Genomic DNA, 52,848 nt, shown 5'->3' with positions numbered 1-52,848 from the left:
GCTGACCTCCGCAGTCGATCACGCGGCGTCTTGTCCCAGCCGGGTCACTTGGCTGTGGTCCGGTTTCGAGATCTTTCGAGATCAAAGAAGTCGAATCTTCGCTACTGGCTACTGGGTACATCGAAATTCACCCTTTGGGCTGGGAACCGCAGAGGCTTCATGCGGTTCACAAAGGCTGTAGGCCCTGTGAACCGTGTGGAACCTTTGTGGTCCACCGAAGTAGTGCGGATGGGCAGTGGGGGTGCGGGTTTCGGCGTTAGGCTGCGGTGCCCTTGGCGCGCACTATGGTTGGTGGGATGTCGCGGAGTAGTGGCAGGTTGTTGAAGAGCGGGAGGGTTGCTGCGAGCACGCCGCGGGAGGGGCCGTAGGACGCGACGGAAATCTCGGTGACTCGAGAACTCCAGCTGCGCAGCAGGTTTGCGACGTCGCTGCGTTTGACGCCCCATGGCATCGGGGGCGCCTTGTAGTCCGGCGTCTTCTGGAAACCCTTCATCGTCTTTTGTGAGAACCACGGCGGGATCGTGTCGAACATCAGCTCGACGCCGGGGAACCGCTCGAAGATCGCTGTGCACAGTTCCCGTACTTCCGCTTCTTGGAAGTACATGAAAAGCCCTTGGGCGGTGATGAATACGCCGTTGGCGGGGTCGACCTCGTCGAGCCAGGCCAGGTCGAGCGCACTCACCGGAAGGTGGCGGCAGCGCTCGGTCGGCGGGAGGAACCTGGCCCGCAGTTCGATGCCTTCCGGCACGTCGACGCACACCCAGCGCACGTGTCCGTCGTCGCACCGCTGGAACTGGGTTTCCAGCCCGGACGCGAGTTCGACGACGGTGCCGCCGGGATGTTCGGCCAGCCACGGTGTCAATGCCTTGTCGAAGGCGACGGAGCGGACGGCGTGGGTGCCGTCGGGCGCGCCGAATGTGCGCTGATAGTCGAAGTCGATGGCGTCGTAGATGCGGAGGCATTCCGGGTCGCGCAGGATCCCGTCGGCCCGCTTGGCTTCGGACGCTCGGTTGTAGAGCGTCCACAGCATGGTTTCGGGTACGCCCTTCAGATTCTCGACTTCAGTGCCCATTACGTGGTCCTCCCGGCCGCCGTTCGATGAAAATTAGCCTAGCCTAACTTCGACGATTTGGGCTGGCGTTGTTTCAGCAACCTGCAGGAACACGAAAGGCCGCCTACATCTTTCGATACAAGCGGCCTTCGCGGACTACATCTCTCGACGCCTACATCTCTCGACGCAGGCGACCTTTACCAGCGTCTTAGACCCGCCGACGCGTCTTCAGCAGGTCGAGGCGCTCCTTGAGCAGCTCCTCGAGCTCGTCCTTGCTGCGACGCTCCAGCAGCATGTCCCAGTGCGTGCGCGGCGGCTTGACCTTCTTGGTCTCCTGGGCGGTGCCCTCCATGAGGGTGCCCTCCTGACCGTTGCGGCACAACCACGTCGGGGGGATCTCGGCGTCGTCGGCGAACGGGACATCGAATTCTTCACCGTTGTCGGTGCGGTACCGGGCGATCCGACGCGGAGCCAGGTCGTGGTCGCGATCGGTCTCGTAGCTCACCGCTCCGAGCCGACTGCCCCGGAGTACGCGATCTGCCATGGTGTGCCTCTCCCTGTGTGCTCGAGTCTGTTGCTGCGACCGTGTCCGGACGAGCATTCTCGTGCTGGACCTTATGTGCAACGTACGGGCCTGCGCCGATAGTTCCCGACGCGGCCGCGGAACCGTTCCATTGTAGTCGTAACCGCGCGTCGACCTCGCCGCGCCCAGTGTCCAGCGGTTAGCGAGGGTCGCTAAGCGGAGTACGGCCGCCGAACCGTTAAGGTTCTGCGTCATGTCGCGCCGCTTGCTGTCCTGCCTGTCGTGAAAATGGGGGTGAGTCGTATCTCTGAGCGCCGTCAGTCTCGCCAGTTGTCCTGCCTGTGGTGTGGGCGGGAGATCGTGGAGTCGGAGGCCGGGCGTCGCCGCCGGTACTGCCGGCAGTCCTGTCGCCAACGGGCCTACGAGCATCGCAACAGTTTGAAGGGCACCGGGATCCCCGACGACTCCGTCGTGCTGAGCGCCCAAGAGGCGGCTGACCTGGCCGATCGCTGGTTCGCCGCGCGGTGTGCCGCCGAGGATGTCGCGATCGCCATCGAGGAGCGGGAGAGCCACGAGGAGTTGGCGACGCTGGCGAAGACGCTGATCGAGCTAGCCAGGGAGGCCGAACGGCTGCGGTGATCTGACGCGGCGAACCCGCACGGCCGACGCGTGCGGATTCGCTGGTTCGGTCACCGAGTTCGGCAGATCTGCGCTCATCGCGTTTCGGTCACCGGGTCCGGTGGACCTGTGCTTATCGAGTTTCGATGCGCCGCAGCCTCGTTACCGGTGCCGCCGCAACGGCCTTGGGCTTGCGGCTGCGCAGGTAGACGGCGCTGAGCAACACTGCGACACCCGCGGCGAGCGCCCCGAACTGGATCAGCGTGCTGCTACTCGGGTGCGCGAGCGACTCGGCCCGCAGCGCCTGGAACAGCACGATGGCCAGCAGGCCCGCGTAGCCGAGCGCGAGGACGCCGATCAGTGCGGCGCGAGTGCGTTCCGAGCGCAGCCAGCGATAGCGCGGGGCCAGCCAGGCCAGGACAAGCACGGCGAGCAGCAGCACCTGGATGCCGTGCATGCCGACGAAGTGCGGGATCCGCAGGTCGCCGCCGATCGTGCTCCAGTGCGTGATCGGCATGCCAGGCGCCGCGTCCCGCGGGGAAAGATCACGGCTCGCCGGGTCGATCACCGTGTGACCGGCGGCCAGTTCCACGATCTTGCCGTCGGTGTCGCGGGCCAGCTGAGTTCCGGTGAAGCCCATCAGGTACCCGAGCATCATCGAGGCGACGGCGAGCAACAAGCCTGCGTGGATGGCGCGCGTGGTCGGCCGATCGGCCATCCGCTGCCAGCACACCATCAGCGCGATGATCAGATTCGCGACGAACAGTCCAGGCACGCCGGAGGCGAACACCACCTGACCGATGTCGTTGACCTTGTCGGTGTGGTCGGTGTTGAAATGACTGAAGGTGCCACGGGCCGCCTGCAAGGCGATGAAGCCGACATCGATGATCCCGGTCACCGCGAAGATCGTGCCGAGCCACCAGGTGACGCGACTTCCCTTGTGCGGCAAGGAGAGCAGCCACGCCAGGGTGATGCCGTAGAGGCCGAAGGCGAGACCGAACTTCGCGGGCTTGAGCCAGACGGACTCGCCGAGCAGGATGCGATCGTCGACGACCATGCCGACCAGGCACCAGACGACGAGCGCCGCCATCACGAGCGTCATCCAGGTCAGCGGTCGGTGCAGGCGTGCGACGGCGTCGGCGATCGGGCCGGTGCGACGATGCCGCGCCGCCGAGGGGCGATCCGTGGGCGCGGCGGCGAGATCTGTGATTGCCATGCACCGAAAGTAGGAATCGGCACGCCCGGAAGGCGTCCCGCCGCAGCGCTATTCGGTTCTAGTACCCGGGTACTGAGCGGGCGGCGAAGTCGACCGCGAGCGTGGCATCGTCGGCACGTTCGCGGTCGGATAGGCCCTTCGCGAGCCCCTCATCGACCCGCGAAGGAAAGGCGTCAGCGGTTGTTGGCCTGGATGTCGATGCCGCGGGCCGCGAGCCACGGCAGCGGGTCGATCGGCTCGCCGCCGGGCAGGTGGATTTCGTAGTGCAGGTGCGGGCCGGTGGAGAAGCCGCGGTTGCCGACGGTGGCGATGATGTCGCCCGCGCGGACCTGCTGGCCGACGGTGGTCAGGATGTCGTTGACGTGGCCGTAGATGCCGATGGTGCCGTCGTCCTGCTGGACACGCACCCACATGCCGAAGCCGCTGGCGGGTCCGGCCTCGATGACGACGCCATCGGTGACCGCGGCTATCGGCGTGCCGATGGGGTCGGCCAGGTCGAGGCCTGCGTGCAGTGCGCCCCAGCGGGTGCCGAAGGTGGAGGTCAGGATGCCGACGATGGGGCGGACGGTCTTGGGGCGGGCGGCTTCCGCGGCGAGGCGGTGCTGCTCCCACAGGACGTTGTCCGGGACGGTCTGCGGCATCTGCGCTTCGCGAGGGGTGAAGGCGGTGAACTGTGCCTGCGCGACCACGTCGGCGGCGACTTGTTTGCCGGGGGTCAGCTGGCCTGTCGGGGTCTGGTCGGCGGCGGCGAGAACACCGAGTGAGGCGCTGACGACGGCGGACACGGCCACCGCGCGGGTGGCGGCACGATGGCGTCGGGTCCGGGTCGCGCCCCGACGTGAAGATAACGGAACGGTCACGGGCATGGAACGAACGTACGGGAGTCTACGGTGAGGTCCGCAATCGTGTGGCTACCGTCACGCGGGCAGAAAAGCCCAGTTGGCGTATCACATCTAGGTAACTACACGGCGTGTCTCGCGTGTTTACCGGGGGTAACTCCGTATTAAGCCGAGTTGACCGTGAGGCCGCTTGTTGATCACACTATTTCAGTGGCGACTAACGGAGTCCGCGCGCTGATGGCGTTATCCGATCCGACCCGCCGCGCGATTTTCGAGGCGCTCCCGCAAGCCCCGCGCGCGGTCGGCGAGCTCGCCGCGCTCACCGGTGTCAGCAGCTCGGCGGTCTCCCAGCATCTGCGCGTGCTCCGCGAGGCCCGCCTGGTGATGATGCGTCCGGACGGCAACCGCCGCATGTACTCCCTCGACCCCCGCGGCCTCAGCGATGCCCGCGACTACCTCGACCAGTTCTGGCCGAGCGCACTTGCCGCCTATGCCGCCGCACTCCACACCGCCCGCACCGAAGACCGCCCCGGCGACCCTTCGTGAGCTAGTGCTCGAGGCTTCACAAACCCTGGAATGTTCGAAACTCGCTGGGCGGTAAGGGGTCAGCCGACGCGGCGGTAGGTGGTGCGGCGGGGTTGGGTGCCGGTGCCTGGCCAGTTGCGCTTGTTGAGTTGTTTGTCGACGGCGTTGATCACCTCGGTGACGCCGATGCGCAGCAGGCCGGGGTCGGGGGTGTCGGCGTCGGGGTCACCGAGTTGGCCCGCCCAGAGGACAGCATGCCGGTTCAGCAGGTGCGGGGGTGGTCCGCCCCAGCGGGGTGGCGTCGGGCCGAAGAGTTGGACGGTGCGGGTGCCGAACGCGGTGGCCAGGTGCGCGGCGCCGGTGTCGCCGCACACCATCAGGGCCGCCTCCGCGATGGTGGCGGCCAGCTCGATCAGGTTTTGTTCCCCGGCGAGGACCCGGCCGATCGGCAGACCTGCGCGTGCGGCGATGTTCAGCGCGATATCGCGCTCGGTTTCGTCGCCGGTGAGCACCACTTCACGGCCGAGAACAAGCAGATGCCGGACGACGGCCGCGAATCGATCGGGCGGCCAGCGCCGGGCCGGTGCGCCAGCGCCGACGTGCACCACGACGCAGTCGCGGTGGCTGGTGATCGACACCGGCGGCACCAGGCCGAGGTTGCGCCGGTCCGCGACAATATCGTCGGATTCGAGCAGATGGCACCAGCGGTCGACATCGTGCATGTCCGGCTGCCATTGCGGTCCGGTCAGCTCGGGAAACGCGGGATTCTGATAGCTGAGGATGCGTCCGGGATCCGTCTTGGCCAGCGCGACAATGCTCTCGGTGCTCGGGCCGGACAGGTTCACCGCCAATTGCGGGCCTGGCCCGTCCCACCGCAGCCCGGCAACATCGGGCGTGGGCAGCAACGAATCCACCGAAGCGATCAGATCGACGATCGGCTTCAGCCGCTGCGGCGCGGCGAGCACGATCCGATCATGTGGCTTGGCTCGGCGCAGCGCGCGGAGGGCCGGGACCGCAGTGAGTAAATCACCGAGCCCACGTGCCTGCAGCACGAGTACAACCGCCACCCTCTTCTCCTAGCCACCCGAGACTCACGAAACCGACCCCACCCGTTTCGGCCCATGGGCGCCCACCGACAAGAGTCACTGCCCGATGACTACCCGACCCAGTTGAGCCATAAACCCCGACGCGTCAGTGCTATCGATCGCACTGGATGCTTCGGCGCACTAACCTCGTGTCATGACCTCCCGGCTCAACCCGTACCTCAGTTTCGGCGACACGGCCCGCGCAGCCCTGGAGTTCTACCGCGACGTATTCGGCGGCACCCTATCCATCAGCACGTTCAGCGATTTCAGTGATAAGGACGCACCCGGCGCGGACCTGGTCATGCACGGCGTCCTGGAAACACCGAGCGGGTTCACCCTGATGGCCGCCGACACCCCGCCGGGCATGGAATACAAACCGGGAAGCAGCATTTCGATCAGCCTCAGCGGTCCGGACGCGGCGGAGCTGCGCGGTTACTGGGAGCGGTTGTCGGCGGCAGGCACCGTCTCGGTGCCGTTGGAGAAGCAGATGTGGGGCGACGAGTTCGGCATGTGCGCCGACCGGTTCGGCATCGGCTGGATGGTCAACATCGTCAGCCCGGAGACGGCCGAACCGAGTGTGTCGGCCGCCGAGTGATCCGGCCGTTTCCGCTGAACGGCTGAACCGAGCGCGTCGACGGCCGCCTGATCCGGCCGTTTCGCTGTGAAGCCCGCTGGACTTGCCGATCGCGCGTCCAAATGCGCAAAATGCCAGGTGAGAGCGCCTAGCATCGATATATGACGACAAACAGCGTGCTAGAGGGTCCTTTGCAGTCCCTTGCCCGCAGTGCGTGGCAAACGGTGCTGGTAACTGGCGTCCTCTCAGTGGTTCTCGGTGTGATCATGTTGGTGTGGCCCGGGCCGACCCTGTTGGCCGCGGGCATCCTTTTCGGCATCTATTTGGTTGTCACTGGATTTCTGCAGCTGATGGCCGCGTTCGGTGTCCCGAGCAGCACCGGTGTCCGGGTGCTCGCGTTCATCAGCGGGGTGCTGTCCATCGCCATCGGCGTCTTTTGCTTCCGGGACGAGTTGACTTCGATTCTGTTGCTCGGCATCTGGATCGGCATCGGCTGGCTGTTCCGCGGCGTGGCGACGGTGATGATGGCGCTGTCGGAGCCTGCGATGCCCGGTCGCGGGTGGAGTGTGTTCTTCGGTCTGATCACCGTGATCGCTGGCATCGTGCTGATCGTGTGGCCGTTGTCGTCGGTGGCGACATTGGCCGTTGTGGTCGGCGTGTGGTTGATCGTGCTCGGCGTCATGGAGGTCGTGGTGGCGTTCGGGGTGCGCAAGGACGCCAGGGCGCTGCAGAACACGCTCGCCTGACCAGTTCTTTCCGGCCTGCGGCCGTCGCGCCCAACCGGCGCGGCGGCCGCGGTCTGTCGTCGGCCGATCAGGATTCGAACAGCGACTGGCCGAGATATTCGTCGGGTGACCGCACGCCGGGCGGGAGGACGAAGACTGCCGAGCCGACCGGCGTTGTCCAGACGTTGAGGGCGTCGAATTCCGCGAGCCGCTGCTGGACCGGCAGGAACTGGGTGTCCACGTCGCGCTGGTAGGCGGCGAAGAGCAGGCCCGAATTCGAGAGTGCGCCCGGTGCGGGAGCGTCATCGTAGTTGTAGCCGCGGCGCAGGAAACGTTCGCCGTCGTTGGTGTGATGTGCGCGCGCGATGTGCGAGGACTGCGGGATGATCGGGATGCCGTTCGCGTCGACCGCCGCGAAATCCGGCTCGTCGAACTCGCGGGTGCCGGTCAGCGGTGCACCGGTGGCGATGGTGCGGCCGACCGTGAGTTCCCTACCCTCCTGGTCGATTTCGTCCCAGGTGTCCAGAGTCATCGCGATGCGGCGCAGCACACAGGAGGTGCCGCCCGCCAGCCACGGCTGCATGGCGCCGTCGTCCCACACCAGCCGATCGAAATCCGGGGTGCCCGGCGCGATGTTCACCGTGCCGTCCACCTGGCCCATCAGGTTGCGCGGCGTCTGGCCCGGTGCGGCATTGCGGAATCCGCGCTGCACCCAGCGCACGGTCACCAGCGACGCGACGCTGCGGCACAGCACCCGGACCGCGTGCGACACGGTGGTCGCTTCGTCGGCGCAGACCTGCACCAGCAGATCGCCGTCGCTCCAAGCTGATTCGAGACGATCGATGGGAAACGGTGGCAAGGGCCGCAGCCAGGACGGGCGCTTGTCCTGCAGGCCCGCCATCGTGAAGACCGCAGGGCCGAGGCCGACGGTGACGGTGAGGCGGGCAGGTCGCTGCGCCAGTTCCGGTTCCGTGTCGGCCAGCGCGGGCCGACCCTGGGTGAGCCGCGCGGCGTCACCGGTCCAGATCTGCAAGATGCCGACCAGGTCGGCCTTGCTGACACCCGGTTTCAGATCGAACGCGACGAACGTCGCATGCGTTTGCGGTGTCGTCGCGATGCCTGCTTGGTGCGGTCCGTAGAACGGTTCGATCGGCGACTGAGCGGTGTCTTGTCGGCCGGTCAGCGCGACCGCGCCCCATCCGATCCCTGCTGCGCCCGCCGCGGCGGCTCCACCACCGAGGAGCCGCCGACGGTTGAGCCGACCCGACCGGGAGGTGTTGGGCTCAGCCACCGTGCGCAGGTGCTTGCGCACCATTGGCGGGGGCGGGTGCGCCGTTCGTTTGCGCCGATGTCGGTGCGCCGCTCGGGTGCTCGGGGGCCGGTGCGCTACCTGCGTGCCCGGATGTCGGTGCGCCGCTTGAGTGTTCGGGCGCCGGTGCGCCAGTCGCGTGTTCGGGCGCCGGTGCACCACTCGCATGATCGGGCGAATACTTCTCCTGATTGCCGGAGAAGTCGCGCACCCGCGCAGTGAACGTCGTGGTCGACCCGTCGTCGAAGGTCAACGTCACCGGAGTCTCCGACCCCGTCCGCAACGGACCGGTCAACCCCATGAACATGATGTGATCACCACCCGGCCGCAGTGTCACCTTGCCGTGCGCCGGGATGACGAACCCGCCCGCCTTCGGGCGCATCGTCTTGGCTCCGGTCGCGTCCGCGACCACCTCGTGCAACTCCACCCGCCCGGACGCCGGACTCGACGCCGACACCACGGTCAACGCCTTGTCCGCCGAGTTGCTCAACTCCCCGAAGGCCGCCGACATCTCCGCGTCCGCCGCCTTCACCCATTGCTCCTGCACCGTCACCGAATCCGCCGCCCGCTCAGGCTTTTTCGCCTCGGACGAACATCCCGCCAACACGATCGGCACCGCTAGAATTGCGATACCCCCACGCAACGCAAGCTTCAGCGATCGAACGCCGTTGCCCCGCACCGAATCTGTAGTCATGAAAATCTCCGATCAAGAATGTGGAGTGCCGCTGTCGACAGTCGCGCCAACCCAGCGGCATTCGACGAGCACGGGACTCCGAAAAAGTCCACACAGATCGAGCTGGCAGGCCGACCTTCATGCCGAATCGAGCCAGTCGATGGAGCCAGACCGAAGACAGGGTGTCTTTCGGCTGGAAGATGATGCCCAACAGCCCCTCTCGCGGAGGCGAGCCGGGTGTGGTCAGACCGGCACGGGTGGCCCACGCAGCCCGGAACCGGAGCTGAACAGCAGCCGCCGGTACGCAGGAAGCGGGCCGAAGGGAATGGGGGAGACAGGCGCGAAGCCGGGCGCAGGGCCGCTCTCGAGCACCCGCACCGTCCGGCCCGCCGCGGAAATCGCGCGAGCGACGGCAATTTCGGCTCCCCGAATGAGCACCGCCCCAACCGGAATGGCGGCGAGATGCGCGGCAACCATCACCGACGTCAGATGCGACCCATGATGATGCCCGGGCGACATCGTCAGCGCGACATGGCCAACCGCCTGCCCCAACGCCAGCAGCACCATCACATCGGCAACTCGGTGCCGAGCCCGCCGCACGCCGACCACCACACCGACCACAGCGCAGGCGGCAATCAACAGCGCGATCGAAGACCCACCAGGATCAACAACACCCCCACCAACGGCATGCGCCGCAATGCTCACCGCCCCGGACGCGGCCCCAACGAAAGCGCCACGCACCCGCGCCACCGCCGCCACCGCCATCCGCACCGCCCCATACTACTTCCGGTCGTAGCCCCACCCGCCCCGGTTTCCCGGAAGCGACCACCGGTTGCGCCACGAGTGGCACACCACCGTGCGCGCTACTCGACCTTTGCCGCAGCCATGTGCCACTCGTGGCGAACGTTGGCCGGTGCCAGTCGCGGCGAACGTTGGCCGGTGCCAGTCGTGCTGCAGAGAACGGTTCGTCTGAATGGATTTGATTGAGCGCTGGGCCACCGTCGCCTGGCTGTGGGAAGGATTTCTCGAGCTACGTTTTCCCTGCCGTGGCGGCAAGGAGGTGGCGGGCATCTGCCTGACGTTGCTGGATCTAGAAATCGCAGGCTGCGTGTCGACCTGGCTCGACAACGGCGGCTCCCTCGACTGGAAGCGCCGCGAGATACTGCGTCACCGCATCACGCGCCTGGAGGAAATCTTGCCTTTGCTCGCCGGTGCAGAGCTCCGATACTTCGAGCACCTGTACCAGGTGGCCGTGCTCGCCGCACGGCTCGACGACTCGTCGGATGGCGCAAGGTCTCAGTGAGTGCCGCTAGCTGCTGAGGACCGCATCTCGTCCGTCGTCGATGTCCTCGAAAAGCAGGCGGGCGCAGCCGGTTTGCGGTTCCTCGATTGCCACGGCGAGATCGTCCCGTGGTAGTCGCCGACCGAAGTCAGGTGAGCACTGGAAGTAGCTGGGGGCGTTTGGGTTCGACGCCTGCGCCGGAGGAGATGCCGCGCAGGCGTCGACCGACCCACGGGGCGAGGAACTGCACGGTCCAGCGGACTTCGGTGTTGAGCTTTTCGACAAGGGTCGAGGTGAGTGGGGGTAGGGGATCGCGCCACGTGTCGTCGGCGCCCGGAACCGTGAGCGCGGCGGCGAGGGCGCGGGCGACGATGTTGTGGCCGACCGGGCTGAGATGCAGACGATCGTCGGACCAGGCACGGGGGTGGTGTGCGGCGGCGACCGGCTCGAAGTCGACGAGGGTGACGCCGCGCCGCGCGGCCAGCTCGCGCAGGTCGGCGTTCAGGGTGTGTACCCGGGCGGAGAGCGGCCGTGCGAAGGGCGCGACGGCGCCGATGTCGGGGAAGGTGAAGGTCACCACCTTGGTGCCGAGGCCGGTCAACGCGGTGAACATCGCATCGATGTCGGCGAGCAGCGCGTCCCGGTCGAATCGCGGCCGGAGGATGTCGTTCATCCCGGCGACGACCGTGGCGAGGTCGGGGCGCATGGCGAGCGCGGGTTCGAGCTGCTCGGCCCGGATCTCGCCTGCGCGTCGACCGCGAACCGCGAGGTTGGCGTAGTGCAGACCGGGGTTGGCGGCGCCGAGCATGGCGGCGAAACGATCGGCCCAGCCCCGGAATCCGCCATGACCGTCGGGGTCACCGAGTCCTTCGGTCTGGCTGTCGCCGAGGGCGACGAATCGGGCGAACGACGCTCCTGCGGTCGGCGGCACGACGGACTCCTGTCGTCTTGGCGGGAATCCCGTACGGGCACCTCGCATTTCGACTCATCGTCGCACGCGTTCAGAGCGGCCGGAATCCGGCCCCGACGCCGCCGCTGTTGTCGATATCGTCGAGCACCATCCCGATCTGGGTCGCCACGGCCGGATCGTGCAGTGGCGCCGTCGCGGTGTGGCACATCACATCGAACACGGTCACGCCGACCACCCGCACGCCGAGGTGCCCGACGTTCATGCCCACCAGTCGATCGCCGATGGTGACCGGTCCGCCGGAATCGCCTGGCTGAGAACAGGATTGATGCTGGAACCACCACCGATGCGTGTCCCACACGATGCCGCAGTTGTGGCCGGAGGTGCGCCCGTTCTTGCACACCACGTCACCGGGTTGTGGTGGGGCGCCGATGCCGCCGATCATGGTCGCGGCGACCTGGCGTAGGGGTGCGACCTTGGCGCGATCGAACTCCAGCACCGCGTAATCGTCGGCATTGTCGACGGCCGCCACGGTGCCGATGATCCCGGCGGCAGGCGTCCGTTCCGCCCGCACTGTCATCCCGACTTCGGCGCAGTGACCCGCGGTGAGCCCGACCAGCCGGTTCTCCCTGTCGTACCCGATGGTGGTGAGCGTGCACGTCGACGGCCCGAGCAGGATCCCCGAACCGCCGCCCAGGGATGCGCTCGGCCCGGCCGCCGCATGACCTGGCACCCAGACGAGAGCGAACGCCAACGCGGCGACGCCGACCATCGCTCGAATCCCGAACCGTCGCAGAGCACACATGTCGCACCCTTCATCCAGCGGATGGGTCAGGCTTTTCCTGCACGCACATGCGGGGTGCGGGGCGAACTGCTGCTCGCATGATGCCGCCACCGGGCCCCGCACCTGTGGAGATAGCTCATTGTTTCAGACCGGATGGTCGGTGTGCGGCAGGAAGCCGTTCCGTGACCAGATCTTGGGCCAAGCGCAATCAGCCGATACCGAGGGGTGATCCCGCCTGGTCGATTCGGTACCGCGGGGGTAGCGGTGCGCTACCGCAGAGGGATGCCCGTCGGCCTGCCGCGCGGATAGATTTTCGCGGACCAGACGGAGGCATGATGCGATATCCGATGTTGGCTGTGACACTTGCTCTGGCCTTGGCGGTCAACGGATGTGGCGGCACGCCCGAGCCTGCTGCCTTGGCTCGTGACGCCGACGCGATAGTGGCCGTCGGCACCACCGGAGTGCAGGCGCGGGTGGTGGACGAGGCCGCGGGGACCAACCGGGTCGCGGTGGCGGGCCGCGCGGATAGTGCCGGGGTGGAACCGGTTTCGTCGGACGGGTACTTCCGGATCGGCAGCGTGACCAAGACGCTGGTCGCGACCGTGGTGCTCATGCTGGTCGGCGAGGGACGGCTCACCCTCGACGACACCGTCCAGCAGTGGCTACCGGACATGGTGCGCGGCAACGGAAACGGCGGAGCGTCGATCACCGTACGCAATTTGCTCCAGCACACCAGCGGCCTGCACGACAGCATGCCCGATATGGCCACCGCCGAGGACTACTACCGGCTCCGCTACCAGGCACGCACCCCGGAACAGGCGGTGGCATCGGCCGTCGCGCAAGCCCCCGATTTCGCACCGGGCACCGGCTGGTCGTACTCGAATGTCGGCTACGTCGTGCTCGGCCTGATCATCGAGAAGGTGAGTCGGCGCCCCTGGTACGACGAGGTGAGCACACGGATTCTGGAGCCGCTCGGGCTGCGCGACACCCGGTGGCCTGGCGATGTGCCAACGTTGCCGACGCCACATGCGAAGGGCTACAACCAATTCGCGGCCGACGGGCCGATGGTCGAGGTCACCGAGCTGGTGGACGCCGACGCCTCCGGCGGCTATCTCTCCACCACCGCGGATCTCGGCACCTTCTATCGAAGCCTGCTCGGCGGCAAGCTTTTACGACCCGAACAGCTGGCGCAGATGCGCGGCACGGTGCCGGCTGACGGCGTGATCGCCCAGGTCTGGCCGGGAGGACGCGCCGGGCTCGGCCTGTTCTCGGTACCGCTGTCGTGCGGCGGCGTCTACTGGATGCACAACGGTGGCCAGACCGGATACCTCACCAACGCCGCCGTCACCGAGGACGGTCGCCGCAGTGCCGTCGTCTCGCTGTCCGGCACCCTCGCGGTGGGGGAAGATCCGCTGCACAGCAAGGGATTCACGCAACTGCAGGCTGCCAACGCACTGATCGATCACGCGCTCTGCGGTGAATGAGCAGACTCGTCAGAGGAATTCGGTGAGGTAGGCGAGGAGGACCTCGGGGCGTTCCTCGGGGATGAAGTGCCCGCAGTCGGGGATCGCTGCGCCGCGTACATCCTCCGCGTACTCGCGCCAGATCTCCAGTGCTGGAATCTCTTCGAGGAAGCTCGACGCGCCCCAGAGGGCGAGCACCGGCATGGTGAGGCGGTGGCCTGCGTCGGCGTCGTCGTGTTCGGTGTCGAGGTCGGCGGCGCGATAGTCGTCGAAACCCGCGCGCAGCGCGCCAGGCGTGCTGAAGGCGCGGATGTATTCGTCGATGGCCTCGGCGGGCAGACCGTGGCGGTTGACGGTCCAGGTCTCGAAGAAGTAGCGCAGGTAACCGGGAATGTCGTGGCCGACAAGGCGTTCCGGCAGGTCCGGTTGGAGGTGGAACAGCCAGTGGAAGAAGCGTCGACTCAGTGCGGCGTCCATCCGGCGCCACGTCTCCCTGGTGGGAATGATGTCGAGCACAACGAGCTTGTTGATCTGATCGGGCCGATCAAGGGCCCACCGATGCGCCACCCGTGCGCCGCGGTCGTGCCCCACGACGGCGGCCGAGGTGACGCCGAGCGATTCGATCAGCGTTGCCACGTCGGCGGCCATGCTGCGTTTGTCGTAGCCGGTGGTCGGCTTGTCGGTGTACCCGTAGCCACGCAGGTCCGGGGCGATCACGGTGTGCCGTTCGGCCAAGGCGGGCAAGACCTTCCGCCAGCAGTAGCCGGTCTGCGGCCAGCCGTGCAACAGCACCACCGCCGAACCGGATCCCGCGCGGCGGTAGTGCATGTGAATGCCGTTCACGGTGGCGACGCCGCGGCTGATCTCGACCATAGAAGCATTCTGGGCGGGGACGGCGGATCGGGGCGGGGGAATCGGGTCATCCGGTGTTGATCACCGATAGCTATGACTCACAGAGCGATGGTCGCGCGGACGAGGTTGTGATCGGACAAGCCTGCGGTGTCCTCGACGTGTGCGTCCTGCGCCACGGCTCCGCGCACGACGACGTGGTCGATGAACTGCGATTTCGCGCCCGAGGTGCGCGGGCGGGTCGGCGCGGCGTCGGGGGAGAGGCGCGCGATGGTGAAACCGTCGCCGAGGCTCGCTGCGACGGTGTCGCGGTCGGTGTTGAAGTCGCCGAGCAGCACCGCAGGATATTGCGGTGTGGCGGAGGCCAATTCGGCCAGTCGCGCCAGTTGGTCGGTGCGCCGCCGATCGCCGGTCACATGGGTCGCGATGAGCACCGCGCCGCCCGCGGTGATCGCGAGCGCGCCCTTGCCTGGGTCGTCGGCGAACGATTCGGCGCTGATCTCGCGGCCGGGTCCCTCGACGACGAGCACCAGGTACTCGCCGGGATCGCGCAGCGAGCTCGCCTTTCTGCGCGCCGTCGGCAGTCGTCGATAGCGCATGGAGTGCACCGTCCGGTCGGGCAAAGCGGCACGGAGACTGAACAATTGGTCGCCGCTGACCTCCTGTAACGCGATGACCTGCTCGGTGCGGGCCGCGATGAGCGCGGTGACGGCGTCGATGCGCGCCGCCTCGTCCGGCCAGCGGGTGGACACGTCCTCGTACCAATTCTCGGCGTGGATGCGGTGCAGGACGTTCCACGTGGCAACGGTGATCACATGTCGCGATGGTAGGGGAACAGGTCCGAGCGGGATACGGCGGCGCGGCATCTGTCGGCAGGTACTTCTGGCAACAGGCTATGCATATATAGCGATCTATGCATATAATCGCCACATGAGCAGAAAAGAACAGGCAGAGGAGCACGGACACGGCCCCGCGCTGTTCGGGGAGCGGTCGGAACTGATCTTCGCGATCGCCTCCGGCGTCACCTACGCGGCGGGCATGACGGCAAAGTACCTGGTCTCCGCCCCGGAATGGGTGGCGATCGTGCTGTTCGCCGCGACCTATTTCTTCGGTGGCTACTACACCATCCGTACCGCCATCAACACGGTGCGCCGCGGCAGGTTCGAGGTCGACTTCCTGATGTTGGTCGCGGCGGTGGGCGCCGCGCTGGTCGGCAAGTGGGCCGAGGGGTCGGTGCTGCTGTTCCTGTTCAGCCTCGGGCACGCGCTGGAGGAGTACGCGATGGGCCGCGCCAAGCGCTCGATCGAGGCGCTTGCCGAACTTGCGCCCGCGACCGCGCTGGTGCGTGGCGCCGACGGGACGGTGCGCGAAGTCGAGGTGAACGATCTCGCGATCGGCGATGTGGTTGTCGTGCTGCCGAATTCGCGGCTCGCCGCGGACGGCGTCGTGGTCGACGGCATGAGCAGCGTCGACGAGTCGTCGGTGACCGGCGAGAGCATTCCGGTCGAGAAGGCGCCGATCGCCGATGCCGCCGCCGCGCTGGCGAGTAGTACGCCCGTGCCGGAAACGCGTCGGGTGTTCGCGGGCACAATGAACGGTGCAGGCGCGATGGACGTCCTGGTGACCAGCCGCGCCGAGGACAGCACCCTGGCCAGGGTCATCACCATGGTGCGCGAGGCCGACACGCAGAAATCACCGACGCAGCGGTTCATCGACCGATTCCAGGTGTTCTACGTGCCCGTAGTTCTCGCGGGCGTGCTCGGTGTGCTGGCCTTCGGTGTGTTCGCCGCGTCGGAACCGTTCGCGGACAGCTTCTATCGGGCCATGGTGGTGCTGGTCGCGGCCAGCCCCTGTGCGCTGGCGATCGCCACACCGAGTGCGGTGCTGGCCGGGATCGCGCGTGCGGCGCAGGCCGGTGTCCTTGCCAAGGGCGGCGGGCCGCTGGAGACGCTCGGCCGGGTGCGGTCGATGGCGTTCGACAAGACCGGCACGCTCACCTGGGGTCAGCCGAAGGTCACCGATATCGTCCCGGCCCGCCCGGAACTGCGCGACGAACTGATCGCCACCCTGTTCGCGGTCGAGTCCTACAGTGATCACCCGCTGGCCGGCGCGATCACCCGTGATCTCGCCCCGCTGCTGCCGAAAGACATCGATCGGACCGCCACCGCGGTCAGCTCGGTGACCGGCCGCGGCGTGACCGCCCTCGTCGACGGCCGCGCCACCGAGGTCGGCAACCGAACCATGTTCACCGAACTCGATCCCGAAGGCGTGCCCGCCGACATCGGCCGGATCGTGGACGAACTGCACGAAAGCGGCCGCACCACGATGATCGTCCGGCATGCGGGCAGCTACCTGGGCGTCGTCGGCGTGATGGACACCCCGCGGGCCGAAGCGGCACCCGTCATCGCCCGCCTGCGTGCGCTCGGCATCGACGACATCGTCCTCATCTCCGGCGACCACCAGCGCGTCGCGGACGCCGTCGCCGCCGACATGGGTCTCGACGCCGCACACGGCGGCCTGCTCCCCGAGGACAAGGTCGCGATGATCGGCAAACTCGGCGGCCGCAACGGCACCGCCATGGTCGGCGACGGTGTCAACGACGCCCCCGCCATGGTGAACGCCTCGGTCGGCATCGCCATGGGCGCGGGAGGTTCGGCCGTCGCGCTCGAAACCGCCGACGTCGCACTGATGGTCGACGACATCGGCCGCCTACCGTTCGCGGTGGCACTCAGCCGCCGCACCGCCAGCATCATCCGCCAAAACCTGGCGTTCTCGCTGATCATCGTCGCCGCCCTGGTCCCAGCCACCCTGATCGGCCTCCCCATCGGCCCCGCCGTCTTCATCCACGAAGGATCAACCCTGCTCGTGGTGGCAAACGCGTTGCGCCTCTTGCGCTTCGGGCGTGGTGCAGAGCATGAAGGCATCGACCACGAGCCGAGGCCGACCGTGTAGGCCGAACGGTCGACTGCCCTCGTGCTCAGGAATTGGTGCTGAGCACGAGGGCTTCGGCCGTTGCTGGTCCGGCGGCATAGGTCGGGGGATTGGTGCTTGTGACGGCAAACATTCTGTGCCGCGCACTTTGGGTGTGGTGCGGAGGTATGACGGCATCGACCACGAGCCGAGGCCGACCATGTAGGCAGGACGGTGGACTGCCCTCGTGCTCGGGAGTTGGTGCCGAGCACGAGGGCCTCGGTCGGTGTTCCGCGGCGCAGGTCTGGGGATTGGTACCCACGGCGGCAAATGCGCGGTGCCGCTTGCACTTTGGGTGTGTTGCGGGGCATTGAGGCATCGACCACGAGCCGAGGCCGATCGTGGGCGGAAGGGTCGATTGCCCTCGTGCTCTGGAGTTGGTGCCGAGCATAAGGGCTTTGGCCGCTGGTGGTCCGGCGTCGCAGGTCGGGGATTGTTGCTCGCTGCGGCAAACACTCAGTGCCGCTTACACTTCGGGCGGGTCGGCTTCGGCTTTCGATGCCGGGGCAGGCGCCTCGTGGGGTTCTTCGCCGCCGCATCCCCGGGGCGCGGCACCTGCCGCCGGACCACGCACAGGAGCACAAGAACTACCAGGCCAGGGCGGCGGGAGTTTCTCCGAAGGCGATCAGCGGCTCGCCCGTAGGATGCGGACCGGGAGCAGTGATTGGGGTGGTTCGTCCTCGAATTCCGTTGATTCATTGTGGTATCCGGCGATGACGTCGGTGGCGGAGCGGTCTTCGATGTCGGTGAAGCCGAGCGTGCGCAACTGTGCGGCGATGTCGTCGGGCGTGAAGTAGCTGAACCAAGGTTCGCCGACAGCTTGTGCTCGCTGTGCGCGGGCCTGCAACCGTGCACGATCCTCGTCGGTGTCTGCCGACTGCAGGTAGTCGAAGATCACCTCGACCGGCTCGGATTGACCTGCGATGTAGTCGAGGGTGGTGCGGGCCGCGTCCGGGGTCAGGTAGTAGACGACACCGAGCCACACGAACACGGCCGGATCGGTCCGGCTGAACCCGGCGGACGCCAATCCTGCTGCCAGAGTATCGGTTTCGAAGTCGACCGGTGCGAAGGTCACACTCTCCGGCTGGTCGATACCGGCGGCGGCGAGGCGTTCGTGCTTCCACGCTTGGGTAGCGGGATGGTCGACCTCGAAGACGCGCAGGCCAGGATGTGGGTTGCGGTAGGCGAAGGTGTCCAGGCCCGCGCCGAGGATCACGACCTGCCGCACTCCGGTAGCGACAGCCGCGGTCACCCGATCCTCGGCAACGCGAGCGCGAGCGGCAAAGAACAGGCGGCGCGGCCGATCGCCGGCAGCGAGCCGCAGGATCCCCGAGTCCACACCGCTCTCAGGACCATTCCCTGCGGGCCCGCCCAATTCGGCCAGCTCATCCTCGGTGACACCCAGCAGACGTGCCGCCAGCGGATCGGTAAGAATCCTTGGCCGGTCCGCAATTTGGTGATAGGCACGGGCGTAGGCGGTCGCGAGCGCTGTCCGGCTTGGTCCCTCATTGTCCATACTCCGGACGCTACTCACGAACACCACGCGAGCACCCGTGAACTCGGCCACACCACGCAAAGCGGCTGGTGGGCTTCGTTTCCTGTCTTGGGTTACCGTCGAGTTGGTGAGCGCCGGGGGATCACCGCCATACCGATCAGCACGAGCGTGCCTGCCAGGCAGAGCCAGGCGAACGTGTCGCCGGTGAGACGGTAGAGCGTGGTGACGCCGTGGGTGGGGACGTCTACGATCCACGGGTCGTGATCGACGGTGGTGTCCTGGGTGGCGAGGGGTTGTCCGTGCTGGTTGTAGGCGGCCGACCAGCCGTTGAAGTCCTGGCGGACCAGTGCGTAGCCGTTCTCGATCGCGCGCAGGCTCGACGTGACCCTCACCAAGCGCGGCCTCGGAGTACGGCGACAACTCGCAACGGCGATGCGCACCCAGTCACCCATCGCCCACCTCAGCCCAACAGAGCAGCGGCAACTCAGTCGACTACTGACCAAGGCCGCACGCGCGAATCCGGCGGAGACCAAAGCCGCTCGGTAACCGCGAGAGTCGTAACGTACGAGGCATGTTCGTGTTGGAGCTGACCTACATTGCCTCGATGGAACGCGTTGACGCGGTCCTTTCCGACCATGTGGCGTGGTTGGACGCCCACTACGCAGGTGGCGTCTTCCTCGCGTCTGGCCGCAAGGATCCCCGTGACGGAGGTGTCATCATCGCGCTCGGCGACGACCGAACAAAGATGGAGGAGATCGCCGAGAGCGATCCGTTCACCGTCGCCGGTGTCGCGGAGTACACGATCACCAAGTTCGTCGCGACCAAGACCGCCGCACCGTTGGACCAGTATCGGGAAACTTTGCCGTCGTGAGCCCCACAACGGGGTTCGCCGTCAACTGCGTGGTTGGCCGACCTCGCCCGACGGACTAGGCCGGGAGTGGGCGGGATCGGTCGGTGGCCAAGAGGACGGCGATGGCGCCGAGCAGGGTGCCGGTGATCCAGCGCTGCGCCCGCAGCCAAAGTGGGCGACCGGCGAGGAACGTCGCGACGGCGGCCGCGCCGAGCACGATCATGCCGTTGACGATCAACGCGATGCTGATCTGGACCGATCCGAGCAGCAGGCTCTGCAACCAGACTCGGCCGTGCTCGGGGTTCACGAACTGGGGGATCAGCGCCATATAGATGATCGCGATCTTGGGATTGAGCAGGTTGGTGACCAACCCCATGGTGAACAGTTTGCGAGTGGGATCGGGCGGAAGCATGGACGGTTCGAACGCAGAGATGCCGCCGCGCAAGGTTTTCCACGCCAAGTACGCCAGATAACCGGCGCCCGCCAGCTTCACGGCCAGGTACAGCCCGGGCACCGTCGCGAAGATCGCGGTGATCCCGGCCGTGGCCGCCGCGAGGTACACCATGAACCCGACCGCCACGCCAGACAGCGACACCAACCCGGCCCGCCGCCCCTGCGACACGGACCGCGACACCAGGTACATCATGTTCGGGCCCGGCGTCAGCACCATCCCCAGCTCAGCGGCAGCAATACCGAGCAGCGCGGTCGTTTCGATCATGATCCCCATCCTCGAGCACACCGATGCCCCCTGTCGCAGGCCAGTTCCGACTCACTGGACCGATCGCTCCTGGCGTGGGAGGGGGGTGGTCTCGTGCCGAGTGGGAACTGGTGGCGGAGGCTTCTCGGGCGATGCCGCCACCAGTTCCCAGTGATCAGTTGACCAACTCCGGAACGGGGTGGCGCCCCGAGGATTGGGGGCATGGGAGGTGAGGGTGCACACGGAATCTCCACAATTGAGTCGATACCTCTCCACAGCGGGTGGCTAGGGTTTCGGTTCATGGAGCAGAACGGAGCTGGTGGGGGACACCTGGCGCGGCGGATTCTGGTGGTCGACGACGAGGTGACCATCGCGGAATCCGTGGCGGCGCGGTTGCGGGCCGAAGGATTCACCGTCGACTTGGCGCATGATGGGCCGGGCGCGGTGGCGATGGCGGCGGCGGTGCAGCCCGACCTGGTGGTGCTCGATGTGATGTTGCCCGGGTTCGACGGGCTCGAGGTGTGCAGGCGGATCCAGGCCGAGCGGTCGGTGCCGGTGTTGATGTTGACCGCGCGGACCGACGAAACCGATCAGCTCATCGGGCTCGGTGTCGGCGCGGACGACTACCTGACCAAGCCGTTCTCGCTGCGGGTGCTCACCGCCCGCGTGCATGCGTTGCTGCGGCGGGTGGATCGTGCCGCGGACCGTGACGGTGTCTCGATCGTGGTCGGCGACCTCCGGATCGACCTCGACCAGCGTCGCGTGTGGCGGGCCGATGTCGAAGCGCAGCTGACTCCGCTCGAATTCGACCTGCTCACCCGGCTTGCCCGCAGGCCGCGCGCGGTCCTGGCTCGTGAGCGCCTGCTCGAAGAGGTCTGGGACTGGGCCGACGCGGCGGGCACCCGGGTTGTCGACAGCCATGTGAAAGCGCTGCGGCGCAAACTCGGCTCCGACCTGATCCGCACCGTCCACGGCGTCGGGTACGCGCTGGAGGCGCGGTGAGAAGCGGTATCCGCGTCCGTGCCTGGCAGGGGGTGACGCCGCCGACTTCGGTCAGCAGTCGAACGGGACGCACCGCGAAGCGCCTGCCACGCTTATGCGGTGGCACACCTGCCGCGAGACGGGAGGCGGGATGAGCGCGGATGGGTCCTTCCCGAGCGCCGGGCACGCCGAGGGTGCCATGGCACCTAAACAGATCGACGGTGCCGTTGTGCCCGAACGCATCGAGGGTGCTGTGGGGCCCGACCGCATCGAGGATGCCGTGATGCCCGAACAGGCCGACGGTGTCGTTGCGCCCGAGCGCATCGGGGGTGCTGTGGGGCCCGACCGCATCGAGGGTGTTGTGGCGCCCGAACAGGCCGGCGGTGTCGTTGCGCCCGAGCGCACCGGGGGTGCCGTTGCGCCCGAACAGATCGACGGTGTCGTGGCGCCCGAACGCACCGGGGGTGCCGTTGCGCCCGAACGGATCGACAGTGCTGTTGCGCCGGAACAGGCTGACGGTGCCGTGGTGCCCGAGCACGCTGACGGTGTCGTGGTGCGTGAACTGGCCGAGGGTGTCGTGGCGCCCGAACAAGCCGAGGGTGCAGTGGCCCTCGAACCGGCGCCGGGAGTCGGTTTGCGGCGGAAGCGTGTTGTTGTTGCCAAGCGGGAAACGACGGTTGCGCCGAGACAGACCCGGCGTGCTGCGGTCGTGATGGCTTGGCATCGCCTGGTGCGGCGGTTGCGTGAGATCGCGGAGTATCTGTCCGAGGCGTTGCCTCGCCCGTTGGATCCGGTGCCGTGGATCAAGTTGAAGCTGGCGATTCTGATGTTGTGTTCCGGCGGCGCCGCGTTCGGGTTCTTCCGGCTGAAGATCGGGTGGCTGCCGCCGAAGACGACGTTGGCCGCGGTGATCATCGCGTTGGTGACTTCGCAGTTTCTCGCGCACGGGCTCACCAGGCCGCTGCGGGCGATGACGGCGGCGGCGAAGCAGATGGCGCAGGGTGACTACACCCGCAGGGTGCGGGCGAGTTCCAAGGACGAGGTCGGGCAGCTGGCGGAGGCGTTCAATCAGATGGCCGCGGATCTCGCGGACGCCGATCAGCAACGCCGCGATCTGATCGCCAATGTGTCGCACGAGCTACGCACACCGATCACCGCGCTGAACGCGGTGCTGGAGAACCTCGTCGACGGGGTGTCCGAACCGGACCCGAAGACGTTGCGCACCGCGCTGGCGCAGACCGAGCGACTGAGCCTGCTCGTTTCCGAGCTGCTCGATCTGTCCAGCATCGAGGCAGGCGCCTTTCCGCTGGACCGCGAAAGGCTCGACGTGGCACCGCTGTTCGCCGAGGTGGTTGCCGAGGCGGAGGTCGCGGTCGCGGCGCTCGGTCGTGGCGTCCGGTTCACCACCGACATAGTGCCAAGTGCCGCAACGGTATTCGCTGATCGCGCGCGCCTGCAACAGGTGCTGCACAACCTGCTCGACAATGCGGCGAGGCATGGCCCGTCCGGTGGCGAGGTCCGTCTCAGAGCCAGGCGGCATCCCGGTCAGCTGGTGATCGAGGTCGCCGACGACGGGCCTGGCATCCCGCCCGCCGAACGTGCCCGCGTCTTCGACCGTTTCACCCGCGGGGGCCGCAGCGACGGCGGGGGTACCGGCCTCGGCCTCGCCATCTCGCGCTGGGTGGTCGACCTGCACGGCGGCACTATCGCGGTGGCCGACCCCGGATCCTGCATCCGCGTAACTATCCCCGACAACTAGACGATCTCCACCGAAACACCCTCCGCTAGCGACATTTCAACGAACTAACCCAGTAATTATCCGAATCTGATTCACCGTTTCCTACCAACCCGAACCGCAACGCGGTCGCGGGTCGATCCCGCACGCCTGCAGAAGGAAGCCAATGCCCGAAAATACGGAAACCCCAACCGCTCCGGAGCGACAACCGGAGGCCGGGATACCGGCTCCGCCGCCCTCCACCACCGCCTCGGTGGTTGGGCTGTTGTCCGCAGAACGGTCGATGGGCCGAATGGCGCCGATCGAGACTGCCCGGTACCCGTCCACCCCGGCGTTGCCGCCGATGCCGACGCGGGTGGTGCCCAGGTGGCAGCGGGTCTCCTGTCCACCCGGCGTGGTACCCGCCGCGCTCGTCACCGCGGTTGCCGCGGCGGTGCTGATCCCGGTGGACGACCCTGGAATCGGTTGGGTGCTTACGGCTTTCGTCGCGATTGCGGCGGTCTACCTGGTCGACCGCAACGCCCGCCGAGTCGCTTCGGATGCGGCAGCGCCCTCGGATGCGGACCCTGCGGTGGATCCCAGGTCCGATGCGTCGAGTTCCCGTGGGGTGGATTCGACGGCGGCCCCGGAAGCTGCTTGGGCACGGCCTGCGGGAGACGCGGAACCTGGTGCAGCCGTGTCGAATCCCGGAGGGGAGCATTCGACGGTGCTGCCGGAATCCGCAGGCGCTCAGTCGAAGGAGGACTCGAAATCTGAGGTAGCCGCGTCGAATTCCCGAGGGGTGGATTCGACGGTGGTGCCGGATTCCGCGAGCGCGCCGGAGCCGGTCGTGGAGGCGAGTTCCGGAAAGGAGGTCTCAACCGGCGATGAGCCGTCGGCCGACGCTCCCGAGGGTGAGTCGGAATCCGTTGCGGTGCAGTCGAGTCCTGCCGTCGATGGTTCGGCGGTGGTGCCGGATGCTGGTAGCTCGAAGCAGTCTGATGCCAAGGTTCCTGTCTCGGATTCCGATGGATCGACTGCGGGGAACGAGGGGGTCAGTGCTGCCACCGCACCGCCTGTGCTGACGAAGGACTCCGACGCGAAGGACGACGAGGAAGACTTAGGGGGCATCGCCGCCATACTGGCGAAAGTCGGTGGGTGGAGTCGTGTTTGGTGGACGACATTGCTGATTCTGCTGTTGGCGGTGGGGGCGATCCGGTCGGCTGAATGGCTGGTCGGGCTGTGTGTGATCGCGTCGGCTTTGGCCGCTTCGCTGGCTGTGGTGGGGCGGCGGACGGTCCACGGGGTCTTCTATGAAGTGATCGCCGTGCCGTTGGCGACGTGGTCGGGTGCGCAGTGGGCCTTCGCCGGACTGGCGCGGGTGCGCAAGGGTGCGTCGCGGACGGGATTGCGGGTGGCGTCGTCTGTGGCCGTCACCATTGCCCTGCTCGCGGTGTTCGTTCCGCTGCTCGTCGGTGCGGACGCGACCTTCGCGCGACTGCTCGATTCGGCGACACCACAGCTGGACGGCGGTCAGATCGTGCAGTGGATCGTGGTGTTCGTCATTGCCGGACTCGGCACGCTCGGTGCGCTGTATCTGCTGGCCGGTCCGCCTTCGCCTGCTGCGGAATCCACAGGGGGAGTGACCTATCGGCGGTTGAGCCGACTGGAGTGGGCGCTCCCGGTCGGTGCGCTGACCGCATTGTTCGGGCTGTTCGTCGGCGTCCAGTTCGCGGCGATGTTCGGCGGTGTCGACTACGTGCAGCGCACGGCAGGCCTCACCTACGCCGAGTACGCGCGCAGCGGATTCTGGCAGCTGCTGACGGTGTCCATCCTGAGCCTCATCGTGATTCTGGTGGTATTGCATTGGGCCGCCGATGATTCGGCGGCCGATCGACTGTGGTTGCGGGTGCTGCTTTCGGCGGTGAGCGTGCTCTCGTTGGTCATCGTCGCCTCGGCGCACAACCGGATGTGGGCCTATCAGGAGGCTTACGGCTTCACGGTGCAACGGCTGATCGTCGAGGCGTTCGCACTCTGGTTCGGTCTCGCCTATCTGCTCGTGCTCGCCGATCTGCCGCTCCTGCGCCGAACGTGGTTGCCCCGCGCCATGATGGGCACGGTGATGGTGTCGCTGCTCGTCCTGGCCGCGGTGAACCCGGAACTGCTGATCGCCGACAAGAACATCGACCGCTGGAAGCGGGGTGACACGCTCGATACCGCGTACTTGAGCGAACTGTCGCCCGACGCACTGCCTGCGCTCGATCGTCTGCCCGCGCCGTTGCGCAATCAGGCACGTCAACCGATCATCGACAACCTCGAGGACGCAACCTGGCAGCGCTGGAACCTGTCCCGTTCGACCGCCCGATGATCCACTGATACGAACCCGACCCGCCAAGGTCGGCACCAGGTCTCGCCGGGTGCGCCATCATCGGCGCACTCGGCGAGACCTGTTCGGGCACAGTGCGGTTATCGCGACGAATCACTCCGGGAGCGTGATTCCGGAGACGTGCTCCTGCGCGAGGCGACGCAGCGCGGAGAGCATCGTGTCGCCGAGAACCGTTCCGACGATGGCGGTTTCGGTCATTCGCTCGACGGTGGGTTCGGCGCGAACGATGCCGATGTCGATGGTGGCGACGGCTTCGGCCGCGGCGGCATAGTCGTCGATGGCGGCGAGCACGTCGGTGTGGCCGAGTTGGCGGAGCGCGGCGCAGACATCGGTCAGGGTGTGCCGGGCCGGGCTGTCCGCACCGATCTGCCAGCCGCGCCGCGTGAGCAGCGCATCGACGTCGTCTGCTGCGGTCGTTTGCTGATCCGCACCGACGGGGGAGCGGCGCCCGCGCAGCGCGTACATGGCTTCGCCGAGTGCCTCCCTAGCGGTGAGGCTGCCGGTGTCGAGCACGGCGAGCAGTTCGGCGGCCGCGCTGATGGACACCCCGCCGATGTCGACAAGCGCCCGGATCAGCCGCAGCCGGTTGACGTGGTCGTCGCCGTAGTCGACCTGGTTGTGGGCGGTACGGACGCCGGTCGGCAGTAGCCCTTCGCGCAGGTAGTACTTGATCGTGGCAGGCGGAACGCCGCTGGCACGGCTGAGTTCGGCGATGCGCACGGGTGTCTCCTCGGTATTGACAGTGGGAAGTACAGCTATCCATAATCAGTGCCGATAGTACAACTATCGATAGTGATAGTTCCGATTGATTCGCGGCCCGCGCGGCCGCTGGACGTGCTCTGCACGGAGGCGTGATGGAAACCCTTGTCCTGCTCACAGTTCTGTTCACCGCGCTGCGTCTGGCCGGTGCGCTCGGCGTCCGCCGGCTCGACTGGTCGACCAGCGCGGCCTACGCCCTCGCGGTGCTGCTGGTCGTCACGGGCACAACGCATTTCGTCCCGGCGAGCTTCGCCGACGGCCCGGTGCCGACCCATGCCGACTTCACCACGATGGTGCCGCCGTTCGTACCGTTCCCCGACTTCATGGTCTATTTCACCGGCATTCTCGAACTGCTCGGCGCGGTCTGCCTCGTGGTAGCCCGCACGCGCCGCTGGGCAGGCATCGGTCTGGCCGTCCTGTTCGTCTTCCTGATCCCGGCCAACATCTATGCCGCCGTGCAGGAGATCCCCTTCCACGGTGCCCCCGCGACCCCCTTGTGGATCCGAATCCCCGAGCAGCTCCTGTACATCGGCGTCGCGCTGCTCGCTGCCGCACCGCGGGCATTCGCCGGGAATGCCCGCGGGTTGCGGATGATCCCGAGCCGCACCTGATTACGCCTGGATGAGCGGGTCGCGACCGGGTGTGGACACTCGGTAGCCGGCCTCTCGAGCTGCCCGGCTACCCGGCGTTCGCCGCCGCCGGGTGCCACTCCTCGGTATCGGTCTGACCCATTCACCGGGCATAATCCGGACGGGTGTGCAATGTTGTTACTGCGCAAAGGCATTGAGGGGTTTGCTGAGTGCGCTGAGCAGCACCGGTAAGGGGGTGCGACGGAATGATGTCGTCGTCCAACATTTCCGGGGGGAGTGCGGCCGCGCGGCCCCGACGGCGCCGGGTGGCAGTACCGTTGTGGCCGGGCATGATTCCGCCCAGCGGACCGCAGCGCTGGCATGTGCACCGGACCCGCAAGTCCTGGCTGGTCGGCACCGCCGCGGTGGCGGCATCCACGGCCGCGGTGGCGGTGGTGCTGGTGTACACGGCGGCGGTGAGCGCGCCGCGGCAGTCGGCCACCTACGGGGATCCGGTGCTCGGCGGCAGCCCCGGCTGCCAGCCGACCAGGAGCGAACAGGTGGTGCGCGGCAACGGAACCGGATCGACCGACTCCGGACCGGACGTGATCCTGGCCTTCCAGTACGCCTACTACGTGTCCCGGTCCGGGATCGCCGCGCGGTCGCTGACGACCCCCGACGCCTACGTGCCCGCCGTCGACGTCATCGCCGCGGGCATCGAGTCCATCCCGGCGGGCACCCAGCACTGCGTGCTGATCACGCCGATGCCCGACGGCCGATTCGACGTGGTGATCACCGAGATTCGCCCCAACACCGCCATCCGTACCTACCGCCAGTTCGTGACCGTGGCCCGCGACGGGAACACCGTCTCGATCGCCAAGATCGCACCACCGGCCTGATCGGCTACGTCGAGACGATCGCGAGCTGTCGCGACTGGGCCACCAAAGCCCCTGTGCTGTCCCAGATTTCGAAGTCCTCCTCGTGGAAGCCATCGATCAGATAGTGGGTGGTCACCCGGCAGGCCAGCCAGCCGGGGGCAGGCCGCTGGCGGATGTGCGCCGTGAGTTCGATGGTGGCCGAGCCGGGAATGCCGAGCTCGAACACGACTGGGACGGCGGCGTCGACGAGCATCGCGAGGGCGATCGGGTCGGCTTCGCGACCATCGGCGAAACGCATCCAGAACTCCATAGTGGTTTTGCCGCTGGGAGTTCCGCGCCAGAAGCCTGGAACCTCGGCCATCCGGAATTCGATCCGCCGCGAGATTTCGGGGCGGTCCTTCGGGAACCCGTCGGTGGGATCGATGCATTGTTCGGGCGAAGGCAACACGGGCGGTTCGGCACTCACCATCGTCGGCCCATCCGCGGCCGCGAGATCGGTGAATGTCGCGAGCACGCGCAGGATTTCGCGGTCGTCACGCAGCAGTGTCGCCTGCGCGGTCCCGGTGCGCCGCCCGATGCGCGCCACATCGGTGACGATCCGCGCCGGTCCCGGCGTGCCCGGTCGCAGGAAGTGCGCGGATGCGGACAGCAGATCGGGTTGCGGCAGTTCCCGCCGCAGCGCCTGCAAACAGGTGGCGAGCAGATATCCACCGTTCACGGTGCCGATGAAGGTTTTCCACCGATCCGACAGCGTCAATGCGTATTCGTGCTCGCCGACCCGGTCACTCGCCGTATCGGTGTCGAACACGGACTCCGCCGTAGTAGTCATCCCGCACCCTCTCGCCGACCCAAAGCCCCATCCTGTCCCATCGGATCGAGACCGTCGAGCCGGGTACCCGCGCCCCACGGCGCTTGCCGTTCCGTTGCTGAACCGACTACTTCGAAAGGTGACCCATCCGCCCCGCTGGGCAAGGCGAATTCCGTTCCATCAATCCCAGCACGGCTGTGAGCCGTCTCGACGGAAGCGAAAGACAACAATGACAATGATCCGACGTTCGGTGGTGGCGGCGATGCTGCTGACGGCAGTGGTAGCGAGCGGTGCCGCCTGCTCCTCCGACAAGTCCGACAGCACCTCCGCCAGCTCGTCGGCGCCGCCGGTGACGACCTCGGCGACCTCGGCCGCAGGCCTGGTCGGCGCCGGCTGCCAGGCGTACGCTCAGCAGGTTCCCACCGGGGCAGGCTCGGTCAGCGGCATGGCCCAGGATCCGGTGGCCACGGCGGCTTCGCACAACCCACTGCTGACCACGCTGGTCGCCGCGGTGTCCGGCAAGCTCAACCCGCAGGTCAATCTGGTCGACACGCTCAACGGCGGCCAGTTCACGGTGTTCGCGCCGGTCGATGCGGCTTTCGCCAAGATTGATCCGGCAACCGTGGAAGCGCTGAAGACCGATTCCGCCACCCTGACCAAAATCCTTACCTACCATGTGGTCCCCGGCCAGATCGCGCCGGACAAGATCGCGGGCACGCACCAGACCGTCGCAGGCGCCAACGTCACCGTCACCCGATCCGGCGACGCCATCAAAGTCGGCGACGCTTCGGTGATTTGCGGCGGAGTGAAGACCGCCAATGCGACGGTGTACATGATCGATACCGTTCTGCAGCCGCCCGCCGCATAGCACGTTGTTCGAGATGGTCCCGCCACCAGGAGTCGAGCTCGCCGTGTCACTGTCGCAGATCCAGTCCTCGTTCGCCCGTGCCGGTGGTGGCGGAGGTGACCATGACGCATGAGCCGAAGCTCGCCGCGATCCGCCTGCGCCACACCGGCGCCGGCGGGCCATCGTGTCCGCCGCGCGAGCGGCCGGAGGAGGTCGCGCAGACCAAGCGGCTCGTCGAACTCCTCGACGCGGTGGGATCCGGGGACCGCGACGCCTTCACCGAGTTCTACCGTGCGACAAGCCATCGGGTCTTCGGCCTTGCGCTGCGGATCTTGCGCAGTCACGCCGCGGCCGAGGAGATCACCCAGGAGGTGTATCTGCAGGCGTGGTCGATCGCGGCGGACTACGACCGCAAACTGTCCAGTCCGATGGGGTGGCTGATGATGCTGACCCACCGGCGGGCCGTGGATCGCGTCCGCCGCGAGCAGTCCGCGGCCAGCCGCGACATCGTCTACGGCCATGCGCATTTGGGCCGCGACCATGATGTCGTCGCCGAAGAGGTCGGGCAACGCTTCGACGAGCAGTCGGTGCTCGACTGCTTGGAGACGTTGACCGCGATCCAGCGCGAGGCCGTCGCGCTCGCCTACTACAGCGGCCGGACCTACACCGAGGTCGCCGACCAACTCGAGGTCCCACTACCCACCGTCAAAAGCCGTATCCGCGATGGACTCAAGCGGCTGGCGACCTGCCTGACAGGAAGTGATAGCGATGAATGAGCCTGTGGTGGGCCATGACTGAGCGCGAGCGGCCCGGTACGGACCTGCTCGAGCTGGCCTACCCGTATGCGATGGACGCGATCGCCGAACTCGAGCGCCGCCGCATCGAGCAGCGACTCCGCGACGCGGACCCGGTCATCGCCACCGCGTTCACCGGCATCGTGTCGAGCGTGCGCGAAGCATTGGCCGCGCTCACGGTGCTCGACGCGGTCGCACCGCCGCCCACGTTGGAGAGCGCGCTCTTGCGTGCCCTCGACGATTCGCCCGAGAAGCCGCACCGGGCTGGTGGTTTCGGCAGTCGGCGACTGCGCTGGCTCGCGGCGGCCGTCGCAGTACTGGTGGCCATCGGGTCGGCCGTTGGTGTGCTCGCGCAGCGCACCGAGGACGGTCCGCCCGCGCTGACCGCGCAACTGGTGCTCGCGCAGCCGGATGTCGTGGTGCGGACGGTGCCGGTCGAGGGCGGCGGCACCCTCACGATCCACACGTCGAGACGAATCAGTGCTGCCACTGCCGCCTTCGAGTCCGTCCCTGGACCGAGTCCGGGCAGCTCGTATCAGCTGTGGCTGGTACCGCTCGGCGGGACGGCCCACTCTGCCGGCGTGCTGACGACGCTGCCGTCCTCCGGTCCCGTCCTGGTGACCTACTTCGACCTGATCGACACCCTGGCCGTCACCGTGGAACCCGCTGCCGGATCACGACAGCCGACCACGCCGCCGATCGCCAGCGTGAATCTCGCCTGACCCGCCATCGTCGCGGTCGGGCAGCCGCCGACCTTTGAAATGAGCAAGCGATGGTGAAAAGTCATGCCTCCGACAGGTATTCGAGGCTGTGGAGCACTGCTGCCGCAGCCATAGCCGGACTGCTGGCGGCGCTGAGCGTGCTCGGCATCGGCCATGTGGTTGCCGCCCTGATCGATCCGGCGGCGTCGCCGTTCTATGCGATCGGCGCCGCGGTGGTTGACCACACGCCACATGCGCTGAAGGATGCGGCGATTCGGCAGTTCGGGACCAACGACAAACTGGCCCTGTTCGTGTCGATGGCGGCGGTGATGATCGTCTTCGCAATGCTGCTCGGCATATTCGCCCGCCGCAGGCCACGAGCAGGCAGCGGACTCCTCGTCCTACTCGGCGGCGTAGTAGTGTGGGCAGCATTGCAACGACCAACGGCCACACCATGGTTCGCGCTCCCGACCCTGGTCGGAGTGGTGGCCGGTATCGTCGTTCTGCTGCTCCTCGTGACCAACGTGCCGGGGAACGCTCAGCCGGGGAGCGCTGCGCCGGGGACCGCTGAGCTGAACAACGCTGAGTTGAGTGTCGCCGCGCCGGCCGCCGCACGGGCGCCACGTGGTGAATCGGTGTTGCACAGTGGATCGACCACCGATACCGGCGGGGAGGTCGTACCTTCGCGGCGGCGATTCCTTGCGCTGGCTGCTGGGGTGGGGGCTGTTGTGGTCGGGGCGGCTGTCGCGGGGCAGTGGGTCGGTGCTCGGTTGCGGGATGTCGTGGCTGATCGGGCGCGGTTCCTGGTGCCGCGGCCGACTGCGGCCGCTCCGGTGGCGGGATCCGGTGTCCGGGTGGGGGTTCCGGGGGTTACGGAGTTCGTGACGCCGAACGAGCGGTTCTACCGGGTCGACACGGCGTTGCAGCTGCCCGCGTTGCCGAGTGCGGAGTGGCGACTGCGGATCCACGGGATGGTCGAGCGCCCAATGGAATTGGACTTTGCTGCGCTGCGCCAGCGGACTGCAGTCGAGCGGGTGATCACTATGACGTGTGTGTCCAACGAGGTCGGGGGCGAGCTGGCGGGCACCGCGGTGTGGACCGGGTATCCACTGGAGGAGCTGCTCGCGGAGGCAGGGGTGCGACCCGAGGCCGACATGCTGCTGTCGCGCAGTATCGACGGGTTCACAGCGAGCACACCGGTTTCCGCGGTCACCGATGGTCGGGACGCACTGCTGGCGGTCGGCATGAACGGCGAACCGTTGCCGATCGCCCACGGATATCCCGCCCGGCTGATCGTTCCCGGCCTGTACGGCTATGTGTCCGCCACCAAGTGGGTCATCGATCTCGAGCTCACTCGATTCGACCGCGCCGAGGCGTACTGGACCGAACGTGGCTGGGCTGCACAAGCACCCGTCAAGACGGCATCGCGCATCGATGTGCCCGCGTCCTTCGCCACCGTCCCGGCAGGCGTCGTCACCGTCGCCGGTGTCGCGTGGGCTCAACAGCGCGGCATCGACGGCGTCGAAGTCCAGGTCGACAACGAACCGTGGCAGCAGGCGACACTGGCCGACGAATACTCCACCGACACTTGGCGCCAATGGCGCTGGCTCTGGACCGCGGCGCCCGGCCTGCATACCCTCCGCGTCCGCGCCACCGACCGCGACGGCAACACCCAAACCGATCGCCGCACCCCGCCGTTCCCCGACGGCGCCACCGGCTGGCACAGTCGCGTCGTCACCGTCCGCTGACCGGTTCGCCACCATTACCTGCCAGGTAATCGTCCTGATCGCGGCCAGTTCGTAGGATCGGGGAGTGAGCACTCAGACAGCCGGCGACCTGCTGCGACACTGGCGGCTGGAGCGCAGGCTCAGCCAGCTGGAATTGGCGGGGCGGGCCGAGACGTCGGCGCGTCATCTCAGTTTCATCGAGACCGGTCGCGCAACGCCGAGCCGGACGATGCTCGTTCACCTGAGCGAACATCTGGAAATCCCACTGCGCGAACGCAATCGGCTGTTGCTCGCCGCGGGCTACGCCCCCGTCTATGCGGAACCGTCGCTCGATACTCCCGCGATGGACGCGGTGCGCCGCGCGATGCGGCAGATCCTGGTCGGTCATGAGCCGTATCCGGCCCTGGCCATCGACCAGAGCTGGACCATGGTCGACGCCAACGCCGGTGTCGCGCAACTGCTCACCGGCATCGATCCCGCGCTGCTGGCCCCGCCGGTGAACGCGCTGCGGCTGAGCCTGCATCCCGACGGCATGGCAGGCAGCATCGCCAATCTCGCGGAATGGCGCGCCCACATCCTTGCCAGGCTTTCGCGCCAGATCGAGGTCACCGGTGCGGCAGAGCTGATCGAGCTGCGCGACGAATTACGTTCCTACCCAGGCGGTGCCACCGAGCTGACGTTGCCGGAGCCGGATCAGACGGTCGTCCCGCTTCGATTGCTCCGCGACGGCAACGAACTGTCTTTCATCAGCGTGACCACGGTATTCGGCACACCGATGAACGTGACGGTCGCCGAACTCGCCATCGAATCGTTCTTCCCCGCCGACGAGGACACCATGAAGCTCCTCACCGCCCGATGAGCCTCGCCGACCACGTCGCCACGGTGCTCGGCGCCGAGGTTCGCGCCACCGCTGACCTCGGCGTTTCGCACGCCTGGACCATGCACCGCATCACCATGGCCGATGGACGCGCACTGTTCGCGAAGGTGTCCGCCGAGCCGACCGCGGTCTTCGCCGCCGAAGCCGCAGGCCTGCGCTGGCTCGGCCGCTCCGACCTCGTCCCCGAGGTACTGGCTGCGGACGACCGGATGATCGTGCTGCCATGGCTGGCCGCCATCGATCCGACCCCGGCCGCCGCCGAACGTTTCGGCCGCGAGCTCGCCGCGCTGCACGCGCATTCGCCCGACGAATTCGGCGCGCCATGGCCCGGCTGGATCGCCGAACTGCCACTGGACAACGCCCGCTCCACCGGTCCATGGCCCCGCTGGTACGCCGAACATCGCCTCGCGCCCTACCTACCTCGCGCCGCGGCCGGCCTCGGGCGCGACGGAATCGCCTTGCTGGAGCAGGTAATCGAGCGCATCGACACCCTGGCGGGCCCGCCAGAACCGCCCGCGCGAATCCACGGCGATCTCTGGTCCGGCAACATCCGCTGGACCGCTGAACGCGCCATGCTCATCGATCCCGCCGCTCACGGCGGCCACCGCGAAACCGACCTGGCCATGCTCGCGTTGTTCGGCGCCCCGCATCTGGATCGAATCCGAGCCGCCTACAACGAGATTCACCCACTCGCCGATGGTTGGCGCGCCCGCATCCCACTGCATCAACTGCACCACTTGCTGGTTCACGTGGTCTTGTATGGTGCGAGCTACCGCGCTCAAACCATGGCCGCCGCCGCGGCGGCGATCAATGCCACGCGCTGACGCCCGCATCCGGCCAGTCTGTGACATCGGCGGCGAGCCGTGCAAGACTGTAAGAAGGTTGAGACTACAGCCGACCCCGGTTCGACGCTGGCGTACCACCTGCCACAACCCGCCGATGGGACCGTAGCAACAACCGATCCGCACTGCTGCGACGGTCGCCACCCCCATTCCGCCGGTTGACCTTTCGTGTCGGGCCGGACATCCCCCCTTGCTCGGGAGGCTCAGTATGTCCGTCAGCTCCGCACTGCACGAGTACGCCGACGGCGTGCAACGCAACGGCTCTGGACCAGCGCCGCGCGCAACCCGGTCCTGGGCGCAACGCGTGGACCGGCAGCACGAATGCGCGGTGGTCCGCGTCGAAGGCGAATTGGATGCGGTGGCCTATCCCCAATTCTTCTCGACGATGGAGGGTGCGCTCCGCTCGGACTGCCGCGCCGTCGTCGTCGATTTGCGGGCGGCCAGATTCCTCAGTATCCGGGCCGCCGCGATGCTGGGTTCGATGAAACATCGGGCCGCCTGCGACGGTATTGATGTCCGCCTCGTCGCCGAGCGCCGCGAGATCGAACGAGCACTCGAAGTGGCGGGCGTTCGGCCGTTGTTCTCCCGCTACTCGTCGATGCGAGCCGCCTTGGACGCGTGACCCGAATCCGACCCAGGAGCTGCGGCGATTCCGGCGTGGCGTGTCCCGATCTGGTCGCGTGGCGCGGGTGTACGACGGATACTTGCGCTGTGACTGAAATGGGGCCGATCCAGCCCGAGGATTCTCTCGCGTTGGATCGGGTGATCGGATTAGGGACACCGCAGAGTGTCGGTAATTTTCGTTTCTGGTTCGCCGACCAACGCTGGGAATGGTCGGACGAGGTGGCCATGATGCACGGCTACGAGCCTGGCACGGTCACCCCGACCACCGAGCTGCTGTTGCGGCACAAGCACCCCGACGATCGCGCACAGGTGGCCAACGCGTTGGCCAAGTCCATCGATGACGCCGAGCCCTTCTCCAGCAGGCACCGGATCATCGACACCGCAGGCGGCGTCCACCACGTCATCGTGGTCGCCGATCACCTGCACGACGACGCGGGCCGGGTCGCAGGCACCTCCGGCTACTACATCGACGTCACCGACACCCTCGAGGTGCACCGTCAGGAGGCGCTCGACGACGCGCTGCCCGAACTGTGGGCCTCACGCGCGGTGATCGAACAGGCCAAGGGCGCGGTGATGCTGGTCTACGGCGTCAGCGCCGAACAGGCGTTCAAGGTGTTGAGCTGGCGTTCGCAGGAGACCAACATCAAACTGCGCACGCTCGCTTCGCGTTTGGTCGCCGATTTCGCGTCACTGACCGATTCGACCGTCGCGCTGCGCACCCGATTCGACCATCTGCTGCTGACCGCCCATCAACGAGTCGACGTCGGCTGATATTTCACCAACGGTTTCAGGACTGCTGCGGCGGGTACGACGGGTAGGAGCGTCGCGGTAGTCCTGTTCCGGCCTGCTGCGGTGAATGGGCATCGGGCGGCCCGAACAAACTCGGACGACGCCGAGCGCGCCGGGGCGGCTGCGGAGAACAAGGTGGTGATGGGCATGGGGGAATGGACTTCCCAATCCTCTACGGAAACAACGACAATCGGTGTCCGAATCCCCGCTAGGCTGGAACAGCTGACGATGCTGCGCGCCCTCGCGGAGACTGTCGCGCTCATTGCCGATTTCGCGATCGATGAGGTCACCGATATTCGTCTCGCGCTCGACGAAGTCGCCACCTCGTTGATCCTCGACGCGGTGCCTGGTTCGAATCTGGATTGCGAATTCACCTACGACACGAACCACATGTTTGTGCACGTCGCCGCAGTGGCCACCTCCGACACCGTGGTGGGTCAGGCCGGATTCGGTTGGCATATCGTGCGCACACTGACGCATTCGATCGCCGCCGCGCAGGCGCCCTTCGACGGCGTGGTTTCCGGGTATCCGACGATTATCGATTTCAGCTGGGTCCGGGGTGGCGCCGATGGCGCGTGAATCGAGATCACGCGGAGACAGCTACGACAATATCGAGCCACTGTTCGAGAAGATTGCCGCACTGGCCGAGGGGGATCCGCGTCGGGAAACGATGCGGGAGGAGTTGATCGGGCGATGTCTGCCGCTCGCCGAACACATCGCGCGCAAGTTCTCCGGGCGTGGAGAGAATTTCGATGATCTGTTGCAGGTCGCTCGGCTCGGGCTGGTGCAGGCCGCGGACAGGTTCGATGTCACCAGGGGTTCGTCGTTCCTGTCGTTCGCGGTGCCGACCATCATGGGGGAGGTGCGCAGGCACTTCCGCGACAACACCTGGTCGGTGCGAGTGCCGCGTCGCACCAAGGAGATTCAGCTCAGCATCGGCGCCACTGTTGAGCGGCTGTCGCAGCGGCTCGGCCGGATGCCGCGGGCCAGCGAGATCGCCGAGGAACTCGAGGTCGATCTCGTCGAGGTCACCCAGGCGTTGATCGCAGGCAATGCCTACCAGTCCTCGTCCCTCGACGCGGTGGCAGGCGACGATATCGAGAACGCGCCGCTGCCGCTGCTGGAAAGCCTTGGGGCGGAAGAACACTCCTACCATCTGGTCGAGGACTACCTCGCTGTTCGCCCCCTGATCGAAGAGCTGCCCGCCCGCGAACGCCAGGTGCTGATCCTGCGGTTCTTCGAGTCGAAGACACAGACCCAGATCGCCGAAGTGCTCGGCGTCTCCCAAATGCACGTCTCGCGGATCCTGTCGAACACCTTGAACCAGTTGCGCGAGCAAGCATTACGCGATTGACGTACCAAGCCGCCCTCACCTGATCGCGAACCCCCGAATCCCGCACCCTCCGCGCACACATATCGCTTCCGGAGTTGGTCAACTGATCACGGGGCTCTGGTGGCGGCATCGCCCGAGAAGCTCCCGCCACCAGTGCCCCCTCGGCACGAAACCATCCGTTGTGCACGCCCGGATCCGGTACGGATCCACAGAACCCGCGCGGATCCGCGCCGCTTCTGGAGTTGGTCAATTGATCACTGGGAACTGGTGGCGGCATCGGCCGAGAAGCTCCCGCCACCAGTTCCCACTCGGCACGCAACCATCCGCCAATCCCACATACCGGGATTGCGGGGCGCGTCGGCAGGGGCTGCCCGCAGTCGGGGCCAGGTTCGGCATCGAAATCCGCATCCTTTCTGTGGATCCGCATCCTTTCTGTGGATCCGCATCCTTTCTGTGGATCCGCACCGGTTCTGTACACCCCGAACCGGTGCGGATCGACGGAACCTGTGCGGATCCGCACAGGTCGATGTGCCGTTCTCCGCGAGTAGACCGTTGCTCGGCGAATGCGGCCGTTGGGGTTGCGCAGGAGAGGGGCGGGCGCGTCGTGTGCCCGGCCGAATTGTGCTGACCTCAAACAAGATTCGGTGGTGAAGGATCCGTCGGCGGCGGTACTGGATCTGTCGGCGGGAATGGTCCGCCTGGCTCGGGGACCGGTGGCAGTGGCCGACCCGGGTCGGGATTCGGTCGAGGCTCCGGGATCGGGGGAGGCGTTGGTCCCGGTTGCGGCGGAGCGGGCGCGGGGTCCGGACCGGGGACCGGCGGAATCGGATTCGGCGGCACCGGTTCAGGATTCGGGTTCGGTGGCACCGGGTTCGGGTTAGGCGGTACGGGGTCGGGATTCGGGTTCGGCGGCACCGGATCCGGATTGGGCGTCGGCGGCACCGGGCTCGGTTCGGGGAGCACTGGACTTGTCATCTGTATTCCTCCTCGATCCTGCGGTACCCACCCAGCTCACGTCGAATCAATCCACCTTGCGCCTGCCCACCTGGACTCCGTCCTGCGCCCGTCCACCTGCACTCCGTGCGTGCCCGCCCGGACCTCACCCCTGCCGAGTCGACCCCCGCGTCTGCGCGGCCGTGGCCGGCTGGATTCCGCCTGTGCCTGGCTGGTGGATTCCGTGTGCCTACGGGATTCCGGGTAGGGCTGGCCGGGTGGGGCGTGTGCTGGGCCGCACCCCGCGCCTGCCCGGCCGTGCCCGCGTGGATTCCGCCTGTGCCTGGCTGGATTTCGCGTGCGGCTGGGTCGGGTCCGGCGTGTGCTGGGCCGGACCCGCGCAGCCTGACCCTGCGGCTGCCCGGCCGCGGCCGGCTGGATTCCGTGTGTGTCTGGCCGGATTCCGCGTTTGGTTGGTTGGGTCCGGCGTGCGCCGAGACGGATCCCACGCTTGCCGAGCCGGGCCCCTGCCAAGCCTGACCCCGGTCTGCCTGGCCGTGCCCGGCTGGATTCCGCGTGTGCCCGGCTGAATTCCGGGTATGGCTGGCCTGTGCCGAGCTGGACCGCTGCGCCTGCCAATCGGGGTGGACATTGGTTGCCGGTTTTTTGCGGGGTGACTTGCTTCACATCGACTGTTGGTCAGCGGTTTCGGGGTGGGTGGGGGGATTCCGCAGGATATGTGACGGACTGGCGGTTTGTGCGAAGTTGACGCCGGGTACGTGAAAGGAAGGCCGGAAAACGATGCCGATGGCTCAGGAGCTCGTCATGAACGACCGCCGACTAGGCACCCGGAATCCGTACGCCGGACCGGGCAGCCCCAGGTCGCCGAAATACCCGCAGGAGGCGCGCATGCCCGAGGGGGGTGACCACTCGCGCAACGGGAACCAGCGCAACGGGAACCACAAGCACACCTACAACGGGAACGCGGAGCACACCCGCGTCACCAGGAACCACGACACCATCCGGGAGTGGGCGGAGCAGCGCGGCGCGCGCCCGGCCACCACCCCGGGCAGCGAGTACAACGGGCGACTCGGCGTGCTGCGCTTCGATTTTCCCGGTTATGGCGGCGCGGTGCTGCGGCCGGTCGATTGGGACGAATGGTTTGCCACCTTCGACGCACGGCGCCTGCAACTGCGCTACCTGGACCAGTTACCGGACGGGTCGCCGAGCAACTTCAACCGTCTGGAACGCCCGAATCGCGAGGAGCGCTGACCCCGAGCCACCGCATCGTCCGAGCCGCTGAGCCCTGTGACCCGAGTCTTCGGTCACAGGGCTTCCGTATGGAATGAGGTGAACACCTCACGACCGGAATGTGTCGGGTATCACGTAACGGTTGCGTAACGCCGCTCGTGCGGACAGGGTGGAAGGGTAACCAGCCAGACGCTGATCACGATTCGTGGCGAGGCGATTTCGGCCGAGACGCAGGAAGTGCTGCGTTCGCGCGACCCGGTGTCGGCGTCACCGTGCTCGGCTCGATCGCCGCGCCGACGGCGATCGGTATCAGCCGCTTCGACTATTGATCAAGCGTCCGGGTGGCGTTTACCGAACGGTCTGTTCGGGTACCTGGTAGGTCGGCAAGGTGCTCGAACAGCGGAATGTCGCGTCGGTATGGGGATGCGATTCTCCGTACGGACGCGTGCTGCGTGTCTGCAAAGGATGGGTGACTTGAGCGAGCTCTGCGAGCGAACCGACAACACAGCCGGAATCGCGGTTACGTCGGAGCCGAGCGTCAGCGAGGTGGAGGCCGTGAGCGAGCTTTGCGAGCGAGCCGACGACACAGCCGCCATCGCGGTCACGCCGGAGCCGAGCGTCAGCGAGGTGCAGGCGTGAGCGCGAACCTGATGATCGTTGAGGACGACGACCGGGTCCGCGGCGCGCTGCGGCTCGCCATGGAGGACGAGGGCTATGACGTCGCCGAGGCGGAGGAGGCCGAGGACGCACTCACCCATGTGCGGAGCAATGGTGTGCCCGATGTGATGATCGTGGATCTGATGCTCGGCGGCATGGACGGCTTCGACTGCATTCGCGAGATCCGGCGTGAGCACGACGTGCCGATCATCGTGGTCAGCGCCCGCGACGACACCCATGACGTGGTGGCTGCGCTGGAGGCGGGTGCCGACGACTTCGTGACCAAGCCGTTCGAGATCAAGGAGATCACCGCGCGGATGCGTGCCGTGCGCCGCCGCGCCCGGCTCACCGCCGAGCGGGACGCACCGCAGGAGGTGGTGCTAGACGCCGATCCGCACACGCCGTTGATCCTCGCGCAGGACAGTGGCGTGGTCCGCCGCGGCGACGAACAGATCCGGTTGACGCTCACCGAATTCCGGCTGCTGTGTGAGCTGGCCGAGTCGCCTGGCCGGGTGCTCAGCCGCACGGTGCTGCTCGAACGTGTCTGGGACCAAGGCTTTTTCGGTGACGAGCGGATCGTCGACGTGCACATGCGCAGGCTGCGCACCAAGATCGAACGGGACCCGTCCGACCCGCAACTCGTCGTCACGGTGCGTGGGCTCGGCTATCGCCTCGATGTCCAGCGCTGAGCGCTGGTCCGATATCAAGCCACCACCGCCCCAACGAGACTCGAGCCGGTTCGCCGGCTGGGGCTGTCGACTACGGGAGGCCCCGCAACACTGGAGCCTGCGCGGCAGGGTGACCGCCATGTTCACGGCGATCGCCGCCCTCATGTCGATGGTGCTCGTGGTGTCGGTGTTCGCCATCAGCCGCAGCTACCTGCAACGCGCCGAGGTCGGCCACAACGATCTGCTGCTGCAGGACAACCTGGATCTGCTGCGCAATGTGCTGATCGGCTCGGCCGTGGTGGTCACCGGGATCGGCGCGGCCGTCGGCTGGTGGGCGAGCAGGCGGGTGCTCACCCCGCTGCATCAGCTTGCGGTGACGGCCGCCAGGATCGCCTCCGGCGACCTCGATCAACGCCTGCCCGCCACCAGGGATCAGGATCTGGCGGGCACGGTCGAGTCGTTCAACACCATGGTCGCCTCGCTGCAGCAACGCATCGAGCGCGAACACCGGTTGTTCGGTGATGTCAGCCATGAGTTGCGCACCCCGCTGACCACGTTCATGGCCAGTGTCGAGGTGCTCAATCGGCATCGGGCGGACCTGCCGGAGCGTTCGCAACGTGCGCTCGCGCTGGTGACCGCGGAGGTGGACCATCTGCGACGGCTGCTGGACGACCTGCTCGCCCTGGCGCGGGTCGAGGCGGGCATGCATCGCGGCGACCAGGAACCGCTGTCGGTGCGCGATCTGTTGATCCACACGCTGGCCGAGCGCAGGTATCCCTCGGACGTGCTGACCGTCGCCGAGGACGTGATCGTGCTCGGCCGCAAGCTCGAGCTGGAGCGTGCGGTGGCCAACCTGCTGCAGAACGCCGAGTTGCACGGCGGCGGCGTCGTCGGGGTCACCGCGGGCAGTCGGGGGGACGACGCGGTGATCGTGATCGACGACGCGGGGCCTGGCGTGCCGGTCGCGGACCGGGTGCGCATCTTCGAACGTTTCGCGACTGCGCGTAACGGACGTCGCTCGGCGACCGGGACCGGCATCGGGCTCGCGCTGGTCGCCGAGACCGTCATAAAGCACGGTGGCCAGGTCGAATGCACCGAGCGGCCGGGTGGCGGCGCCCGGTTTCAGGTAACGCTACCGGCCGTCGGCGAAATCGAGCCGTAATACAACCGTAATGAAGTCGACCGGGCCACCTCAAAGTTGGTTCGTAAGCCTGGATAAGTACTGCAGTACCCGACCAGGGAGTTGTATGTCACTGCCAACGTTGAACACCGCGAAGCACAGAGCGCAGCCCGCGGAGCAGAAGTTGAACACCGCGGAACTCGAGCGTCTCCGTGTCGAACAGGCCGCGGCCGCGCTGGGACCACCCACCTCCCGCACCCCGTCCGCACCTACCGTCATCCTGCGCGCGCCCCGCGTCGCCGACGGCGCCCAGATGTGGCGGATCGCGAAGAACTCCACCGTGCTCGACACCAATTCGAGCTACGCCTACCTGATGTGGAGCCGAGACTTCGCCCGCACCTCGGTGGTCGCCGAACGCAACGGCCGCATCGTCGGCTACGTGATCGGCTTCATCCGCCCGGAGGCGCCGGACACGCTGTTCGTGTGGCAGGTCGCGGTGCATCCGCGCCAGCAGGGCAGGGGCACCGGCGCGCATCTGTTGCATACCTTGCTGAACAACGTTGCCGCCCAGGGCGTCTCGAAGCTGGAGACGACGATCTCGCCGGACAACGCCGCGTCCATCGCGCTGTTCACCTCGGTGGCCCGCCGCCGCAACGCCCGAATCACCAAGCGTCCCTTCTTCGCCGCAGGCGTCTTCCCGGACAGCCACGCGCCCGAAGATCTCTATCTCATCGCACCGAACGCTCGCACAACGCAGGAGGAACACCGATGATCAACGCCGACACCAGCATTTTCGAAAGCCTGGAATCCAACGTCCGTGGTTATTGCCGCGCCTGGCCCACCGTCTTCACCAAGGCGAAGGGCAGCTGGCTGCGCGACGAGGACGGCAAGGACTACCTCGACTTCTTCGCGGGTGCTGGCGCGTTGAACTACGGCCACAACAACGACGTGCTCAAGCAGCCGCTGCTCGACTACATCGCGGGCGACGGCATCACGCACGGCCTCGACATGTCCACCTCGGCGAAGCGTGAGCTGCTGGAATCCCTGCGCGACACCGTGTTCGCGCCGCGTGGGCTGGATTACAAGGTCCAGTTCCCCGGGCCGACCGGCGCCAACGCGGTCGAGGCCGCGCTCAAGCTGGCCCGTAAGATCACCGGTCGCGAGACCATCGTCAGCTTCACCAACGCTTTTCACGGCATGACCCTCGGCGCGCTCTCGGTCACCGGTAACGCCGCCAAGCGCGCAGGCGCCGGCGTCCCGCTGGTGCACGCGGCGCACATGCCCTACGACGGCTACTTCGACGGCACCACCGCCGATTTCCAGTGGATGGAGAAGGTGCTCGACGACACCTCGTCGGGCTTCGATCGTCCCGCCGCGGTGATCGTCGAGACGGTGCAGGGCGAAGGCGGCGTCAATGTCGCACGCGCGGAATGGCTTCGGCACCTGGCCGGGCTGTGCGCGGCGCGCGAGATCCTGCTGATCGTCGACGACGTGCAGATGGGCTGCGGCCGGACCGGGCCGTTCTTCTCCTTCGAGATCGCGGGCATCACCCCCGATATCGTCACGCTGTCGAAGTCGATCGGCGGCTACGGCCTGCCGATGGCGCTGGTGCTGTTCAAGTCCGAGCTCGATCAGTGGGCGCCGGGTGAGCACAACGGCACCTTCCGCGGCAACAACCCGGCCTTCGTCACCGCGTCGGTGGCGTTGCGGCACTACTGGTCCGACGGCGCGCTGCAGGCCGCGACGCTGTCCAAGGGCGAGCGGATCGCGCGGACGCTGACCGAGCTGGCCGACAGCGTGCCCGGCCTCTCGACGCGCGGGCGCGGCCTCGTGCACGGCGTGGTGTTCGACGACGCCTCGCAGGCGAGCAAGGTCTGCCAGGTCGCGTTCGAGCGCGGATTGCTGGTGGAGACTTCGGGTTCCACCGACGAGGTGGTGAAGTTGTTGCCCGCGTTGACGATCACCGATCAGGAACTCGACCACGGCCTGCACATCCTCGGCACCGCCGTCGACACCGTCTGCCAGGGCATGGGGGCGATCGCATGATCGTGCGCACCACCGAGGGGATCACCGGCACGGATCGCGATGTGGCAGGCGAGGGTTGGCGCAGCAAGCGCATCATCCTCGGCGGCGACGGCGTCGGCTTCTCCTTCCACGAGACCACCATCGACGCGGGCACCGAGCACGAATTCCACTACCGCTATCACGTGGAGGCGGTGTGGTTGATCGAGGGCGAAGGCTCGCTCGTCGACCTCGACAACAACGTCACCTATGAGCTCGCGCCCGGGTCGATGTACCTGCTCGACGAGAACGAACGGCACCGACTGACGGCACGCACCCGGATGCGGATGATGTGCGTGTTCAACCCCCCGGTCACCGGGCAGGAGGTCCACGACAGCACAGGGGCGTACCCGCTGGTCGCCGCGACGATCGGGGGATAGTCGGCAATGGTCTTGCAGCACAGCGACACTCTGCCGGTCACCGATCGCATCGATCGCTATCCGACGCGGCTGGATGCGCCGTCGGACCATATCGAGCGCACGCACCCGACCGTGTGGGGCAAGGTCGAGAACCCGGCGCTGGCCAACTTCGACGCCGATGGGTTCGCCAGCGTCGACGAACTCCTCACCGCCGACGAGGTGGCCGATTTCAGCGCCGAGATCGGCCGTCTCGCCGGGGATCCCGCGTTGCGTGACGACGATCGGGTGATCGTGGAGAAAGCGTCGAACCAGGTGCGCTCGATCTTCGAGGTGCACCGGCTCAGCGCGGCGATCGCGGAACTCGCGCGTGAGTCACGGGTTGCCGGGATGGCCAGGCAGTTGCTCGGCTCCGACGTCTACCTCCATCAGAGCCGGGTGAATTACATGCCGGGCTTCCGTGGTTCGGGTTTCTACTGGCACTCGGATTTCGAGACCTGGCACGCCGAGGACGGCATGCCTACGCCGCGCGCCGTGAGCCTGTCGATCGCGCTGACCGACAACTATCCGATCAACGGCAGCCTGATGGTGATGCCCGGCTCGCATCGGACGTTCGTGCCGTGCCTGGGCAGCACGCCCGCCGAGCATTACCGGGAATCGTTGCAGGAGCAGGAGATCGGCGTGCCGACCGAGGCCGATATCACATCGTTGGCGAATCGCTATGGCATCAGCCAGTTCACCGGGCGGGCCGGGTCGGCGCTGCTGTTCGATTCGAACCTGATGCACGGGTCGTCCAGCAACATCACCCCGTTCCCGCGCTCGAACATCTTCCTGGTGTTCAACAGCGTGGAGAACACTCTGGTCGAACCGTTCGCGGCGCCTGAGCCACGACCTGGTTACATCGGCAGCCGCGACTTCACGCCGCTGTCTTCATGATTCGACACGACTGAGGCGAATCAGCCGGGGCCGCCAGTGTTTAGCTGGTGGCCCCGCTGGTTATTACGGGTGTGGTATCGCACGGCGCGCGCCCTGCGCGTATCAGAGGTACGCTCCCTGCGCGCGCTCTGCAGGCTTCACGACGGGCCTCGCGCGCAGCCGAATTCGGCCACCGTTTCCTGGCGCGCCGCCAAAAGTTCTTCTGGCGTGTGCAATGTTCTGGACAACCAGTTGATCTTGGAAGTTTGCCACAAGATCACTCACCGGCGCCGACGGGCCGAACTTGTTCCCGTGCGCCGATTCCGCCGCCCACCGTGGCTGTGCGCCTAGCCTTCTCGTCCAACGGCCGCCTACGGGGCTGCGCAGGAAGCTTTTTCGGCACTTTGTGCAGAGTGCTGCGCCGTGGCGGCGACGCACAGTAAAGTGGGCGTACGTCCAGTTTTGTGGCAAATGCTCGGCTACCGGTCAACCCCTTGACCTGATTGTTACCGGTGGGTACAACTACGTAACCATGCCGACGCATACCGCTCGGTCGGCCCATGAAGAATTGCACGCAGTTGGTAACGAACGTCATCACAATAGATGCGGAGTTCGCGGCCGCACGCAAAGCGCTGTGGGACTTTTTCATGGACCCGCAGACCTACACCCGGATGTTTCAGGGAATCGGCGCATGTGAACGCGCGGAAACCTCGGACACACACCCTGTACTGCTCATTCGTGCCAGGAACGCGGGCACCGAACTGACGGTGCCCGCCCTGCGCCTTGTCGTCGGCAAGGAGTTCGAGACCTTCGAGCTGCAATGCCCCGGCCTCGGCAGCTTCGCCGCGATCCGACTACGTGGCGAACAAGAGCAGACCCGGGTCACCGTCACCTACTTCTGCCCCGGCCGGATCCACCCGTGGATCGAAGATCAGGACAACGCCGACGTGATCGCCTGGACCATGGCCGGGCTGGATCGCATCGTCGACGCCATCCTCGGCGCCCAGACGTCGGTGCTGATCAACGGCGAGGAATCGGCGACCAAGCAGCAGGTCGGCACGATGAAGCAGATGGTGACCACCGGCGTGGTGCGCACCTTCCGGCCCGACCGCGCGCTCAAGCAGGTCGGCGGCCTGGCCAGATGGGGGTTCACCCTGGCGGGCGGGTACGCGGCCGCCGCGGGACACTCGCCGAATCGGCTGGCCATCGTGGACAACACGGCGGCCTACACGTTCGGACAAATGCACGATCGCACGCATAAACTCGCGTCGGCGCTCAATATGCTCGGCATCGGCGCGCGCGACAAAGTCGGGTTACTCTCGCGCAATCGCGCGACGATGGTCGAATGCATGGTTGCGACCGGCAAACTCGGCGTGGACACCGTGCTGCTGAATACCGGGCTCTCGGCCAGGCAGATCGAGGACGTGGCCGATCGACACGGGTTGTCCGCGGTGTTTCTCGACGACGAATTCGATACGCTGACCAAGTATCTGGCGGTGTCGGTGCCCCGCTTCGCCACCGGGCTGCGCACCAAGTTCGAGCGCTACACCGTCGATGATCTGATCGCCCTGCAGGCGCCGACCTTCTCCAGACCCACGCAACCGGGACGGTTGATCGTGCTCACCTCCGGCACCAGCGGCACGCCAAAGAGCGCACAACGCCCGCAGCCCAAGGGTTTCGGCACCGTCGCCGCGCTGCTGTCGCGCATCCCGCTGCGGATGGACGAGACCATGCTCATCCCCGCGCCGCTGTTCCATACCTGGGGTCTCGCGGCCTTGCAGATCAGCACCCCGATCCGGGCGAGTGTCGTGCTGCCGGAACGGTTCGACGCCGAGGACTGCCTACGCTTGATCGAGGAGCATCGAGTCACCTCGCTGGTCGTGGTGCCGGTGATGGTGAACCGGATCCTCGACCTGCCCGCGCACATCAGGGACCGCTACGACACCTCCAGTCTGCGGGTGGTCGCCAGTTGCGGTGCGCCCCTTGCCGGTCCGATCGTGTTGAAGTTCATGGACACCTTCGGCGACGTGCTCTACAACGTTTACGGCTCGACCGAGGTGTCATGGGCCACCATCGCCGACCCCGCCGATCTGCGGGCCGCGCCGACCACCGCGGGCAGGCCGCCGCTTGGCACCAAACTCGCTGTGCTGGACAAGGATCTGCGTCCCGTGCCGCGCGGGGTGACCGGACACATCTTCGTGCTCAACCACATGCTCTTCGACGGTTACACCGACGCCAAGCCGCCCACCGAATGGGGCGGCATGCTCGACACCGGCGACCTCGGCTACATCGACGCCGACGGGTTGCTGTTCGTGGCGGGTCGCGACGACGAGATGATCATCTCCGGCGGTGAGAACGTCTTCCCGCGCCCGGTCGAGGAGGCGCTGTCGCACCTGCCGCAGGTCAGCGAGGTGGCGGTGGTCGGGGTGCCGGACAAGGAGTACGGCCAGCGGCTCGCGGCGTTCGTGGTGACCAGGGAGGGATTCGGGCTGGACCGCGACATGGTCTGCAACTACATCCGGCATCGGCTCAGCCGGTTCTCGGTGCCGCGCGACGTGACCTTCCTGGAAGAGCTGCCGCGCAACGCGACCGGAAAGATCCTCAAGCGCACGCTGATTCAGCCGAGCTGAAGTCGGCTGGTGCCGAGCGGGTAATGGTGCAGGTGGCTTCTCGGCCGATGCCTGCACCAGTACCCCGTGATCAGTCGACCAACTCCGCGAGTGGCGTGGGTTGGGCCGACGCGGCGGGGGCTGGGTCGATTCAGCCGGGCCGGGGTGTGGCCGGGCCCGGCTGTCGGAGTCAGCTGGAACGCCGGATCGACTCCGGGGTGAGGTCGGCGATCGACGGGTAGCCGTCGACCGCCATCAGCAGGTCCGCCTCGGCAAGCAGGGTGCGCAGCACGTGCACGATGCCGTCGACGCCGCCGAGCGCCAGGCCGTACGGATACGGCCTGCCGATGCCGACCGCGGTCGCGCCGAGCGCAAGCGCCTTCACGATGTCCGAGCCGTTGCGGATGCCGGAGTCGAACAGCACCGGCAGTCCGTCCGCGGCGGCCACTACCTCGGGCAGGTGCTCGATCGCCGCGATACCGCCATTCGCCTGCCTGCCACCATGATTCGAGCAGTAGATGCCGTCGACGCCGGCATCCTTGGCCCGGCGCGCGTCGTCGGGGTGACAGATTCCCTTGAGCACCAAGGGAAGATCGGTGAGCGAGCGAAGCCACGGCAGGTCGTCCCAGGTGAGGGCGTTGCCGAACTGGGCGACCCAGGTCAGGATGGCGGTCTTCGGATCCTCCTCCGGACTCTTCGCGAGCATGCCGCGAAACACCGGATCGCTGAAGTAGTTCGCCAGGCAGTGGCCGCGCAGCTGCGGGAAGTTGGACGTGCTCAGATCGCGTGGCCGCCAGCCGGGCACCCACGTATCCAGCGTCACCACAATGGCTTTGAAGCCTGCGGTCTCGGCCCGGCGCACCAGGCTCTGCGCCAGGTCGCGGTCGGTCGGTGTGTAGAGCTGGAACATGCCAGGGGTGTCGCCGAAGTGCGCGGCGACGTCCTCGAGCGGATCGACGGTCAGCGTCGAGGCCATCATCGGGACGCCGGTGCGCGCCGCGGCCTTGGCGGTCGCGATGTCGCCGTGCCCGTCCTGCGCGCAGAGCCCGACCACCCCGACCGGCGCCATGAAGATCGGCGACGGCAGCCGCATGCCGAAGAGCTCGATCGAGAGGTCGCGCGTCTTCGAGGCCCGCAGCATCCGGGGGACGAGCCCGAGCTTGTCGAACGCCGTCACATTCGAGCGCTGCGTGTGCTCGTCGCCTGCGCCACCCGCCACATACGACCAGATTCCCGGTGGCAGCGCGGCCTGTGCCTTGGTCGCCAATTCCGCATGGGTCATCGGCAGGTCGGGCAGCACGCCGCCGAGGCCTTGGAGGTAGATCTCGAGCTGGTAGTCACCGAAATTGCTGGTCACATCGCGTCCTTCCACGGATAGATACATAAATGTATCCGATACGTTTGTGTAGCGGGCTGGGTTATCCCCGTAAGGTCCGGAAGAGCACCAGCCAGCGATCCGGGTCGATGAACCCGACCGGTTCATCGGTGGCGATGCCCGCGGCGGCGCACGCGCCGCGCACCGCGCGGGTGGGGAACTGGGTGCGCAGCGAGTTCGCCAACGAGCCGCCGACACCATCGAAGCCGAGCGCGACCACGCGGCGATAATCCGCGCGTTCCGAGCTCGACAGTAGCGGGCGCGCCCGCCGGTGCAGGCGCAGGATCGCCGTGTCCACCCGCGGCACGGGATGAAAACTGCCACGACCGATCCGAGCCCCCAATTCCGTTGCCACGGTGGGCCAATGGGTGACCGTCAGTTTCGTCCAGCGGCCGTAGTCGCCGGAATGCTTGCGGGCGAACTCCAGTTGGGTGAGCAGGGTCGCCGAGGTCAGCTGCCGCGCGGCCAGACACCAGCGCACCAGATCGGTGGTGATGGCGAAGGGCACGTTGGCCACCACCGCGAACGGCTCTTCCGGAGCGCGCACCGTACGGAAGTCGCTGTGGAACAGCTTGATTCGGTTGTCGCCTGCGTAGCGTCTGCGCAGCCGGTCGGCGTAATGGGCGTCTTTCTCGTAGGCGCGGACCCGGCCGGTCACGGCGAGCAACTGCCGGGTCAGCATGCCGTCGCCGGGCCCGATCTCGAGCACGAGCTCCTCGGCGGTGACGCCGGACGAGCGCACGATGAGCCGAGCGGCGCCCGCGTCGGTGAGGAAGTTCTGCGACAGACGCTTGCGGGTGCTGACGTGGGCATGCGGCAGCGAACGATTGCGGGACATGGGTGTCCTCCGAACGGAGTGGTCGAATCAGGGAAGGTGATTCGCCCGGACCCATGCCAGGGCACAGAAAACCCGACGGCCGCTATCGACCGCCGGTGTGGAACCCGATCAGCAGTGTCGGGACACCGGAGTGCTGCGGTGCGCTGGCAGAGTCCAGGCTTCCGCGCGCAGCCGCAGGTAATACGCGGCGACCACGCACACTCCGTTCATCCATAAAGTTCCCACGCGGGCAAAGTAGTGCACGCGACCCACGGCGCGCGACCGATTTTTCGGCGCCGCCGCGAACGGGACGAAAGGTATGCTGAGCACGCTTCCCGATCGGAAGGATGGATTCGCATGAACATCTTTTCGCCCGGTTTCCACGGTCGGCCGCGACCGACCGGAGATCGCCTGCCGCCTGGTCAATACCGCACCGACGATTTCCCCGTGCTCTCCGCCGGACCGACGCCCCGAATCGACCTGAACTCCTGGGTCTTCACCCTCACCACCGAGACCGGTAGCCAGCACCGCTGGAGCTGGCGCGAACTGCTCGCCCTTCCGCAGGAATGGCCCCGCGTCGACATCCACTGTGTGACCCGATGGACCAAGCTCGACACCGACTGGCAGGGCGTGTCCCTCGACACCCTGCTGGCCGACATCGACACCCAGGCCGCGTTCGCGGTCGCCGACTGCTACGGCGGCTACACGACGAACCTGCCGTTGACCGCGCTGCTCGACGGCAAGGCATGGATCGTGCACAGTTTCGACGGCCGCGACCTCGCGCCGGAGCACGGCGGCCCGGCCAGGCTGCTCGTGCCGAACCTGTACTTCTGGAAATCCGCCAAGTGGGTCAACGGAATTCGCCTGCTCGACCGCGACGAGCCGGGGTTCTGGGAGACCGCGGGCTATCACGACTACGGCGACCCCTGGCGCGAACAGCGATACCAGGGCGACTGAGATGCGCTGGCAGCCTGCCGAACTCGTCGCCGCGTGGTTCGAAACGACCACCGCACGGACACTGTCGCTGCGTGTCGCGGGCTGGCCTGGTCATCTGCCTGGGCAGCACATCGATGTCCGGCTGACCGCGCCCGACGGCTACCGCGCCGAGCGCAGCTACTCGCTCGCCGCGCCCGCCAACGGGGAGCTGATCGAGATCACCGTGCAGCGGGTGCCCGGCGGTGAGGTGTCGGAGTACCTGGTCGACGTGTTCCCGGTGGGGGCATTGATCGAGGTCAGGGGGCCGGTCGGCGGATGGTTCGTGTGGCAGCCCGAGCGCGGGGCGGCCGTGCTGGTCGGTGGTGGTTCCGGAATCGTGCCGATCATGTCGATGGTCCGCGCCCGGTCCGGCGCCGATGTGCCTGTGCGCGTGATCTATTCGCTGCGCGGTCCCGAGGAGCAGTACTACCGCGACGAACTCACCGAGAAAAGCGGGCTCGACCTGTTCCTCGCCTACACCCGCACCGCGCCACCCGGAAATCCGCGGCCGCCACACCGGCTCACTCGGGCCGAGCTCGACGCCAACGGATTGCCACCTGCAGGCAACGTCACCTGTTACGTCTGCGGACCGACCGGGTTCGTCGAATCCGTTGCGGCCACACTGGTTTCCCTGGGACACGACCCGGCCGCCATCAGAACCGAACGCTTCGGACCGAGCGGAAAGTAGCCATGCACCCCTCAGTGAGCACACCCCACGTCGACGGAAACGCCTTGGCCGGAACCCTTTCCGAGGTCTTCGCCGCGGATCCCACCGGCTGCGCCTGCCGCTGTGGTGCCTGCGGCAGCGTCGAACCCCTTGCCCGTGCCCTGGTTTACCTGAACTGTCCCGGCACGGTCGCGCGCTGCGCGCACTGCGCGGCCGTTGTGCTGCGCCTGACCACCACACCGTCGGGCTACTGGCTCGACTTCGGCGAGGGCGCCGCGCTCTGCCTGCCCGCACCGCCAATCGGCTGATCCTTCCGGCCACCCGGCTGAGCGCACTGACAATTGCAGGCAGCACCGCCGGGTGTAGTGCAAACTCTGATCATGAACCTGCACACGGTGGGTGAGCTCGTCCGCGCGCGAGCCGCCGGCGAGAAGGTGGACTATCTGTGGTTCTGGGGGCATCAGCCGGAGTCGAGCGGGCGGATCGGGCCTAGCTGCTTGAGTCAGTGGTGGCCGGCGCCGTTCACCGTCGACGGGCTGAATTTCGCGACGGCCGAGCATTACATGATGTGGGGCAAGGCAATGGTGTTCGGCGACAGCGAGAATGCCGAGCAGGTGCTGGCGGCGGCGACGCCCAAGGAGGCGAAGGCGATCGGGCGGCGGGTCCGCGGTTTCGACACGCAGCTGTGGGCAACGCACCGATTCGAGACCGTGGTCGTCGGCAACGTCGCGAAGTTCGGGCAGCACCCACCGTTGCTCGACTACCTGCTCGGCACGGGGGACCAGGTGCTGGTGGAAGCCAGTCCGGTGGACCGGATATGGGGTATCGGGCTGGCGGCCAGTGATCCGCGCGCCGAGGATCCGACCAAGTGGGCCGGGCTCAATCTCCTCGGCTTCGCCTTGATGGAGACGCGGGACCGGCTGCGGCACGCCCGTGAGTAGCGCTCAGTTAGAACCAACCGACTGGTCGGCATTCGTGGTGCGTTCCTCGTCCGCACACGCGCGCCACACCCGAGCCTCGGCGTAATTGCCTTGGCGATCGAGCAGTTCGGCCAAGCCCGCCATCGCGCGCGGTTCACGCCGATCCGCCGCCGTCCGCCACCAGCGCTCGGCATCCGCCAAATCCCCGCGCCGGAACCGCACAACCCCGAGGTCATAGGCGGCCCCGGCATGACCTGCCGCAGCAGCCTGCGACCACAGCCCGCACGCCTGGTCTTCCTCACCCCGGCTGTACATGGCGACCCCGAGGTCATAGAGCGCGGCCCGATAACTGGTGTCGCCGATCTCCTCGTCGGGCATCGGCGCCTGAGCACTCGGCCCGTACGAGGGCTCGGCATCGCGGCCCGGAGCGGCGCCCGACTGGGCGGCGTGGTCCGAATCG

General features: G+C 67.1%; 54 protein-coding genes and 2 pseudogenes. 36 read left to right on the top strand and 20 right to left on the bottom strand.

Annotated features, from left to right (window positions below; genetic code table 11):
• Window positions 1-256 precede the first annotated feature (256 nt).
• Together NA11_RS16750 and NA11_RS16745 are read right to left on the bottom strand one after the other, a co-directional pair.
• On the bottom strand, window positions 257-1,072 hold the full coding sequence (locus tag NA11_RS16750; protein WP_069162824.1) for a class I SAM-dependent methyltransferase: 816 nt from the start codon (window positions 1,070-1,072) through the stop codon (window positions 257-259).
• Window positions 1,073-1,259: 187 nt separating this feature from the next.
• Window positions 1,260-1,595, bottom strand: a complete 336-nt coding sequence (locus tag NA11_RS16745) for an RNA polymerase-binding protein RbpA (RefSeq protein WP_069162823.1) — start codon at window positions 1,593-1,595, stop codon at window positions 1,260-1,262.
• Between the two features lie 267 nt (window positions 1,596-1,862).
• On the opposite strand from NA11_RS16745, the gene NA11_RS16740 reads away from it, so the two are divergent.
• Window positions 1,863-2,213: a hypothetical protein gene (locus NA11_RS16740; RefSeq protein WP_069162822.1), complete on the top strand. Its 351-nt coding sequence runs from the start codon at window positions 1,863-1,865 to the stop codon at window positions 2,211-2,213.
• 112 nt (window positions 2,214-2,325) lie between these two features.
• On the opposite strand, the gene NA11_RS16735 is transcribed toward NA11_RS16740, so the two are convergent.
• On the bottom strand, window positions 2,326-3,408 hold the full coding sequence (locus tag NA11_RS16735) for a hypothetical protein (RefSeq protein WP_069162821.1): 1,083 nt from the start codon (window positions 3,406-3,408) through the stop codon (window positions 2,326-2,328).
• A 173-nt stretch (window positions 3,409-3,581) separates the two neighbouring features.
• A complete protein-coding gene (locus NA11_RS16730; protein WP_167837654.1) occupies window positions 3,582-4,274 on the bottom strand; it encodes a M23 family metallopeptidase in 693 nt (230 codons plus the stop codon).
• A 210-nt stretch (window positions 4,275-4,484) separates the two neighbouring features.
• Here NA11_RS16730 and NA11_RS16725 point away from each other — a divergent pair, with 210 nt between their 5' ends.
• Window positions 4,485-4,793: an ArsR/SmtB family transcription factor gene (locus NA11_RS16725; protein WP_245745916.1), complete on the top strand. Its 309-nt coding sequence runs from the start codon at window positions 4,485-4,487 to the stop codon at window positions 4,791-4,793.
• Window positions 4,794-4,852: 59 nt separating this feature from the next.
• On the opposite strand, the gene NA11_RS16720 is transcribed toward NA11_RS16725, so the two are convergent.
• Window positions 4,853-5,839 (bottom strand): glycosyltransferase family 9 protein, encoded by a 987-nt coding sequence (locus tag NA11_RS16720; RefSeq protein WP_069162819.1) that lies wholly within the window; start codon window positions 5,837-5,839, stop codon window positions 4,853-4,855.
• 172 nt (window positions 5,840-6,011) lie between these two features.
• On the opposite strand from NA11_RS16720, the gene NA11_RS16715 reads away from it, so the two are divergent.
• A complete protein-coding gene (locus NA11_RS16715) occupies window positions 6,012-6,452 on the top strand; it encodes a VOC family protein (protein WP_069162818.1) in 441 nt (146 codons plus the stop codon).
• Window positions 6,453-6,592: 140 nt separating this feature from the next.
• Window positions 6,593-7,177 (top strand): HdeD family acid-resistance protein, encoded by a 585-nt coding sequence (locus tag NA11_RS16710; protein ID WP_069162817.1) that lies wholly within the window; start codon window positions 6,593-6,595, stop codon window positions 7,175-7,177.
• A 67-nt stretch (window positions 7,178-7,244) separates the two neighbouring features.
• On the opposite strand, the gene NA11_RS16705 is transcribed toward NA11_RS16710, so the two are convergent.
• The 3 genes and pseudogenes from NA11_RS16705 to NA11_RS16695 all read right to left on the bottom strand — a co-directional run bounded on the left by NA11_RS16705 (window position 7,245) and on the right by NA11_RS16695 (window position 9,903).
• Window positions 7,245-8,471, bottom strand: a complete 1,227-nt coding sequence (locus NA11_RS16705; protein WP_069162816.1) for a Dyp-type peroxidase — start codon at window positions 8,469-8,471, stop codon at window positions 7,245-7,247.
• A 160-nt stretch (window positions 8,472-8,631) separates the two neighbouring features.
• Window positions 8,632-9,159, bottom strand: a pseudogene (locus NA11_RS16700) (copper chaperone PCu(A)C); the annotation flags it as partial.
• A 222-nt stretch (window positions 9,160-9,381) separates the two neighbouring features.
• A complete protein-coding gene (locus tag NA11_RS16695) occupies window positions 9,382-9,903 on the bottom strand; it encodes a hypothetical protein (RefSeq protein WP_084654683.1) in 522 nt (173 codons plus the stop codon).
• A gap of 208 nt (window positions 9,904-10,111) precedes the next feature.
• Here NA11_RS16695 and NA11_RS16690 point away from each other — a divergent pair, with 208 nt between their 5' ends.
• Entirely contained in the window at window positions 10,112-10,441 is a 330-nt protein-coding gene (locus NA11_RS16690) for a hypothetical protein (protein ID WP_069162815.1), read from the top strand.
• A gap of 127 nt (window positions 10,442-10,568) precedes the next feature.
• Here NA11_RS16690 and NA11_RS16685 read toward each other — a convergent pair whose 3' ends face one another.
• Together NA11_RS16685 and NA11_RS16680 are read right to left on the bottom strand one after the other, a co-directional pair.
• Window positions 10,569-11,351 (bottom strand): SGNH/GDSL hydrolase family protein, encoded by a 783-nt coding sequence (locus NA11_RS16685; protein WP_069162814.1) that lies wholly within the window; start codon window positions 11,349-11,351, stop codon window positions 10,569-10,571.
• A 70-nt stretch (window positions 11,352-11,421) separates the two neighbouring features.
• Window positions 11,422-12,132, bottom strand: coding sequence for a chymotrypsin family serine protease (locus tag NA11_RS16680; RefSeq protein WP_069162813.1), 711 nt, complete (start codon window positions 12,130-12,132; stop codon window positions 11,422-11,424).
• Window positions 12,133-12,467: 335 nt separating this feature from the next.
• On the opposite strand from NA11_RS16680, the gene NA11_RS16675 reads away from it, so the two are divergent.
• Window positions 12,468-13,595, top strand: a complete 1,128-nt coding sequence (locus tag NA11_RS16675; RefSeq protein WP_167837653.1) for a serine hydrolase domain-containing protein — start codon at window positions 12,468-12,470, stop codon at window positions 13,593-13,595.
• 9 nt (window positions 13,596-13,604) lie between these two features.
• Here NA11_RS16675 and NA11_RS16670 read toward each other — a convergent pair whose 3' ends face one another.
• Both NA11_RS16670 and NA11_RS16665 read right to left on the bottom strand, forming a co-directional pair.
• Window positions 13,605-14,447, bottom strand: a complete 843-nt coding sequence (locus NA11_RS16670) for an alpha/beta fold hydrolase (protein ID WP_069162811.1) — start codon at window positions 14,445-14,447, stop codon at window positions 13,605-13,607.
• 77 nt (window positions 14,448-14,524) lie between these two features.
• Complete coding sequence (locus NA11_RS16665) at window positions 14,525-15,238, bottom strand: endonuclease/exonuclease/phosphatase family protein (protein WP_069162810.1); 714 nt, start codon at window positions 15,236-15,238, stop codon at window positions 14,525-14,527.
• A gap of 115 nt (window positions 15,239-15,353) precedes the next feature.
• Here NA11_RS16665 and NA11_RS16660 point away from each other — a divergent pair, with 115 nt between their 5' ends.
• On the top strand, window positions 15,354-17,375 hold the full coding sequence (locus NA11_RS16660) for a heavy metal translocating P-type ATPase (RefSeq protein WP_069162809.1): 2,022 nt from the start codon (window positions 15,354-15,356) through the stop codon (window positions 17,373-17,375).
• Window positions 17,376-18,018: 643 nt separating this feature from the next.
• On the opposite strand, the gene NA11_RS16655 is transcribed toward NA11_RS16660, so the two are convergent.
• Both NA11_RS16655 and NA11_RS16650 read right to left on the bottom strand, forming a co-directional pair.
• Complete coding sequence (locus tag NA11_RS16655) at window positions 18,019-18,909, bottom strand: class I SAM-dependent methyltransferase (RefSeq protein WP_069162808.1); 891 nt, start codon at window positions 18,907-18,909, stop codon at window positions 18,019-18,021.
• A 92-nt stretch (window positions 18,910-19,001) separates the two neighbouring features.
• On the bottom strand, window positions 19,002-19,280 hold the full coding sequence (locus NA11_RS16650; protein WP_141717627.1) for a carbon-nitrogen hydrolase family protein: 279 nt from the start codon (window positions 19,278-19,280) through the stop codon (window positions 19,002-19,004).
• A gap of 179 nt (window positions 19,281-19,459) precedes the next feature.
• On the opposite strand from NA11_RS16650, the gene NA11_RS16645 reads away from it, so the two are divergent.
• Window positions 19,460-19,759: a YciI family protein gene (locus tag NA11_RS16645; RefSeq protein WP_069162806.1), complete on the top strand. Its 300-nt coding sequence runs from the start codon at window positions 19,460-19,462 to the stop codon at window positions 19,757-19,759.
• A gap of 55 nt (window positions 19,760-19,814) precedes the next feature.
• On the opposite strand, the gene NA11_RS16640 is transcribed toward NA11_RS16645, so the two are convergent.
• Window positions 19,815-20,456, bottom strand: coding sequence for a LysE family translocator (locus NA11_RS16640; protein ID WP_069162837.1), 642 nt, complete (start codon window positions 20,454-20,456; stop codon window positions 19,815-19,817).
• A 279-nt stretch (window positions 20,457-20,735) separates the two neighbouring features.
• On the opposite strand from NA11_RS16640, the gene NA11_RS16635 reads away from it, so the two are divergent.
• The 3 genes from NA11_RS16635 to NA11_RS44795 all read left to right on the top strand — a co-directional run bounded on the left by NA11_RS16635 (window position 20,736) and on the right by NA11_RS44795 (window position 25,498).
• Window positions 20,736-21,437: a response regulator gene (locus tag NA11_RS16635; RefSeq protein ID WP_141717626.1), complete on the top strand. Its 702-nt coding sequence runs from the start codon at window positions 20,736-20,738 to the stop codon at window positions 21,435-21,437.
• 691 nt (window positions 21,438-22,128) lie between these two features.
• Window positions 22,129-23,175 carry a HAMP domain-containing sensor histidine kinase gene (locus tag NA11_RS16630; RefSeq protein WP_069162835.1) on the top strand — a complete coding sequence of 349 codons (1,047 nt, stop codon included), beginning with the start codon at window positions 22,129-22,131 and terminating at the stop codon, window positions 23,173-23,175.
• Window positions 23,176-23,317: 142 nt separating this feature from the next.
• A complete protein-coding gene (locus NA11_RS44795; protein WP_245745913.1) occupies window positions 23,318-25,498 on the top strand; it encodes a DUF4153 domain-containing protein in 2,181 nt (726 codons plus the stop codon).
• Window positions 25,499-25,609: 111 nt separating this feature from the next.
• Here the strand turns inward: NA11_RS44795 and NA11_RS16620 are convergent, their stop codons facing one another.
• Entirely contained in the window at window positions 25,610-26,236 is a 627-nt protein-coding gene (locus NA11_RS16620) for a MerR family transcriptional regulator (RefSeq protein ID WP_069162805.1), read from the bottom strand.
• Between the two features lie 134 nt (window positions 26,237-26,370).
• On the opposite strand from NA11_RS16620, the gene NA11_RS16615 reads away from it, so the two are divergent.
• Complete coding sequence (locus NA11_RS16615) at window positions 26,371-26,886, top strand: DoxX family protein (protein ID WP_141717625.1); 516 nt, start codon at window positions 26,371-26,373, stop codon at window positions 26,884-26,886.
• Window positions 26,887-27,170: 284 nt separating this feature from the next.
• Complete coding sequence (locus tag NA11_RS16610) at window positions 27,171-27,743, top strand: DUF8176 domain-containing protein (RefSeq protein WP_245745912.1); 573 nt, start codon at window positions 27,171-27,173, stop codon at window positions 27,741-27,743.
• A 4-nt stretch (window positions 27,744-27,747) separates the two neighbouring features.
• On the opposite strand, the gene NA11_RS16605 is transcribed toward NA11_RS16610, so the two are convergent.
• The gene (locus tag NA11_RS16605) at window positions 27,748-28,551 is read right to left on the bottom strand and encodes a thioesterase family protein (protein ID WP_069162802.1); all 804 of its coding nucleotides are present in this window, start codon (window positions 28,549-28,551) and stop codon (window positions 27,748-27,750) included.
• Window positions 28,552-28,759: 208 nt separating this feature from the next.
• Between NA11_RS16605 and NA11_RS16600 the strand changes: the two genes are divergently transcribed.
• The 19 genes from NA11_RS16600 to NA11_RS16505 all read left to right on the top strand — a co-directional run bounded on the left by NA11_RS16600 (window position 28,760) and on the right by NA11_RS16505 (window position 47,655).
• Window positions 28,760-29,398, top strand: coding sequence for a fasciclin domain-containing protein (locus tag NA11_RS16600; protein ID WP_084654679.1), 639 nt, complete (start codon window positions 28,760-28,762; stop codon window positions 29,396-29,398).
• Window positions 29,399-29,499: 101 nt separating this feature from the next.
• Window positions 29,500-30,153, top strand: a complete 654-nt coding sequence (gene sigK / locus NA11_RS16595) for an ECF RNA polymerase sigma factor SigK (RefSeq protein WP_069162832.1) — start codon at window positions 29,500-29,502, stop codon at window positions 30,151-30,153.
• Between the two features lie 14 nt (window positions 30,154-30,167).
• Window positions 30,168-30,893 carry an anti-sigma factor gene (locus NA11_RS16590; RefSeq protein ID WP_069162831.1) on the top strand — a complete coding sequence of 242 codons (726 nt, stop codon included), beginning with the start codon at window positions 30,168-30,170 and terminating at the stop codon, window positions 30,891-30,893.
• A gap of 50 nt (window positions 30,894-30,943) precedes the next feature.
• Entirely contained in the window at window positions 30,944-32,620 is a 1,677-nt protein-coding gene (locus NA11_RS16585) for a molybdopterin-dependent oxidoreductase (protein ID WP_069162801.1), read from the top strand.
• Between the two features lie 64 nt (window positions 32,621-32,684).
• Window positions 32,685-33,458, top strand: coding sequence for a helix-turn-helix domain-containing protein (locus tag NA11_RS16580; protein WP_069162800.1), 774 nt, complete (start codon window positions 32,685-32,687; stop codon window positions 33,456-33,458).
• Complete coding sequence (locus tag NA11_RS16575) at window positions 33,455-34,300, top strand: fructosamine kinase family protein (RefSeq protein ID WP_084654677.1); 846 nt, start codon at window positions 33,455-33,457, stop codon at window positions 34,298-34,300. Before NA11_RS16580 ends, NA11_RS16575 begins: the two co-directional genes overlap by 4 nt.
• Window positions 34,301-34,526: 226 nt before the next feature.
• The gene (locus NA11_RS16570; RefSeq protein WP_069162799.1) at window positions 34,527-34,940 is read left to right on the top strand and encodes an STAS domain-containing protein; all 414 of its coding nucleotides are present in this window, start codon (window positions 34,527-34,529) and stop codon (window positions 34,938-34,940) included.
• Window positions 34,941-35,038: 98 nt separating this feature from the next.
• Entirely contained in the window at window positions 35,039-35,713 is a 675-nt protein-coding gene (locus NA11_RS16565; protein WP_069162798.1) for a PAS and ANTAR domain-containing protein, read from the top strand.
• An 81-nt stretch (window positions 35,714-35,794) separates the two neighbouring features.
• Window positions 35,795-36,310 carry an ATP-binding protein gene (locus NA11_RS16560; protein WP_245745911.1) on the top strand — a complete coding sequence of 172 codons (516 nt, stop codon included), beginning with the start codon at window positions 35,795-35,797 and terminating at the stop codon, window positions 36,308-36,310.
• Window positions 36,300-37,085, top strand: coding sequence for an RNA polymerase sigma factor SigF (locus tag NA11_RS16555; RefSeq protein WP_069162829.1), 786 nt, complete (start codon window positions 36,300-36,302; stop codon window positions 37,083-37,085). The genes NA11_RS16560 and NA11_RS16555 overlap by 11 nt, the downstream gene beginning before the upstream one ends.
• 1,821 nt (window positions 37,086-38,906) lie before the next feature.
• Window positions 38,907-39,269 carry a hypothetical protein gene (locus NA11_RS43880; protein ID WP_245745910.1) on the top strand — a complete coding sequence of 121 codons (363 nt, stop codon included), beginning with the start codon at window positions 38,907-38,909 and terminating at the stop codon, window positions 39,267-39,269.
• A gap of 453 nt (window positions 39,270-39,722) precedes the next feature.
• The gene (locus NA11_RS45655; RefSeq protein WP_167837652.1) at window positions 39,723-39,887 is read left to right on the top strand and encodes a hypothetical protein; all 165 of its coding nucleotides are present in this window, start codon (window positions 39,723-39,725) and stop codon (window positions 39,885-39,887) included.
• On the top strand, window positions 39,884-40,594 hold the full coding sequence (locus tag NA11_RS16535) for a response regulator transcription factor (protein ID WP_069162794.1): 711 nt from the start codon (window positions 39,884-39,886) through the stop codon (window positions 40,592-40,594). The genes NA11_RS45655 and NA11_RS16535 overlap by 4 nt, the downstream gene beginning before the upstream one ends.
• Window positions 40,595-40,712: 118 nt before the next feature.
• Window positions 40,713-41,735 (top strand): HAMP domain-containing sensor histidine kinase, encoded by a 1,023-nt coding sequence (locus tag NA11_RS16530; RefSeq protein ID WP_245745909.1) that lies wholly within the window; start codon window positions 40,713-40,715, stop codon window positions 41,733-41,735.
• Between the two features lie 85 nt (window positions 41,736-41,820).
• Window positions 41,821-42,465 carry a diaminobutyrate acetyltransferase gene (gene ectA, locus NA11_RS16525; protein ID WP_084654674.1) on the top strand — a complete coding sequence of 215 codons (645 nt, stop codon included), beginning with the start codon at window positions 41,821-41,823 and terminating at the stop codon, window positions 42,463-42,465.
• Window positions 42,462-43,739, top strand: coding sequence for a diaminobutyrate--2-oxoglutarate transaminase (gene ectB / locus NA11_RS16520; protein WP_069162792.1), 1,278 nt, complete (start codon window positions 42,462-42,464; stop codon window positions 43,737-43,739). Before ectA ends, ectB begins: the two co-directional genes overlap by 4 nt.
• The gene (locus NA11_RS16515) at window positions 43,736-44,134 is read left to right on the top strand and encodes an ectoine synthase (protein WP_069162791.1); all 399 of its coding nucleotides are present in this window, start codon (window positions 43,736-43,738) and stop codon (window positions 44,132-44,134) included. Before ectB ends, NA11_RS16515 begins: the two co-directional genes overlap by 4 nt.
• Window positions 44,135-44,140: 6 nt before the next feature.
• Window positions 44,141-45,046, top strand: coding sequence for an ectoine hydroxylase (gene thpD, locus NA11_RS16510; RefSeq protein ID WP_069162790.1), 906 nt, complete (start codon window positions 44,141-44,143; stop codon window positions 45,044-45,046).
• 557 nt (window positions 45,047-45,603) lie between these two features.
• Window positions 45,604-47,655 carry an AMP-binding protein gene (locus NA11_RS16505; protein ID WP_069162826.1) on the top strand — a complete coding sequence of 684 codons (2,052 nt, stop codon included), beginning with the start codon at window positions 45,604-45,606 and terminating at the stop codon, window positions 47,653-47,655.
• Between the two features lie 169 nt (window positions 47,656-47,824).
• Here the strand turns inward: NA11_RS16505 and NA11_RS16500 are convergent, their stop codons facing one another.
• A complete protein-coding gene (locus NA11_RS16500) occupies window positions 47,825-48,991 on the bottom strand; it encodes a lactate 2-monooxygenase (protein WP_245745907.1) in 1,167 nt (388 codons plus the stop codon).
• A gap of 61 nt (window positions 48,992-49,052) precedes the next feature.
• Complete coding sequence (gene erm, locus NA11_RS16495; RefSeq protein ID WP_069162788.1) at window positions 49,053-49,847, bottom strand: 23S ribosomal RNA methyltransferase Erm; 795 nt, start codon at window positions 49,845-49,847, stop codon at window positions 49,053-49,055.
• A 336-nt stretch (window positions 49,848-50,183) separates the two neighbouring features.
• Here erm and NA11_RS16490 point away from each other — a divergent pair, with 336 nt between their 5' ends.
• From NA11_RS16490 to ybiA, 4 genes are all read left to right on the top strand, one after another.
• Window positions 50,184-50,783 (top strand): sulfite oxidase-like oxidoreductase, encoded by a 600-nt coding sequence (locus NA11_RS16490; protein WP_069162787.1) that lies wholly within the window; start codon window positions 50,184-50,186, stop codon window positions 50,781-50,783.
• Between the two features lies 1 nt (window position 50,784).
• Window positions 50,785-51,489, top strand: a complete 705-nt coding sequence (locus NA11_RS16485) for a ferredoxin reductase (protein WP_069162786.1) — start codon at window positions 50,785-50,787, stop codon at window positions 51,487-51,489.
• Window positions 51,490-51,503: 14 nt separating this feature from the next.
• Entirely contained in the window at window positions 51,504-51,776 is a 273-nt protein-coding gene (locus NA11_RS16480) for a DUF6510 family protein (protein ID WP_069162825.1), read from the top strand.
• A gap of 72 nt (window positions 51,777-51,848) precedes the next feature.
• Window positions 51,849-52,409 (top strand): riboflavin biosynthesis intermediates N-glycosidase, encoded by a 561-nt coding sequence (gene ybiA / locus NA11_RS16475; RefSeq protein ID WP_069162785.1) that lies wholly within the window; start codon window positions 51,849-51,851, stop codon window positions 52,407-52,409.
• 3 nt (window positions 52,410-52,412) lie between these two features.
• Here the strand turns inward: ybiA and NA11_RS16470 are convergent.
• Window positions 52,413-52,848 (bottom strand): annotated as a pseudogene (locus tag NA11_RS16470) (tetratricopeptide repeat protein); the annotation flags it as partial.

The sequence above is a fragment of the Nocardia altamirensis NBRC 108246 genome (genome assembly GCF_001612685.1).
In the GTDB taxonomy this organism is placed as follows: domain Bacteria; phylum Actinomycetota; class Actinomycetes; order Mycobacteriales; family Mycobacteriaceae; genus Nocardia; species Nocardia altamirensis.
The sequence above is the reverse complement of the archived record's forward strand: the minus strand, read 5'-3'. Positions and strand labels throughout refer to the sequence as shown.

Coding starts and splice junctions, on each gene's coding strand:
- NA11_RS16750 (WP_069162824.1), bottom strand. CDS start 1,072: ATGGGCACTGAAGTCGAGAATCTGAAGGGCGTACCCGAAACCATGCTG.
- NA11_RS16745 (WP_069162823.1), bottom strand. CDS start 1,595: ATGGCAGATCGCGTACTCCGGGGCAGTCGGCTCGGAGCGGTGAGCTAC.
- NA11_RS16740 (WP_069162822.1), top strand. CDS start 1,863: ATGGGGGTGAGTCGTATCTCTGAGCGCCGTCAGTCTCGCCAGTTGTCC.
- NA11_RS16735 (WP_069162821.1), bottom strand. CDS start 3,408: ATGGCAATCACAGATCTCGCCGCCGCGCCCACGGATCGCCCCTCGGCG.
- NA11_RS16730 (WP_167837654.1), bottom strand. CDS start 4,274: ATGCCCGTGACCGTTCCGTTATCTTCACGTCGGGGCGCGACCCGGACC.
- NA11_RS16725 (WP_245745916.1), top strand. CDS start 4,485: ATGGCGTTATCCGATCCGACCCGCCGCGCGATTTTCGAGGCGCTCCCG.
- NA11_RS16715 (WP_069162818.1), top strand. CDS start 6,012: ATGACCTCCCGGCTCAACCCGTACCTCAGTTTCGGCGACACGGCCCGC.
- NA11_RS16710 (WP_069162817.1), top strand. CDS start 6,593: ATGACGACAAACAGCGTGCTAGAGGGTCCTTTGCAGTCCCTTGCCCGC.
- NA11_RS16705 (WP_069162816.1), bottom strand. CDS start 8,471: ATGGTGCGCAAGCACCTGCGCACGGTGGCTGAGCCCAACACCTCCCGG.
- NA11_RS16695 (WP_084654683.1), bottom strand. CDS start 9,903: ATGGCGGTGGCGGCGGTGGCGCGGGTGCGTGGCGCTTTCGTTGGGGCC.
- NA11_RS16690 (WP_069162815.1), top strand. CDS start 10,112: ATGGATTTGATTGAGCGCTGGGCCACCGTCGCCTGGCTGTGGGAAGGA.
- NA11_RS16680 (WP_069162813.1), bottom strand. CDS start 12,132: ATGTGTGCTCTGCGACGGTTCGGGATTCGAGCGATGGTCGGCGTCGCC.
- NA11_RS16670 (WP_069162811.1), bottom strand. CDS start 14,447: ATGGTCGAGATCAGCCGCGGCGTCGCCACCGTGAACGGCATTCACATG.
- NA11_RS16660 (WP_069162809.1), top strand. CDS start 15,354: ATGAGCAGAAAAGAACAGGCAGAGGAGCACGGACACGGCCCCGCGCTG.
- NA11_RS16655 (WP_069162808.1), bottom strand. CDS start 18,909: ATGGACAATGAGGGACCAAGCCGGACAGCGCTCGCGACCGCCTACGCC.
- NA11_RS16645 (WP_069162806.1), top strand. CDS start 19,460: ATGTTCGTGTTGGAGCTGACCTACATTGCCTCGATGGAACGCGTTGAC.
- NA11_RS16640 (WP_069162837.1), bottom strand. CDS start 20,456: ATGATCGAAACGACCGCGCTGCTCGGTATTGCTGCCGCTGAGCTGGGG.
- NA11_RS16635 (WP_141717626.1), top strand. CDS start 20,736: ATGGAGCAGAACGGAGCTGGTGGGGGACACCTGGCGCGGCGGATTCTG.
- NA11_RS16630 (WP_069162835.1), top strand. CDS start 22,129: ATGGCTTGGCATCGCCTGGTGCGGCGGTTGCGTGAGATCGCGGAGTAT.
- NA11_RS44795 (WP_245745913.1), top strand. CDS start 23,318: ATGCCCGAAAATACGGAAACCCCAACCGCTCCGGAGCGACAACCGGAG.
- NA11_RS16615 (WP_141717625.1), top strand. CDS start 26,371: ATGGAAACCCTTGTCCTGCTCACAGTTCTGTTCACCGCGCTGCGTCTG.
- NA11_RS16605 (WP_069162802.1), bottom strand. CDS start 28,551: ATGACTACTACGGCGGAGTCCGTGTTCGACACCGATACGGCGAGTGAC.
- NA11_RS16600 (WP_084654679.1), top strand. CDS start 28,760: ATGACAATGATCCGACGTTCGGTGGTGGCGGCGATGCTGCTGACGGCA.
- sigK (WP_069162832.1), top strand. CDS start 29,500: ATGACGCATGAGCCGAAGCTCGCCGCGATCCGCCTGCGCCACACCGGC.
- NA11_RS16590 (WP_069162831.1), top strand. CDS start 30,168: ATGACTGAGCGCGAGCGGCCCGGTACGGACCTGCTCGAGCTGGCCTAC.
- NA11_RS16585 (WP_069162801.1), top strand. CDS start 30,944: ATGGTGAAAAGTCATGCCTCCGACAGGTATTCGAGGCTGTGGAGCACT.
- NA11_RS16575 (WP_084654677.1), top strand. CDS start 33,455: ATGAGCCTCGCCGACCACGTCGCCACGGTGCTCGGCGCCGAGGTTCGC.
- NA11_RS16570 (WP_069162799.1), top strand. CDS start 34,527: ATGTCCGTCAGCTCCGCACTGCACGAGTACGCCGACGGCGTGCAACGC.
- NA11_RS16565 (WP_069162798.1), top strand. CDS start 35,039: ATGGGGCCGATCCAGCCCGAGGATTCTCTCGCGTTGGATCGGGTGATC.
- NA11_RS16555 (WP_069162829.1), top strand. CDS start 36,300: ATGGCGCGTGAATCGAGATCACGCGGAGACAGCTACGACAATATCGAG.
- NA11_RS43880 (WP_245745910.1), top strand. CDS start 38,907: ATGCCCGAGGGGGGTGACCACTCGCGCAACGGGAACCAGCGCAACGGG.
- NA11_RS16530 (WP_245745909.1), top strand. CDS start 40,713: ATGTTCACGGCGATCGCCGCCCTCATGTCGATGGTGCTCGTGGTGTCG.
- ectA (WP_084654674.1), top strand. CDS start 41,821: ATGTCACTGCCAACGTTGAACACCGCGAAGCACAGAGCGCAGCCCGCG.
- ectB (WP_069162792.1), top strand. CDS start 42,462: ATGATCAACGCCGACACCAGCATTTTCGAAAGCCTGGAATCCAACGTC.
- NA11_RS16515 (WP_069162791.1), top strand. CDS start 43,736: ATGATCGTGCGCACCACCGAGGGGATCACCGGCACGGATCGCGATGTG.
- thpD (WP_069162790.1), top strand. CDS start 44,141: ATGGTCTTGCAGCACAGCGACACTCTGCCGGTCACCGATCGCATCGAT.
- erm (WP_069162788.1), bottom strand. CDS start 49,847: ATGTCCCGCAATCGTTCGCTGCCGCATGCCCACGTCAGCACCCGCAAG.
- NA11_RS16490 (WP_069162787.1), top strand. CDS start 50,184: ATGAACATCTTTTCGCCCGGTTTCCACGGTCGGCCGCGACCGACCGGA.
- NA11_RS16485 (WP_069162786.1), top strand. CDS start 50,785: ATGCGCTGGCAGCCTGCCGAACTCGTCGCCGCGTGGTTCGAAACGACC.
- ybiA (WP_069162785.1), top strand. CDS start 51,849: ATGAACCTGCACACGGTGGGTGAGCTCGTCCGCGCGCGAGCCGCCGGC.